The sequence below is a fragment of the Pseudomonas sp. FW305-E2 genome (assembly GCF_058782925.1).
In genome coordinates, this window is the sequence record NZ_JBYSYE010000041.1 from 1 (window position 1) to 53,447 (window position 53,447).

Annotated in this window: 48 protein-coding genes; 26 read left to right on the forward strand and 22 right to left on the reverse strand. The window is 63.0% G+C overall.

Features of this window, described 5'->3' with window-relative positions; all coding sequences use genetic code 11:
* Positions 1–135: 135 nt before the first annotated feature.
* From AC3WLP_RS22745 to AC3WLP_RS22755, 3 genes are all read left to right on the forward strand, one after another.
* Positions 136–498, forward strand: a complete 363-nt coding sequence (locus tag AC3WLP_RS22745) for a hypothetical protein (protein ID WP_004577131.1) — start codon at positions 136–138, stop codon at positions 496–498.
* 171 nt (positions 499–669) lie between these two features.
* The gene (locus AC3WLP_RS22750) at positions 670–2,247 is read left to right on the forward strand and encodes an ATP-binding cassette domain-containing protein (RefSeq protein WP_088512698.1); all 1,578 of its coding nucleotides are present in this window, start codon (positions 670–672) and stop codon (positions 2,245–2,247) included.
* Positions 2,248–2,383: 136 nt separating this feature from the next.
* Positions 2,384–3,403 carry a branched-chain amino acid aminotransferase gene (locus tag AC3WLP_RS22755; protein WP_003247906.1) on the forward strand — a complete coding sequence of 340 codons (1,020 nt, stop codon included), beginning with the start codon at positions 2,384–2,386 and terminating at the stop codon, positions 3,401–3,403.
* 328 nt (positions 3,404–3,731) lie between these two features.
* On the opposite strand, the gene AC3WLP_RS22760 is transcribed toward AC3WLP_RS22755, so the two are convergent.
* Positions 3,732–4,160: a multidrug/biocide efflux PACE transporter gene (locus tag AC3WLP_RS22760; protein ID WP_003247903.1), complete on the reverse strand. Its 429-nt coding sequence runs from the start codon at positions 4,158–4,160 to the stop codon at positions 3,732–3,734.
* Between the two features lie 92 nt (positions 4,161–4,252).
* Between AC3WLP_RS22760 and AC3WLP_RS22765 the strand changes: the two genes are divergently transcribed.
* The 4 genes from AC3WLP_RS22765 to AC3WLP_RS22780 all read left to right on the forward strand — a co-directional run bounded on the left by AC3WLP_RS22765 (position 4,253) and on the right by AC3WLP_RS22780 (position 10,210).
* A complete protein-coding gene (locus tag AC3WLP_RS22765; RefSeq protein ID WP_004577018.1) occupies positions 4,253–5,107 on the forward strand; it encodes a LysR family transcriptional regulator in 855 nt (284 codons plus the stop codon).
* Between the two features lie 154 nt (positions 5,108–5,261).
* Positions 5,262–7,007 (forward strand): caprolactamase subunit beta, encoded by a 1,746-nt coding sequence (gene capB / locus AC3WLP_RS22770; RefSeq protein ID WP_012052132.1) that lies wholly within the window; start codon positions 5,262–5,264, stop codon positions 7,005–7,007.
* Between the two features lie 13 nt (positions 7,008–7,020).
* Positions 7,021–9,105, forward strand: a complete 2,085-nt coding sequence (gene capA / locus AC3WLP_RS22775) for a caprolactamase subunit alpha (RefSeq protein WP_012052131.1) — start codon at positions 7,021–7,023, stop codon at positions 9,103–9,105.
* Between the two features lie 148 nt (positions 9,106–9,253).
* Complete coding sequence (locus tag AC3WLP_RS22780; RefSeq protein WP_012052130.1) at positions 9,254–10,210, forward strand: AraC-like ligand-binding domain-containing protein; 957 nt, start codon at positions 9,254–9,256, stop codon at positions 10,208–10,210.
* 59 nt (positions 10,211–10,269) lie between these two features.
* Here the strand turns inward: AC3WLP_RS22780 and AC3WLP_RS22785 are convergent, their stop codons facing one another.
* Together AC3WLP_RS22785 and AC3WLP_RS22790 are read right to left on the reverse strand one after the other, a co-directional pair.
* Positions 10,270–11,163: a DUF2950 domain-containing protein gene (locus AC3WLP_RS22785; protein ID WP_088512699.1), complete on the reverse strand. Its 894-nt coding sequence runs from the start codon at positions 11,161–11,163 to the stop codon at positions 10,270–10,272.
* Positions 11,160–12,626, reverse strand: a complete 1,467-nt coding sequence (locus AC3WLP_RS22790; RefSeq protein WP_088512700.1) for a DUF3300 domain-containing protein — start codon at positions 12,624–12,626, stop codon at positions 11,160–11,162. Before AC3WLP_RS22790 ends, AC3WLP_RS22785 begins: the two co-directional genes overlap by 4 nt.
* Positions 12,627–12,871: 245 nt before the next feature.
* On the opposite strand from AC3WLP_RS22790, the gene AC3WLP_RS22795 reads away from it, so the two are divergent.
* Both AC3WLP_RS22795 and AC3WLP_RS22800 read left to right on the forward strand, forming a co-directional pair.
* Positions 12,872–13,123: a hypothetical protein gene (locus AC3WLP_RS22795; RefSeq protein WP_014753375.1), complete on the forward strand. Its 252-nt coding sequence runs from the start codon at positions 12,872–12,874 to the stop codon at positions 13,121–13,123.
* A gap of 81 nt (positions 13,124–13,204) precedes the next feature.
* A complete protein-coding gene (locus AC3WLP_RS22800; RefSeq protein ID WP_003247889.1) occupies positions 13,205–13,924 on the forward strand; it encodes a TorF family putative porin in 720 nt (239 codons plus the stop codon).
* On the opposite strand, the gene AC3WLP_RS22805 is transcribed toward AC3WLP_RS22800, so the two are convergent.
* Together AC3WLP_RS22805 and AC3WLP_RS22810 are read right to left on the reverse strand one after the other, a co-directional pair.
* On the reverse strand, positions 13,921–14,793 hold the full coding sequence (locus AC3WLP_RS22805; RefSeq protein ID WP_088512701.1) for a DMT family transporter: 873 nt from the start codon (positions 14,791–14,793) through the stop codon (positions 13,921–13,923). The genes AC3WLP_RS22800 and AC3WLP_RS22805 overlap by 4 nt on opposite strands.
* A gap of 151 nt (positions 14,794–14,944) precedes the next feature.
* Positions 14,945–15,367: a RidA family protein gene (locus AC3WLP_RS22810; RefSeq protein WP_088512702.1), complete on the reverse strand. Its 423-nt coding sequence runs from the start codon at positions 15,365–15,367 to the stop codon at positions 14,945–14,947.
* Between the two features lie 188 nt (positions 15,368–15,555).
* Here AC3WLP_RS22810 and AC3WLP_RS22815 point away from each other — a divergent pair, with 188 nt between their 5' ends.
* Complete coding sequence (locus AC3WLP_RS22815; RefSeq protein WP_017148298.1) at positions 15,556–15,882, forward strand: hypothetical protein; 327 nt, start codon at positions 15,556–15,558, stop codon at positions 15,880–15,882.
* Positions 15,883–15,926: 44 nt separating this feature from the next.
* Here AC3WLP_RS22815 and AC3WLP_RS22820 read toward each other — a convergent pair whose 3' ends face one another.
* Both AC3WLP_RS22820 and AC3WLP_RS22825 read right to left on the reverse strand, forming a co-directional pair.
* The gene (locus AC3WLP_RS22820; RefSeq protein WP_003247877.1) at positions 15,927–16,139 is read right to left on the reverse strand and encodes a PLDc N-terminal domain-containing protein; all 213 of its coding nucleotides are present in this window, start codon (positions 16,137–16,139) and stop codon (positions 15,927–15,929) included.
* Between the two features lie 104 nt (positions 16,140–16,243).
* Positions 16,244–16,714, reverse strand: a complete 471-nt coding sequence (locus tag AC3WLP_RS22825; RefSeq protein WP_017148297.1) for a hypothetical protein — start codon at positions 16,712–16,714, stop codon at positions 16,244–16,246.
* A 161-nt stretch (positions 16,715–16,875) separates the two neighbouring features.
* On the opposite strand from AC3WLP_RS22825, the gene AC3WLP_RS22830 reads away from it, so the two are divergent.
* Complete coding sequence (locus AC3WLP_RS22830) at positions 16,876–17,883, forward strand: GlxA family transcriptional regulator (protein ID WP_010954384.1); 1,008 nt, start codon at positions 16,876–16,878, stop codon at positions 17,881–17,883.
* Between the two features lie 38 nt (positions 17,884–17,921).
* On the opposite strand, the gene AC3WLP_RS22835 is transcribed toward AC3WLP_RS22830, so the two are convergent.
* On the reverse strand, positions 17,922–18,605 hold the full coding sequence (locus AC3WLP_RS22835) for a TetR/AcrR family transcriptional regulator (RefSeq protein ID WP_004577026.1): 684 nt from the start codon (positions 18,603–18,605) through the stop codon (positions 17,922–17,924).
* A 148-nt stretch (positions 18,606–18,753) separates the two neighbouring features.
* Entirely contained in the window at positions 18,754–19,638 is an 885-nt protein-coding gene (locus AC3WLP_RS22840; protein ID WP_088512703.1) for an NHL repeat-containing protein, read from the reverse strand.
* A 259-nt stretch (positions 19,639–19,897) separates the two neighbouring features.
* Between AC3WLP_RS22840 and AC3WLP_RS22845 the strand changes: the two genes are divergently transcribed.
* The 4 genes from AC3WLP_RS22845 to AC3WLP_RS22860 all read left to right on the forward strand — a co-directional run bounded on the left by AC3WLP_RS22845 (position 19,898) and on the right by AC3WLP_RS22860 (position 23,918).
* Positions 19,898–20,878: an aliphatic sulfonate ABC transporter substrate-binding protein gene (locus tag AC3WLP_RS22845; RefSeq protein ID WP_004577028.1), complete on the forward strand. Its 981-nt coding sequence runs from the start codon at positions 19,898–19,900 to the stop codon at positions 20,876–20,878.
* A gap of 16 nt (positions 20,879–20,894) precedes the next feature.
* Positions 20,895–22,259, forward strand: a complete 1,365-nt coding sequence (locus AC3WLP_RS22850) for an LLM class flavin-dependent oxidoreductase (RefSeq protein WP_017148295.1) — start codon at positions 20,895–20,897, stop codon at positions 22,257–22,259.
* 133 nt (positions 22,260–22,392) lie between these two features.
* Positions 22,393–23,229: a bifunctional allantoicase/(S)-ureidoglycine aminohydrolase gene (locus AC3WLP_RS22855; protein ID WP_003247865.1), complete on the forward strand. Its 837-nt coding sequence runs from the start codon at positions 22,393–22,395 to the stop codon at positions 23,227–23,229.
* A gap of 89 nt (positions 23,230–23,318) precedes the next feature.
* Positions 23,319–23,918 (forward strand): START domain-containing protein, encoded by a 600-nt coding sequence (locus tag AC3WLP_RS22860; protein WP_088512704.1) that lies wholly within the window; start codon positions 23,319–23,321, stop codon positions 23,916–23,918.
* A gap of 74 nt (positions 23,919–23,992) precedes the next feature.
* Here AC3WLP_RS22860 and AC3WLP_RS22865 read toward each other — a convergent pair whose 3' ends face one another.
* The gene (locus AC3WLP_RS22865) at positions 23,993–24,415 is read right to left on the reverse strand and encodes an Lrp/AsnC family transcriptional regulator (protein WP_003247861.1); all 423 of its coding nucleotides are present in this window, start codon (positions 24,413–24,415) and stop codon (positions 23,993–23,995) included.
* Positions 24,416–24,602: 187 nt separating this feature from the next.
* Between AC3WLP_RS22865 and ocd the strand changes: the two genes are divergently transcribed.
* Positions 24,603–25,655 carry an ornithine cyclodeaminase gene (gene ocd, locus AC3WLP_RS22870; RefSeq protein ID WP_014753387.1) on the forward strand — a complete coding sequence of 351 codons (1,053 nt, stop codon included), beginning with the start codon at positions 24,603–24,605 and terminating at the stop codon, positions 25,653–25,655.
* A gap of 733 nt (positions 25,656–26,388) precedes the next feature.
* On the opposite strand, the gene AC3WLP_RS22875 is transcribed toward ocd, so the two are convergent.
* The 3 genes from AC3WLP_RS22875 to pobA form a co-directional block, all read right to left on the reverse strand.
* On the reverse strand, positions 26,389–27,270 hold the full coding sequence (locus tag AC3WLP_RS22875; RefSeq protein ID WP_088512705.1) for a LysR substrate-binding domain-containing protein: 882 nt from the start codon (positions 27,268–27,270) through the stop codon (positions 26,389–26,391).
* 44 nt (positions 27,271–27,314) lie between these two features.
* Positions 27,315–29,105: a gamma-glutamyltransferase gene (ggt, locus tag AC3WLP_RS22880; RefSeq protein WP_088512706.1), complete on the reverse strand. Its 1,791-nt coding sequence runs from the start codon at positions 29,103–29,105 to the stop codon at positions 27,315–27,317.
* Between the two features lie 150 nt (positions 29,106–29,255).
* Positions 29,256–30,443, reverse strand: a complete 1,188-nt coding sequence (pobA, locus tag AC3WLP_RS22885) for a 4-hydroxybenzoate 3-monooxygenase (protein WP_014753390.1) — start codon at positions 30,441–30,443, stop codon at positions 29,256–29,258.
* A 172-nt stretch (positions 30,444–30,615) separates the two neighbouring features.
* On the opposite strand from pobA, the gene AC3WLP_RS22890 reads away from it, so the two are divergent.
* The 3 genes from AC3WLP_RS22890 to AC3WLP_RS22900 all read left to right on the forward strand — a co-directional run bounded on the left by AC3WLP_RS22890 (position 30,616) and on the right by AC3WLP_RS22900 (position 32,887).
* Positions 30,616–31,494 (forward strand): helix-turn-helix domain-containing protein, encoded by an 879-nt coding sequence (locus AC3WLP_RS22890; protein ID WP_003247849.1) that lies wholly within the window; start codon positions 30,616–30,618, stop codon positions 31,492–31,494.
* A 75-nt stretch (positions 31,495–31,569) separates the two neighbouring features.
* Positions 31,570–31,968: a MerR family transcriptional regulator gene (locus AC3WLP_RS22895; RefSeq protein WP_003247847.1), complete on the forward strand. Its 399-nt coding sequence runs from the start codon at positions 31,570–31,572 to the stop codon at positions 31,966–31,968.
* A 19-nt stretch (positions 31,969–31,987) separates the two neighbouring features.
* Entirely contained in the window at positions 31,988–32,887 is a 900-nt protein-coding gene (locus AC3WLP_RS22900) for a hydroxymethylglutaryl-CoA lyase (protein ID WP_014859028.1), read from the forward strand.
* Positions 32,888–33,419: 532 nt separating this feature from the next.
* Here AC3WLP_RS22900 and AC3WLP_RS22905 read toward each other — a convergent pair.
* Positions 33,420–33,938 (reverse strand): MgtC/SapB family protein, encoded by a 519-nt coding sequence (locus AC3WLP_RS22905; RefSeq protein WP_012052114.1) that lies wholly within the window; start codon positions 33,936–33,938, stop codon positions 33,420–33,422.
* A 169-nt stretch (positions 33,939–34,107) separates the two neighbouring features.
* On the opposite strand from AC3WLP_RS22905, the gene AC3WLP_RS22910 reads away from it, so the two are divergent.
* The 5 genes from AC3WLP_RS22910 (at position 34,108) to AC3WLP_RS22930 (ending at position 41,180) form a co-directional block, all read left to right on the forward strand.
* A complete protein-coding gene (locus AC3WLP_RS22910) occupies positions 34,108–34,347 on the forward strand; it encodes a DUF3203 family protein (RefSeq protein ID WP_014753396.1) in 240 nt (79 codons plus the stop codon).
* 121 nt (positions 34,348–34,468) lie between these two features.
* Positions 34,469–35,872, forward strand: coding sequence for a cytochrome c oxidase accessory protein CcoG (ccoG, locus tag AC3WLP_RS22915; protein WP_088512707.1), 1,404 nt, complete (start codon positions 34,469–34,471; stop codon positions 35,870–35,872).
* A gap of 50 nt (positions 35,873–35,922) precedes the next feature.
* The gene (mapR, locus tag AC3WLP_RS22920) at positions 35,923–37,332 is read left to right on the forward strand and encodes a GntR family transcriptional regulator MpaR (RefSeq protein ID WP_003247831.1); all 1,410 of its coding nucleotides are present in this window, start codon (positions 35,923–35,925) and stop codon (positions 37,330–37,332) included.
* A gap of 57 nt (positions 37,333–37,389) precedes the next feature.
* Positions 37,390–39,051 (forward strand): PAS domain-containing sensor histidine kinase, encoded by a 1,662-nt coding sequence (locus AC3WLP_RS22925; protein ID WP_088512708.1) that lies wholly within the window; start codon positions 37,390–37,392, stop codon positions 39,049–39,051.
* A gap of 62 nt (positions 39,052–39,113) precedes the next feature.
* Positions 39,114–41,180, forward strand: coding sequence for a PAS domain-containing protein (locus AC3WLP_RS22930; RefSeq protein ID WP_088512709.1), 2,067 nt, complete (start codon positions 39,114–39,116; stop codon positions 41,178–41,180).
* Positions 41,181–41,189: 9 nt separating this feature from the next.
* Here the strand turns inward: AC3WLP_RS22930 and AC3WLP_RS22935 are convergent, their stop codons facing one another.
* From AC3WLP_RS22935 to leuC, 6 genes are all read right to left on the reverse strand, one after another.
* Positions 41,190–41,936, reverse strand: a complete 747-nt coding sequence (locus AC3WLP_RS22935) for an SDR family oxidoreductase (RefSeq protein ID WP_088512710.1) — start codon at positions 41,934–41,936, stop codon at positions 41,190–41,192.
* A gap of 1,033 nt (positions 41,937–42,969) precedes the next feature.
* Entirely contained in the window at positions 42,970–44,082 is a 1,113-nt protein-coding gene (gene asd, locus AC3WLP_RS22940) for an aspartate-semialdehyde dehydrogenase (protein WP_003247195.1), read from the reverse strand.
* Positions 44,083–44,145: 63 nt separating this feature from the next.
* Positions 44,146–45,228: a 3-isopropylmalate dehydrogenase gene (leuB, locus tag AC3WLP_RS22945; protein ID WP_003247194.1), complete on the reverse strand. Its 1,083-nt coding sequence runs from the start codon at positions 45,226–45,228 to the stop codon at positions 44,146–44,148.
* Between the two features lie 54 nt (positions 45,229–45,282).
* Positions 45,283–46,047: a class I SAM-dependent methyltransferase gene (locus tag AC3WLP_RS22950; protein WP_088513105.1), complete on the reverse strand. Its 765-nt coding sequence runs from the start codon at positions 46,045–46,047 to the stop codon at positions 45,283–45,285.
* Between the two features lie 116 nt (positions 46,048–46,163).
* On the reverse strand, positions 46,164–46,808 hold the full coding sequence (gene leuD / locus AC3WLP_RS22955) for a 3-isopropylmalate dehydratase small subunit (RefSeq protein ID WP_004576935.1): 645 nt from the start codon (positions 46,806–46,808) through the stop codon (positions 46,164–46,166).
* Positions 46,805–48,238 carry a 3-isopropylmalate dehydratase large subunit gene (leuC, locus tag AC3WLP_RS22960; protein WP_088513104.1) on the reverse strand — a complete coding sequence of 478 codons (1,434 nt, stop codon included), beginning with the start codon at positions 48,236–48,238 and terminating at the stop codon, positions 46,805–46,807. Before leuC ends, leuD begins: the two co-directional genes overlap by 4 nt.
* A gap of 131 nt (positions 48,239–48,369) precedes the next feature.
* Here leuC and AC3WLP_RS22965 point away from each other — a divergent pair, with 131 nt between their 5' ends.
* Both AC3WLP_RS22965 and AC3WLP_RS22970 read left to right on the forward strand, forming a co-directional pair.
* Positions 48,370–49,248, forward strand: coding sequence for a LysR family transcriptional regulator (locus AC3WLP_RS22965; RefSeq protein ID WP_012053276.1), 879 nt, complete (start codon positions 48,370–48,372; stop codon positions 49,246–49,248).
* A 61-nt stretch (positions 49,249–49,309) separates the two neighbouring features.
* Positions 49,310–52,606, forward strand: coding sequence for a bifunctional diguanylate cyclase/phosphodiesterase (locus tag AC3WLP_RS22970; RefSeq protein WP_004576934.1), 3,297 nt, complete (start codon positions 49,310–49,312; stop codon positions 52,604–52,606).
* An 89-nt stretch (positions 52,607–52,695) separates the two neighbouring features.
* On the opposite strand, the gene AC3WLP_RS22975 is transcribed toward AC3WLP_RS22970, so the two are convergent.
* Both AC3WLP_RS22975 and AC3WLP_RS22980 read right to left on the reverse strand, forming a co-directional pair.
* The gene (locus AC3WLP_RS22975) at positions 52,696–53,139 is read right to left on the reverse strand and encodes an Hsp20 family protein (protein ID WP_003247188.1); all 444 of its coding nucleotides are present in this window, start codon (positions 53,137–53,139) and stop codon (positions 52,696–52,698) included.
* 2 nt (positions 53,140–53,141) lie between these two features.
* The coding region (locus tag AC3WLP_RS22980; RefSeq protein ID WP_492576293.1) for a hypothetical protein at positions 53,142–53,447 on the reverse strand (306 nt) is incomplete at its 5' end.

Below are 53,447 nucleotides of genomic sequence, written 5' to 3' on the forward strand. Positions count from 1 at the left end.
CGCCCTACCGGTACTGCGCATGTTCTCGGCCGACAAGGCCAAGGCTTTCTACCTGGATTGTCTGCAGGTGCAGGGGCAGGCCCCGTTAGACAACCACCTGCGCTTTTGCCAGCAGATCGATGACGAGGCCAACCCATGAAGGCACTGGGCAAACGCGAAATAGGCCGCCTGGAGCGGGAGTTGGTGGCATGCCTGACCGATGCCTGCGAAACCGCCAAGGCGGAGATTGTCGGCTTCTGTTGGCTAACCCATCGCCTCAACCCGGAGGACTTTCCGAGCAGCCTGCGTATTACCTGGGTATTCGAGCAAGAGGCCGACAAGGCAGCGGCCGTGGTCGGTGATGCGAAGGCGCGCATGCTGGCACTTACCGCTCTGGCGCTGGAGCAAGCCGGCATTGAGCTGGACCATCCGGCCTGGCATGTACGATTCGACAGTGAAGAAGCCTGCGCGCACGGCCACGGCGGAGACTGGGCCAAGCGCTTGCAGACGCAGCGCTGAGCCCCAACCGGCAGCCGGTGCTTTACCCAGCCCCAGACGGTCCGTTAGGCTACGCATTCTCTAAATGACGAGGTGTTCGTCCAATGCGCCATTGATGCCGCCGTCCGTTCGACGGCCAGTCTTCAGCCTCCGGTTCGTTCCGGAGATGTCGCGGCATTTGTGGAGTTGTGCATGACGAACACGTCGATTCTGACGCTGGACAGCGTCTCCTTGGCCTTGCCTGATGGCAGGCCGCTGTTTAGCAACCTCAACGAAACCTTCGACCAACGCCGCACCGGCCTGGTCGGGCGCAATGGCGTGGGCAAAAGCCTGCTAGGGCAGATTCTTGCCGGCCGGCGTGAACCGAGCAGCGGCCATTGTCGGCGCCTCGGGCCTGTCCATTTGCTGGACCAGCAAGTCATCGCGCGCAGCGCCACGCTGGCCGACCTGGCCCAAGTGGGGCCGGTGATTGCGGCGCTGGAGCGCATCGAGCAAGGCAGCATCAAGCCCCAGGATTTCGACACCGTTGGCGAGCGCTGGGATATCCGCGAGCAATTGCAGCTGCAGCTTGAGGGCCACGGGCTGGGTCAACTCGACTGGCGCCAGCCCGCACGGACCCTGAGCGGTGGCCAAGCCATGCGCGTGGCACTGATTGGCGCGTGGCTCAGCGATGCCGATTACCTGATCCTCGATGAGCCAAGCAATCACCTGGACAGCAACGCCCGTGCCCAGCTGCTGAGCATGATCGAAGCCTGGGACCGTGGCTTGCTGGTGATTAGCCACGACCGCAGCCTGCTGGCGCACATGGCACGCATTGTCGAATTATCCAGCCTGGGCTTGCAGGCCTACGGTGGCAACTACAGCCTCTATAGTGCGCAAAAAGCCAACCAGACGGCGCAAGCGCAGCAGCAACTTGCCCGGCTGAAGCAGGAGCAGCAACGCCAGGCCCGTGAACTGCAGCGCCAACGCGAAGACCTGGAGCGCCATCAAGCCCGGGCCGGGCGCCAAGCCAAGCACGCCAACCAGGCAAAAATCCTGGTCGACCGCAAGCAGGAGCGCAGCCAGGCCACTGCTGGCAAGCAGCGCCGCGACCATCGCGATGCTCGGCAAACGCTACTGGGCAAAGTGCGTGACGCCGCCCGCGAGGTGGAGCAAGACAGCGCTATTACCTTGCACGCGCCCACTCCTCAGCGTCATCCGGGCCGAGAGGTCTTGGCCTTGCAGGCACTTTGCTTGCCCCATGGCACCCGCAAAGCGCTTGACCTGCGCTTGTGCCTGGGCCAGCGCGTAGGGCTGATCGGCGCCAATGGCAGTGGCAAGTCCACCCTGCTCAGGCTGCTGAATGGGGAATTGCCAGCATCGCCCGACAATGTGCGCCTCAGTGGCGAGACCGCCCTACTCGACCAGCACTGCAGCACACTGGCAGGCAACCGCAGCGTGCTCGAACACCTGCACCAAGCCAACCCGACGCTGGACCAGGGAAAATTGCGCAGCCGCCTGGCGCAACTGGGCCTGGATGCAGCCCGTATCGAACTGCCCAGTAGCCTGCTGAGCGGCGGCGAGCGTATGAAGGCGGCGCTGGCCGCCGTGCTGTACCGCGAACGGCCGCTCGATCTGTTGCTGCTGGACGAACCCGGCAACCACCTGGACCTGCCATCGCTGACAGCCCTGGAACGCATGCTTGGGCAGTTTCGCGGGGCGCTGATAGTGGCGTCCCATGATGCGGTATTGCTGGAAAACCTGGCCCTGGATGAGTACTTGCTGCTGTAGACACCGAAAAAAAAGCATCGCAGCCTATCAATTCGTGACTGGCCGTTCCCGATCCGCCAAGGATGGTTTAAGGTGGCATGGTGCGCATATAACAGCAGCCCGAGCGATCGGGCACTTGCAAGACAATGAGGGTGTCATGAGCAACGAAAGCATTAATTGGGACAAGCTGGGTTTCGACTACATCAAGACCGACAAACGCTACCTGTCCGTATGGCGCAATGGCGAGTGGGACAAGGGCACCCTGACCGAAGACAACGTATTGCACATCAGTGAAGGCTCCACGGCCCTGCACTACGGCCAGCAGTGCTTCGAAGGCCTGAAGGCCTACCGTTGCAAGGACGGCTCGATCAACCTGTTCCGCCCGGACCAGAACGCGGCCCGCATGCAGCGCAGCTGCGCACGCCTGCTGATGCCGCACGTGCCGACCGATGTGTTCATCGAAGCGTGCAAGCAAGTGGTCAAGGCGAATGAAAAGTTCGTGCCACCGCACGGCAAAGGCGCCCTGTACCTGCGCCCGTTCGTGATCGGCACCGGCGACAACATTGGCGTGCGCACCGCCCCCGAGTTCATCTTCTCGGTGTTCGCCATCCCGGTTGGTTCGTACTTCAAGGGCGGCATGAAGCCGCACAACTTCCAGATTTCCAGCTTCGACCGTGCTGCCCCACAGGGCACCGGCGCGGCCAAGGTCGGTGGCAACTACGCTGCCAGCCTGCAGCCGGGCGCTGAAGCGAAGAAGGCCAACTTCGCCGACGCCATCTACCTCGACCCGCTGACCCACACCAAGATCGAGGAAGTCGGTTCGGCCAACTTCTTCGGCATCACCGCCAACAACGAGTTCGTCACCCCGAAATCGGCCTCGGTACTGCCAGGCATCACCCGCCTCTCGCTGATGGAACTGGCGCAATCGCGTCTGGGCCTGACCGTGATCGAAGGCGATGTCGAGATCAGCAAGCTGGACCGTTTCGTGGAAGCCGGTGCCTGCGGTACCGCAGCCGTGATCACCCCGATCGGCGGCATCGAGTACAACGGCAAGCTGCACGTGTTCCACGACCTGGAAAAGGTCGGCCCGGTTACCCAGAAGCTCTACAACGAGCTGACCGGTATCCAGAGCGGCGATGTAGAGGCACCGGCAGGCTGGATCGTCAAGGTCGCCTGAGGCGCATCAGCTGTATGAAAACGGGGCATGCCAGCGATGGCATGCCCCGTTTTTCATGGGTTTATACGGTCACCTTGGGCGGTTGTACCCGCAAAGCAGGCGACGCGGGGCATGGCACCGGCTGCGCCCAACCACCCCCATGTGTCCACCACCGTGGTAGGAGCGGGTTTACCCGCGAATACGGTAGCACCGGCAACGGTGAACGGCGGGTGGAGATTGGCCAGCAGGCCCGGCCCTTTCGCGGGTAAACCCGCTCCTACACGGCGGCCTGCGCCCAACCACCGACCTGTGTCCACCTCCGATCAGTGAACCGCGCCAGGTGGCAGAATCATGCCAGGCGCCGCTGCACCAGCAGGTGCCGGGCTTTGTCGAACGCCCAGTTGTAGACCACGGTGTAGGGCAGGATGATCACGAAGAAGCCCAGCTCCACCATGAACGCCTGCAGCAGCGAAATCTCCAGCATCCAAGCCGCCACCGGCAGGCACCACACCACCAGGCCGGCTTCGAAGCCAAGACCGTGCACGAAACGCGTACTGGCCTTCCAGTTGATGCGTTCGGTTTGCACCCAGCGATCAACCAGTGCGTTGTAGACCATGTTCCACAGCATGGCGATCACCGACAGGGTCACCGCCAGCGCGCCCGCCGTTGCCAACGACTTGCCCATGATCCAGGACAGCAGCGGCGCACACAGCAGTACCGCAAAAACTTCATAGCCAACAGCGTGGACCAGGCGTTCGGTGAAAGACACGTTTTTCATTGCACATTCCATCCATTGCGGGAGTCGTGCTTCCTATTTTCTTTGATAGAACTGATACTCGCGACATAGCTACCATCGGTTTTATCAATACCATGCGTTACTCTCCCGAAGCTCTGGTCGCCTTTACCGAAGCCGCCTCACTCGGTTCGTTTTCTGCGGCGGCGCGCAAGCTGCGTAAAAGCCAGTCCACTGTCAGCATCGCCATCGCCAATTTCGAGGCCGATATCGGCTGCCCGCTGTTTGACCGCAATGGCCGCCACCCCACGCTCAATGAGGCGGGCAGGCAGGTGCTGAGCCATGTCGAAGCAATTCTCGATGCCAGCGCCCAGCTCGATGCGCTGGCAGTGCGACTGGCGCAAAATGTCGAGGCGCTGGTATCTGTGGTGATGTCGGACAGCTACAGCGTAACGTTCCAGGGGGCGGTGATGACTCGTTTCGCCCAGCACTACCCCCATACCGAGCTACGCTGCGGCCCGGCGGAGGACGCTGATGTGATCGAGATGATCCAGCAGGGCCTGGCCCATGTCGGCATCCTTGCCACCCAGCCCGGCTACCCCGCCGACGTGGCCGTGGCGCGCTTGCCGGAGCAGGCAGAGTTCGGCGTGTATGTCGCCAGCGAGCATCCGCTGGCAAGCCTGGCGCAGGTTCAGGCGCAGCATCTGGAGAACGCACGACAGCTGTATATCAAGACCTATGCCCCCAGCCTGCACCATGGCCGTGGCCAAGCGTGGTCGGCACCGGATTACCTTACCCTGCTGGAGTTCGCCGTGCGCGGGTTTGGCTGGGCCGAGCTGCCCAGGGCGCTGGTTAAACGGTTTGGCAACGAGCTGGTGGAGTTGCAGATAGCGGGTTACCCCCGGCGGGTGGATATGGATGTGGCCTGGTCGAGCCGGCGTGCCTTGGGGCCGGCCGGGCAATGGCTGGTGCGACAGATGTTGGGGCAATAGTTGTGTCGCCTGCCCGAACTTGAAGTGCGCCCAGACACAACAACCGGTACACCCAGCGACAAGCCTTCCCCCCACCCTGCCCCTTAGCCTGTCACCACGCGCCGCCCCGCTGCGGCACGCACCCAAAAAGCACAAGAACAAACGTTGGTGACCTATGCAGACAGTAGATCCGATCACCCTTGCGGTTGTCCGGGGTGCGCTGGAGACAGCGCAACGCGAAATGACCCTGACCCTGGAAAAGACCGGGCGCTCCAGTGTGTTCAACCTGGCACACGACTATTCCAACTCGCTGTTCGACCACTTGCCGGAAATGATCCTGCAGGGCCAGGACATTCCCATCCACCTGGGCTCGCTGATACCAGCCATGAAATGCGTGGCCGAGTTCTTCGGCGACGACATCGCCGAAGGCGACGTGATCTACCACAACGACCCCGCCTACAAGGGCAGCCATATTCTCGACTGCTGCATGTACAAACCGGTGTATTACCAGGGCGAGCTTGTGTTCTGGACCGTTTGCAAGGGCCACCTGACCGACATCGGCGGCCCGGTGCCGGCGGGCTACAACCCCGATGCCAAGGAGATCTATGCCGAGGGCCTGCGCATTCCACCGGTCAAGCTGTGGGAAAAGGGCAAGCGTCGTGAGGACGTGATCAACTTCATGCTCACCAACATGCGCGCCCGCCCCTATCAGGAAGGCGACCTCAATGCCCAGTATGGCGCCTGCAAAGTCGGCGAGCGGCACTTGCTAGAGCTGCTGGACAAGTACGGCGTGGCACAGGTGCGTGCCTGCATCGCCGAACTGAAGAACATGGCCGACCGACACATGCGGGCGCTGTTGCGCGATGTGCCGGATGGTGACTACAGCGGCACCGCCGTGCTCGAAGATGCCGGCCACGGCCTGGGTGAACTGGCCATCACCGCCCATGTGCAGATCCGTGGCGACCAGGCCCATGTGCGCATCGAAAGCCCGCCGCAGGTGCCGTACTTCATCAATTCCTATGAGGGCAACTCGGTATCCGGGGTTTACCTGGGGCTGATGATGTTCGCCCAGGTGGCGCCGCCTTACAACGAAGGCCTGTATCGCTGCGTAACGGTCGATGTCGGCCCCAGGGGTACGCTGTGCAATGCCGAGGAACCCGCGCCTCACGTCAATTGCACCACCACGCCGATGGAAACCCTCGCCGATGCCGTGCGCACGGCACTGGAACAGGCCTCGCCACAGCGGGTAACGGCCTCCTGGGGGCATACCAGCGGCATCAACATTGCCGGCCGCGACCCGCGCAACGGCAATAGCGAGTACGTGACGATGGTGCTGGCCTCGATCATTTCCGGTGCCGGTGCCAACAAGGTGATGGATGGCTGGCACGCCTGCGGCCCGCTGTGCTGCTTCGGGGCGCTGATGAGCGGTGACATCGAGCTGCTCGAACACGCTTATCCGGTGCTGATCCACCGCTACAGCCTGATGGCCGACAGTGGTGGCGCCGGTGAGTTGCGCGGTGGTTCGGGCACCCGCCTGGAGATCGAACCGCTGGACCACGCCATGACCGTGGTCGGCTTCGGCGAGGGCCGCCAGTTGCCCACCGCTGGTGCCGCCGGGGCTCGCAATGCCCTGCTCGAGCCCAAACTGGGCCGGCTGATCCATCGCCATGCCGATGGCCGCGAAGACCACTACACGCAGAACCCCATGCTCACCCTGCAGCCCGGCGAACGCATCATCAACATCAACCCAGGGGGTGGTGGCTACGGCGACCCACTGCGCCGTCGGGTCGCAGCAGTACTGGAGGACGTGCGCAACGGCCTGGTCTCGCCACAAGGCGCAGCCCTGGAATATGGCGTGGTCCTCGATGCCGATGGCCAACTGGACGAAACAGCCACCCGCCTTGCCCGCGCCCCGCGCTAACCGGAGAACACGCATGCGTAACCAATATCGCCTGGGCGTAGACGCCGGCGGCACTTTCACCGATTTCATCCTGGCCGATCGCGACGGCGGCGTGCAGCTGTTCAAGGCCCCCTCCACGCCGCAGGACGGCACCTTGGCCATTCGCGCTGGCCTGGCACAGATTGCTGACGCCACCGGGCGTAGCCCGGCCGAACTGATCGCCAACTGTGACCTGTGCATCAACGGCACCACCGTGGCCCTCAACGCGCTCATCGAGCGCACCGGGGTCAAGGTGGGCCTGCTGTGCACCGAGGGACACGAGGACAGCCTGGAAATCCGCCTGGGCCACAAGGAAGAGGGCCACCGCTACGACGCCCACTACCCGCCGGCACACATGCTTGCCCCACGCCACCTGCGCCGGCCGATCGGTGGCCGAATCCTTGGCGATGGCCGTGAGCACAGCCCGCTGGACGAAGCCGCCATCCATGCCGCCATCGACTACTTCCGTGCAGAAGGCGTGCAGGCCGTGGCCATTTCCTTCCTATGGTCGGTGCGCAACCCCAGCCACGAACAACGGGCCGCCGAACTGGTACGGGCTGCCCTGCCCGAGGTGTTCGTCTGCACCGGCTGCGAGGTGTTCCCGCAGATTCGCGAATACACCCGCACCTCCACCACCGTGGTCAATGCCTACCTCAGCCCGGTAATGGCACGTTACGTGGCGCGCATCGACAGCCTGTTCCAGGCACTTGGCGCACAGCAGCCGGTACGCTACTTCCAGTCCAACGGCGGGTTGGCGCCCGGGCACCTGATGCGTGAGCGCGCCGTCAACGCGATCAACTCTGGTCCGGCCTCAGCGCCACAAGCCGGGCTGGCAGTAGCCAAGCCGTTCGGTATCGACAACGTCATTACCGTGGACATGGGCGGCACCTCGTTCGACATCACCCTGACCAATGGCGGACGCACCAACTTCAGCAAGGACGTGGACTTCCTGCGCCAGCGCATCGGCGTGCCGATGATCCAGGTGGAGACCCTGGGTGCCGGCGGTGGCTCCATCGCCCACCTGGACGAGTTTGGCATGCTCCAGGTCGGACCGCGCAGCGCCGGCGCCATGCCTGGGCCGGTGTGCTACGGCAAGGGTGGCCGCGAACCCACGGTCACCGACGCCAACCTGGCACTTGGCTACCTGCCCGACGGCGCACTGCTGGGCGGCAGTATCCGCCTGAACCGCCAGGCCGCGCTGGACGCCATCCGGAGCACGATCGCCGAACCGTTGGGCATCAGTGTGGAACGCGCGGCATTCGGCATCACCACCCTGGTCAACCTGAACATGGTCAACGGCATCCGCCGCGTATCGATCGAGCGCGGTCACGACCCGCGTGACTTCGCCCTGATCGGCGCAGGCGGTGCGGCGGGCATGCACGTGGTGCGCCTGGCCGAAGAAATCGGCATGCACACCGTGCTGATCCCCAAAGTGGCCTCGGGCTTGTGTGCGTTCGGCCAGATCCTGTCCGACGTGCGCTACGACCAGCTCACCAGCCTGTCGATGCGCCTGGACGCCGGGCACGTCGACCTGGCGCAACTCAACCAGACCCTCACCGAACTGCGTGAGCAAGGCCTGGCCAACCTGCGCGAAGACGGTTTTGGCGACCAGGCCAGCAGCTGTCACTACACCCTGGAGATGCGCTACCTGGGGCAAATTCATGAGTGCAGTGTGGACCTGCAGCAGCACAGCCTGGACGAGGCAGGGCTGGCCGCGCTGGTCAGCCGCTTCCACAGCCGCCACCAGACCCTGTACTCGTACAGCGAACCCGACAGCCCGGTGGAGCTGGTGAACCTGGAGTGCTCGGTGATCGGCCACCTGCCACGCCCGCCGCAACCCGAGCTGCAGGGACCGGCCGAGCCCCCCGCCCCCACCGCGCAATCCGTCCGCCCGATGCTGTTCAGTGCCGACGGTGAATGGCAGCCCACACCGGTGTTCAACGGTAACCACCTGTTGCCAGGGCAGACCGTGCATGGCCCCTGTGTGATCGAGGAAGACACCACCAACATTGTCCTGCCACCCGGCTGGCAGGCTCGCCTGGAGCCTTCGGCCACCTACCGAGTGACACGCGGGGGTTGATCTTGCGGTCGGCGCGCGCCGATCATGGGCCTGACAACCGCCCGGCAGTTTTGCGCTGCCGGGCGGTTTTTACAATAACAAGAGCTGCTTGAGTAGCTTGCCTGCAGTTCCTTTTTTCAATGCTGCCCTCTTTGAAAAAGGACCCACCATGCCCACAGAACTCTCGACCCACGGCTGGCCACAGCCTGAACGCCAGGCACGCTGGGCCGAAGCCATCAGTGACACCTATTTCCCATTGAGCCTTGAATTTGCTGCCGGACAGCCATTCGATGGCCACCTGCAGCGCTGGAGTACGCCGAGCACGCCGCTCAGCCTGTCGCGCCTGCGGTCCAGCCAGCTGGGTTACTCGCGCAGCAACGCGCATATCGGCCAGGACCATGAAGCGTTCTACCTGGTGACCGTGCCGCATGGCAGCGAGGTGCACTTCGAACAGGACGGCCACCCGATCAGTTGCAGCCCGGGCGGTTTCATCGTCGAGCGCGGCGATGCACCCTACCGCTTCCACTACGGCACGCAGAACGACTTGTGGGTGCTCAAGCTGCCCGAGCGTGCGCTCAAAGCCAACCTGCTGGGGCACAAGCGCTATACCCGGCATTGCTTCGACGCCCGTCAGGGCCTGGGGCGCATCTTCGTCGAGCAACTCGACCTGTGTGCCCGCCATTTCGACACCAGCCCCCCGGCAGCCCGGCATCTACTGCTGGAACAGGCCTCCGCCACCCTGCTGCTGGCCTTGCAACAGGATGAGCGCGTGCTGGGCAGCGAAGGCAGCAACCTCAGCACCCTGCACCTGACGCGGGTCGAGCAGTACGTGCAGCAAAACCTGGGTGACCCCGAGCTGTCGCCACAAACCATCGCCAACGCCTGCGGGCTGTCGCTGCGTTATCTGCACAAGTTGTTCGCGATCACGCCCTACACCCTTGGCGAGTGGGTACGCCGTCAACGCCTGGAGGCCGTGCACCGGCAACTGCTTGACCCGCATTGCCACCTGGCGATCGGCGAACTGGCATTTCGCTGGGGCTTTGCCGATCAGGCGCAGTTCACCCGGGCGTTCCGCCAGCAGTATGGGTGCACGGCGAGCGAGGTGCGGGCTACGCGTGCGCACTGATCACAACAACGGAAAATGGCCCGCTTCCACAGGGGCACGGTCGCGTTGGCTTGGCGGGCTCAATCCCCCTCCACCACATCCACCACTTTCCAGCTGTCGTCCGGGTCGAAGCGTTTCATCTCCTTCGCCAGCCTGTCGCCATGCGGCCCGAGGTCTTTCTCGAACACTTGGCCGTCATGGCTGATCATGAAGCTCATCACCCCGGTGTCGTCGTACTTGGCCGGCCAGGCGACCATGGCGAAGCCACGGCTCATCTGGTTGCCGATCAGGTAGCTGTAGGCACCGCCCGGGGCGGATGGGCCCTGTGCGTCCAGGATGCGGAAGTGGTAGCCATACCAGGCGTCACCGACCACATCCTGGCCGAACAGCGGGCCCAACGGGCTGACGTCACCGTCGCCATCGTCATCCCAATACAACCCGTCATGCTTGCCCGGCTCGCTGAAAATCTTCTGTGCGTACTCCAGCGCACCATCTCCGTTGTGGTCCTGGGTGGCGTAGTCCATTTGCGCATCGTGATAGGCCAACAGCGACTGCAGAACACCCAGCTCGTTGCGCCCGATGCGACGGGCGCGAATTTCGGCACTGCCCGCCTTGAGGTCGAAACGCCAGCCCTGGCGGGTTCTGGTCAGCGGTATGGGCAAGGTCCAATGACCGGTGCCCACCGCCAGGATGGCCTTGCCCTCGCCTGACATGTCGATGCTGTGCTGTGCGCGATACTGCTCGAGAAAGGTATCCACATCGCTGCGTTGCACACCACCGCGCGGTATATAGGTGCGCCAGTCATCGCCCAGCAACTGGGCCAGGCGGGCTTCATCAGGTTTTTCCTGGCCCAGCGCCGCGACAAAGGCTTCCACGGCCTTCTCCGGCGTTGGGAAGGCTTGCTGGGCGGCGGCCATGAACGACCAGGCCAAACCTGCCGTCAGCAGCAATGCAGCCAGTGTTGGGCGCTTCATCGACGGCCTCCTGCGCCGCGACGCGCGGGCGCACTGGGCCGGGAGATCGGGTGCCCGGCGGCACGAGACGCACCGGGCCGCTGAGCGAACGACTGGCTGGTACGGCCGCGGTTGGCCTGCACGCTGGTGCGCGACGGCGAGCGCACACCGTCGAAGGCATTGTTGCGGGCACGGCCTGCCGTATTGGCAGGACGGCTCTGCGCCGGCTGCCGCACCTGGCCGTCGCCCTGCCGGCGTTGATTGGCCAGGTTGCCGTTCTGCTGGCGGCCTTGATCAGTGCGGGTTTCCTGCCGACGGTCAGTCGCCCGCGCGCCATCATCACGGGACGGCATGCGGTTGCCGTCAGGATTGCCTGCCTTGGCCTCGCGCATTTGCTCGCGGGCCTGACGGTTACTGGTAGCCGGCCGTTCGATACCTGCGCGGTCCATCGATGCCCTGGCTTTGTCTCGGGCCTGGGCCCGTTGGGCGTCGTCGCCGCGGAACGCGGTGCGCTGAGTGGCACCGTCCAGCTGGCGGCCGTACTGCTGACGGCTGCGAGAATCGCGGTATGGCACCCCGTCGCGGTTGGCGGCATTGTGCTGCCATTTGTTCTGGTTGTTGGTGATGCGGTTGTTGACGTTGAGGTTGTTGTAGCGGTTGACGTCAATGTCGATGTCATTGTTGTCCCAGTCGCAATCGCCCCACAACGAGGCGACGATCGCCACGCCGGTACCGAAGGCCAGGCCGGCCACCAGCGCGGAACCGGGGTAGTACATGGGCGGCGGCGGGTAATACACCGGCGGCGAGGCCGGGTAGGCCCACGTACCATAGGTGGTGGTCGGGTTATAGCTGGGCACATACACCACTTGCGGGTCGGCCGGCGCGATGACGATGGTGGTGGGCGGGCTGCTGGCCGCTGCCCCTTGGGTGCTACTGCCGCTTGCGGCTGGCGCCGGTGCAGGTGCGGTCTGCACGGTGACGTGCTGGTACTGGCTGCTCTGCAGATTGCCGGCGGCCTGCGCCTGGTGGCGCAAACGCTGCACGCTGCCCATGACATCATCGGGCTGGGCGAGAAAAGCATCGCCCAGGCGCTGCACCCACACCGGGTCCTGGCCAAGCGTTGCCAGCACCTGCGGGAAGGCCACCAGTGCCTGTACGCTAGGGTCCCAGGGCTGCTTGGCCACTTGTCTGACTGCATCGTCACCGGTGGCCTTGGGGTTGGCCTTGGACCAGGTCACGGCTTCATTGACCTGCCCCGGGTAGGTTGACGCCATCAGCACCTGAGCCAGCAACTGATCAGGGTACAAGGCAATGGGGGCCAGCATCTGGTCCAGTTGTTCCTGGGAGAACACCGGGTCCTTGGCTACGGGCGTGGCAGCGGAAGGCGCCGGATCCGGCGCGGGCACGTCTGCGGCCAGCACCAGGCCCGGGGCAGCGCTCAGGCAAAGCAGTGCCGACAGGACAGCAAACAATGGCATGCGCATCGCTTATCCCCATGAGGTCAGACCGCGTGGGTTAAGGGTAGCAATGGCAGTGCTTTTGACCAGACGAGGGGGCGCAAACTTTTCGCGCTCCAAAGGCGGGATGGTTGATGCGTTTGAGTCTATAGGTGCGCTGCGCCGGAATCGTCGATAGTCACTATCGAGCAGGGCAATTTCTACCGAAAGCTGTGGCCGCATAACCTAGCGCCATCCCCACGCTGCCGCCTAGACTGCCCTGGAGCTAACCGATGAATACCTTGGCCCGCCAGCTGTCCGCCACCCTTGCCGTTTTTGCCATCGCCGTGATCAGCGGCTGTGCCAGCCACCCTGAACTGCGCCCGTACACCGCCGAGGAAACCCGCCAGTTGCAACTGGAAGCCTTACAGCGCCGCGGCCTGTCACTGGACAATTACGAGCAGCAACGGCGGGTGATCCTGCGTGCCGGTAACCTGCCTGTCGTGACCGAGGCCGCCGACGCTGAACGTTCTACCAAAGGCTGAACGGGCTAACCGGCGGTTCCCTCCCTCCACTTGCGCAGGTATCCTCTACCGCTCAACCGCAAGCCTTCCAGGACGGAGACCATGATCAGGCCCCTTCTGTTGCTGAGTGCTGCGCTGCTTTTAAGCCCCGCGTCGCAAGCCCAGCAGATGAAACGCCAACTGGGCGATTTCGACTTCACACTCGGCACCACCCCCTCACGCAGCATGGCGCAAGGGCTTATCTCACCCAGCGCCGTTGGCGCATTCCATGGCGGGCTCGACCTCAGCCACCCCAATGGCTGGTACCTGGGCCAGTACGCCCCAAGCATGGGCGTCACCCCTGACTCGACCCTGCGCCTGGACAGCTACCTGGGCTACAAGCACCATTTCGACAGCAGCCTGGGCTACGAGGTAGGGCTGATCCATTACAGTCAGCCCAATATCGCAGGCCCCGACAGCTACGCCCTGTATGGGGGGATTTCGGTGCTGGGCAGCCGCTTCGGCGGGGCGCTGCGCGACAACCCCGACAACCGCACGGGCACGCTGTTCGCCGACTTCGGCCATCTGCCGATGTTCGACGTTGACTTCACCGTCAAGCTCGCCCACCACCGCCTGGGCACGCCGTTCACCATTGGCGATGGCAGCCAGGTGAATACCTTTTCCGATTGGTCGCTGGAGCTGTCGCGGCCCTGGCTGGGCATCGACCTGAACCTGATCTACAGCAACTCCAGCCTGAGTGGCGCGAGCTGCGATGCCTATTCGGGCATCAATACCTATTGCGACAGCGTGGTCACGCTCAAGGCCCAGCGCAGCTTTTTTTAACGGCGCGGCGCCAGCGCCAGGGCAATACCGCCCAACACCACCACACAGGCGATCAACAAACGCAACGACACCGACTCGCCGATCAGGGCAACCCCGCCCAGTGCGGCAATCACCGGCACGCTGAGCTGCAGGGTCGCCGCCTGTTGCGCACTGATCTGCCTGACCACGCCATACCAAACGGCATAGCCTGCGCCAGAAGCCAGCACACCGGAACCCAAGGCATACAACAAGCCAAGTGGCGTGAGGTGCGGGCCGGCACCCAGCAACAGCATCGGTAGCAGCAGCACCAGGCACGGCAAGCTGCGGGCAAAATTGCCGGCAGTGTCGGCCAGCGGCCTGGGCGAGCCTTTGCCCAGTAGCGTATATACCCCCCAGGCCACACCGGACAGGGCCATCAGCAAGGCACTGGCCAACGGCGGCGCCGAGACGCCAGGCAACAGCAGCACCAGCAGGCCGGCAAAGGCGATCAGCATGCCCAGCAGCATGCGTACCGTGATGTGTTCGCCCCTGTACCACGCGAAGCCGAACATAGTGATCTGCACGGCACCGAACAGCAACAACGCCCCCACCCCTGCCCCCAGTTGCAGGTACGCCGCAGAAAACAGGAACGCGTACAGGAACAGGGCCAAGCCGCCCCACCAACTGCCGCCCATGGTGTGCACCGGGCTGCGCAGGCGAATCAGCAACAGCAGAAACAGCGCGCCACTGGCCAGGCGGACCATGGTGAAGGACACCGGGTCGATCGCCCCGTCCTTCAGCGCCAGCCGGCAGAACACCGAGTTGGCGGCAAACGCCACCAGACTGAAAAGGGCAGGCCAAAGCCAGGCGCTGGGCTTGCGGTCGGTAAGCGTGGTCGTGCCTGAACTCATGGTGTGGCCACCTCTGAGTGGGATTGTTGTTATAGCGGCATTTAGTCAGGACCGGCACCGATATACAAGGAAGAATCCACCGTGGAGGATGGCACCGGCTACGCCGGTGTTCGCGGGTAAACCCGCGCCTACGGGCGACCGCGCCGGCTTTTCAGGATTTGAGCAAGACGGCGGCTACTGCTTCGATCTCCACCAGCATGCCGTCCAGCGCCAGCCGGGGCACCGGTATCAGCGTGCAGGTCGGTTTCATGTGCGCCCCCCAGGCCCTGTCGGCCTCTGTCACCCATTGGTGCAGGCGCGCTTCGGAGTGCTCGACAATCAGCAGGGTCAGCTTGAACACCTGGCCCAGGCTGGCACCTTTCGACGCCAGGGCCCGTTCCAGGTTGGCCAGCGCCTGCCGGGCCTGTTCGGCGAACACGGGTGACAACTGGCCCTGGCTATCCTGCCCACCCTGACCGGCGATGAACAGCAGACGGCTGTCAGCGCGCACTTCGGCGACATGGGAGTAGGCGTTGCCACTGGGGTCGTAGAGGCCTTCGGGGTTGCTTAGCTGGAATGCGTTTGATGGGGTCACGACAAGCCCTCGCTCGGTTGGAAGAGCGTCGGAATATCGGACCTTAAGTTAACTCGAGGTCAAGCCTGAAGTAGGACATTTCGTACAAGGCATCGTCATGTTGGAACCAAGCGTGTGTTTGCGCAGCGGCTGTCAGGCCTTAGATTGCAAAGCCCGGCATGGAGGCCTTTAACCAAGAAGGAAAACCAATGAGCAAATTTGATTTTCAGCTGGCCTATACCATCAAACCGCACAACCCTGCGTACGATGAAACCGATGCGGCACAGGCACGTCTGTACCTGCGGGAAAAGCTCGGCCTGGACACCGTCGAGCACATTGAAACCACGCTGCTTGGCATGATCACGCTCAATGGCACCACCCTCGCGGAGCGCAAGCGGGAAGCTGAAAAGCTGGTCCGTGATTACATCCATGACGCGCTCAAGGAACTGCGCGTACTGTCTACCGTGAAGTTCTACGGCTGCCTGATGGTGGACGGGCTGGGTCCTGCCATGCGTTTCGACATCCTGCCCAAATGACCCTCGACGGCCTCAGGCGCCCCCGCGCCCGAGGCCGCAAACCGTCACTTTTCCTGCAACACCGCCCTGCCCTTCACCGCCCGCGGCCCGCGCCAGGCCCAGAACAGCAAACCGGGGAAGGGTGCGTAGACCACGAAAACGATCCACAGCATCTTGCGCTCGGCGCGCCGTTCACTGCCGATGATGTGCCAGATGGCCCAGATCTCCAGCAGGATGACCAAGGCTGCGATGATGATCCAGATCGTACCGATTTCCATGAGCGCTCTCCCAATGGCATGTATTGGGTTGGGTTGCTGCAAACGCTGAGGGTTCAGATTGATTTGACTCACCGCGCCCTCTTTGCAGGCGCGGCGATAGGGCCTCATTGCCGTGGTGCATTCTCCAGTGCAGCCTTCAACGCCGCTGCATCGGTGAACGCCCGCTGGCTGACCAGCACGCCCTGCTGCAGTTGCAACCACTGCACCTGGCCCTCCTGCCCGGGGTAACGGCTGGCCACTCGCCCATCACGGTCGAGCAGCACCCGGTAGCTGTAATCGCGCATGGCCGGGACAGCGAACAGTTTGCTGATCAGCGCAGGCATGCGCTGAATGTCGGCCACGAATACAGCGGCGCGTGCTTCCAGGTAGCCCTTGGGCTGCTCGGCCAGCGCCGCCTTGACCAGCTTGGCACCGTCCATATCGCGCGCCACCAGCAAAATCTGCGTGTCGGTACCAAGGCTGTAGGCCTGGTCGTACTGGTCGAGCAGTGTGAACGGGGCAAGCTTGTCGCCCTGCTCCAGGGCGTTGGCCAGCAACGGCAACAGGCTGAGCAACACTACAACGGCATATCTCATCAGGGGCATCCTCAATGGCGGAACGTCAGCATAGCGGGAAAGCACCAGGACAGGCTGGTTTGCCTGAACACGACCTGTAATACGACACAGCCACCGGGGAGATTGTCTTTCCTCCGGGCACCGTCCACACTCTGCGGGCCAGCCAGGAAGCGGAGTTCAGAGTGCCCACGCCACGCCAGTTCAGCCAAAAGACCAGCACCAGCAACATGCTACGGCTCAAAACAAGCGGCGCCAATGCCCAGGCGCCCTATCGGGTCGATTTCATCCTGCTCGAACACTTCTCAATGGCCAGTTTCACGGTGGCCATGGACGTACTGGTCACGGCCAACCTGCTACGTGCCGACAGCTTCCAGTTCACCCCGCTGTCGCTGGACGGCGACCGGGTGCTCAGCGACCTGGGACTGGAACTGGTAGCCACCGAGCTGTCCGCTGCGGCGCTGAAGGAGCTGGACCTGTTGGTGGTCTGCGGCGGCTTGCGCACACCACTCAAGTACCCGGAACTCGATCGCCTGCTGAACGATTGCGCTGCCCACGGCATGGCCTTGGGCGGCTTGTGGAACGGCGCCTGGTTCCTTGGCCGTGCCGGGGTGCTGGACGACTACGGTTGCAGCATCCACCCCGAGCAACGTGCCAGCCTGTCGGAGCGCAGCCCGCAAACCCGCATCACCCCGGCCAGCTTTACCCTCGACCGTGACCGCCTCAGCGCCGCCAGCCCCAATGGCGCCATGGAGCTGATGCTGGGCCTGGTACGCCGGCTGTATGGTGATGGCCTGGCCGAAGGCGTCGAGGAAATCCTGTCATTCTCCGGTGCGCGCTACCGCCAGGTGGGTCCTGGGGCGAAGAAGTCCATGAGCCTGCACCTGCGCACCATTGTCGAGCTGATGGAGAACAACCTCGAGGAAACCCTCAGCCTCGACCAGCTGGCCGCCTACAGCGGGCGCTCGCGGCGGCAGATCGACCGCCTGTTCCAGGCCCAGCTGGGCACGTCGCCCCGGCGCTATTACATGGAGCTGCGCATCACCAAGAGCCGCCGGCTGCTGCAGTATTCCGACCTGTCGGTAATGGAAGTGGCAGTGGCCTGCGGGTTTGTCTCGGTGTCGCACTTCAGCAAGTGCTATGCGGCGTATTTCGGCTACCCGCCGTCGCGCGAGCAACGGCTGGGCGAGTGACCGAGGCCCTTTGAGCCAGCCCAGGCGCTCGAGCAATCTCAGGTACGAGGCTCGAGCTGGATATACCGCAACACCGCATCACAGATCATGGCTTTGTGGCGCAGCTTTATTTGCTCATCAGACAGGTCGATCTGGAAGATCTCGCCAAAGGTATGGCGGTTCGACACCCGGTAGAAGCAGAACGAGCTCATCAGCATGTGCAGGTCGATGACCTCGATGCCGGCGCGGAACACGCCTTCCTGAACGCCACGGCGCAGGGTGTTGCCCAGGGCCTCCAGCACCAGGCTGCTCATTTCGCGAATGGCCGGCGACTGCTTGACGTACTCGCCATAGTGGATGTTTTCGGTGCAGATGATGCGCACGAAATCGACGTTGCGGTCATGGTGATCGAAGGTGAACTCCACCAGCCGGCGGATCGCCTGCTCAGCCGGTAACGACTCCAGGTCCAGGCTCTGTTCGGTCTTGCGGATATCCCCGTACAACTTCACCAGGCACTCGCAATACAGCTGCTCCTTGCTGCCGAAGTAGTAGTAGATCATGCGCTTGGAAGTGGCGGTGCGTTCGGCGATGGCGTCGACGCGGGCGCCGGCCAGCCCTTGCTGAACGAACTCGTTGATGGCGGCCTGGAGGATGTCCTCGCGTGTTTTCTCAGGGTTGTTCTTGCGCGTTTTGCGCACCCCTTCGGTTTCAGGCTGGCCGAGGCCGACTACGGAATCACTCATACCCACTCACAGGCTGTTTATTGGAATGCCGGGATTATCCGTTAGCGCGGCCATGCAGGGAAGCACGCTGTTGGTCGGGTAGCCATGATGCCTTGGGCTCAAGCAGCGCGGTCAGCCTGCGGGCACTGATCATCAGCCAGGCGCACAGTCAGTTACGCTGGGCAGTCGCGGGCGCCGGCGCGGGAGTCAGGCGCAGCACGCGGTTACGCCCACCTTCAGCGAGCAGATAACCCCCGATACCATCGGCGATGATCGCCTGCGGAGCCTTGAGGAAAGTCAGCACCGTTTGCTGGCTGCCATCGGCATCGATGCGCAGCAGGCGCGCACGGTGTGTGTTGTCCTCGCTGATCCATAGGCCACGTTGATCACAATACAAGAATGTAGGGTTACGCAGACCATCGACCACCACCGGGTCGCTGCCATCGTCGGACAGGGAGCGGACCCTGCCATTGGCCTTTTCGGTGTACAGCAAGCGGCCATCGCTGCAGCGGGTCAGGCCTTCGGTTTCGGTCAGGCCGGACCGGAGTACCTCCAGCTGCCCGCTGCTCCAGTCATAGCGCATCAGGCGACCATTGCCCTTGCGGTCTTCGATGGCATAAAGATAGTTGCCTTCGTTCCAGAGGCCTTGCACGCTCTCGCCGTCGAACAGCCGGGTGACCTGGCCATCGCGGGACAGGCTGACAGGTGCCAGGCCACCTTCCTGGCTGAACACCCAGCCGCCCTGCGCCGCGACCATACCGTCGGGCTTGGACAGGTTATCGACCAGCACGACGCGCTCGCCGGTAGCCGTGATCTTGAGGATGCTGCCCCGCCCGTCATCCAGTTCACGGCTGACCAGCAGGCTGCCATCCGTTTGCGGTAACAGCGAGGCGGCTTTGGTTACGTCGCGATGCAACACCTCAATATCCCAGCCGGTAGCGGCCTGGACCGGGTAGAAACTCTGCCACGCGAAGAAGCCCAAGGTGGCCGCGAGCAGCCCGGAGGTGGCAGTCAAGGCGATGCGGGCGCTGCGCTTGCGCAGGATGTGCGGCATGAAGGGGCTCCTCGGAATCGTTGCGGATCCTAGCAAGCGAATGTGAAAAAAATGTCGAAAGCTGCACAAACGGGTGCTGCAGGACCCGCCGATCTCAGCCCATGGCGCCTCCAACAACGATAGGCACCCCGCTACTAAAAACAAAAGGATATAAAAATAACTAAACAATCTAACAAACTGGAATATATAAATTGAAAGCCAAACGCCACCTCCTTAGTCTGGGCAGATCGCCTCTCACCCGATTCAAGGAGCAATGCCCATGCCCAAACATGCCTTCTCCCCACTACGCCGTCTGCTGATCGGCGGTTTACTGGCCAGCGTCGCCAGCGCCCTGCTGCCCTGGTCCGAAGCCATTGCCGACGACGCCAGGACACTGCGCATCGGCTACCAGAAATTCAACAGCATCAACATCCTCAAAGGCAGCGGCGCCCTGGAGAAGGCCCTGGCACCGCAAGGTGTGAAGGTCAGCTGGCATGAGTTCGCCGCAGGCCCCCAGCTACTGGAGGCACTGAGCACCGGCGCTATCGACCTCGGCCACGCAGCCGATGCCCCCTCGGTGTTCGCCCAGGCCGCAGGCAAGCCTGTGGTCTACCTGGCCGCCGAACAACCCTACCCACGCGGCATTGGCCTGGTCGTGCGCGAGCAGGACCACCTGGCCAGTGTGCAGGACCTGAAAGGCAAGCGTGTGGCCACCGGCCGCGGCTGGAATGCCCAATACCTGCTGGCCGTAGCCCTGCAGCAGGCTGGCCTCAGTTACAAGGACATTACCCCCGCTTACGTCAACAATGCCGCCGATGCCGTGGCCGCCCTGCAATCGGGCAGTGTGCAGGCCGTGACCCTGTGGGACCCGTTCCTCGCCGCCGCAGAAAGCCAGCCAGGGTTGAAAAACCTACGCGACGGCAGCGGCCTGTCCAACAACCGCACCTTCTACCTGTCCACAGCCCGCTATGCCGACGAGCACCGTGCACTGCTGAAAACCTTCTTTGCCGAGCTGGGCAAGGTCAGCCAGTGGGCCAACGCCAAGCCTGCCGAAGTTGCCGCGCTGCTGGCACCGCAGCTGGGGATCAGCACCCAGGTGCTGGAAGTGGCCAGCGAACGGCGCAACTACAACGCCGTCGCTATCACCCCGCAGATCGTTGCCGAACAACAGAAGCTGGCGGACACCTTCCAGGGCCTGGGCCTGATTCCACGCAAGCTACAGGTGGCCGAAGCGGTCTACCCGGCTTCCGTGTTGCCTTGAACGGAGCGCGCTGACCATGCCTCGCCCGATCCGCTTCAACGCCTTCAGCATGAACGCTGCCAGCCACCAGTCCCCTGGGCTGTGGCGCCATCCGCGCAACACCAGTGTGGCGTTCAACCGCCTGAGTTACTGGACCGACCTGGCCCGCCTGCTCGAGCGCGGCCTGTTCGACGCCCTGTTCATCGCCGATGTGCTGGGTATCTACGACGTCTATCAAGGCAGCCCGCAAGCCGCCCTGCGCGGTGGCGTGCAGGTGCCGGTCAATGATCCGCTGCTGCTGGTGCCGGCGATGGCCGGGGTGACCGAGCACTTGGGTTTTGGTGTCACCTTTTCGCTGACCTACGAACACCCCTACCCCTTCGCCCGGCGCATGTCCACGCTCGACCACCTGAGCAATGGCCGGGTCGGCTGGAACATCGTCACCGGGTATCTGGACAGCGCTGCGCGCAACCTCGGCCTGGCGCGTCAACTGGGCCACGACCAACGCTACGACCTGGCCGAGGAATACCTGCAGGTGCTGTACAAGCTGTGGGAGAAAAGCTGGGACGACGACGCTGTGCTGCTGGAGCGTGAAAGCGGGCGCTATATCGAACCCTCGCGGGTACACCCGATCAACCATGTGGGCGAGCACTTCCAGGTGCCCGGCATGCACCTGTGCCAGCCGTCGCCGCAACGCACCCCGGTGTTGTTCCAGGCCGGTGCGTCGGCACGCGGCCAGCAGTTTGCCGCACGGCATGCCGAATGCGTGTTTATCAGCGGGCCGACGCCGACGGTGCTGCGCCGCTACGCCGACGGCATCCGCCAGGCCTGCGAAGCGGCCGGGCGTGGCCGTGACGAAGTGCTGATCTACGCCCAGGCGCTGTTGATTGTCGCCCCCACGCGGGAAGAAGCCGAGGCCCGCTTTAACGACTATCGCCGTTATGTCGACCTGGACGCTGCCCTGGCACTGCTGTCAGGCTGGACCGGTATCGACTTCGCCGGCCTCGACCCCGATGCACCGATCGAGTACGTCGAGAACGATGCTGGCCGTGCTGCCCTGGCAGCCTTTACCGCCGCCGACCCCACTCGCCGCTGGACCGTACGCGAAGCCGCCGAGTTCGTTGGCCTGGGCGGTCGCGGCCCCGTGCTGATCGGCGCTGCCAGCGAGGTGGCCGACCAGCTGGAAACCTGGCTGGACCATACCGGCATCGACGGTTTCAACCTGACCTACGCCGTGCAACCGGACGACCTGGCCAATGTGGTCGACCTGCTGGTGCCCGAGCTGCAACGGCGCGACCGCTACCCGCTGAGCTACACCGAGGGCCCCCTGCGCCACAAGCTGTTCGGCCGCGGCGGCCAGCTGCCCGAACGGCACGTTGGGCGTCAGGTCAGCATTCAGTGATCAAATACCGGGTATTCCAACATTTAATTTGTGGATGGCACGCACTCGACCCTATTCTGTGGCCACATCCCCTGCGCCGCACCGGCCGGTGCGGTTCAAGGCATGGGGAGAGAACAACAAGTCGAGATCGTCCATGTCGAACCATTCGTACTTCGCCCCCCACGGTGGGCACCCGGCTCAAACCGAGCTGCTGACTGACCGTGCCATGTTCACCGAAGCCTATGCCGTCATCCCTAAAGGCGTGATGCGTGACATCGTCACCAGCCACCTGCCCTTTTGGGACAAGATGCGCATGTGGGTCATCGCCCGCCCGCTGACCGGTTTTGCCGAAACGTTCTCCCAGTACATCGTCGAACTGGCCCCGGAAGGCGGCAGCGAGCGCCCTGAGCTGGACGCCGATGCGGAAGCCGTGGTGTTCATTGTCGAAGGCGAACTGGACATCACCGTCGAAGGCAAACACCACACCCTGGTACCTGGCGGCTACGCCTTCCTGGCCCCGGGCGCCGAGTGGAGCCTGCGTAACAACAGCAAGTCCAACGTCACCTTCCACTGGCTGCGCAAGCACTACCAGAAGGTTGAAGGCCTGGACGTGCCGGAATCCTTCGTCACCCACCGCGACAACGCCACCGTCATCGAGATGCCGGGCACCGAAGGCCGCTGGAAAACCACCCGCTTTGTCGACATGGCCGACATGCGCCACGACATGCACGTGAACATCGTCACCTTCCAGCCGGGCGGTGTGATTCCGTTCGCAGAAACCCACGTGATGGAACACGGCCTGTACGTGCTGGAAGGCAAGGCAGTGTACCGTCTGAACCAGGACTGGGTCGAAGTGGAAGCCGGCGACTTCATGTGGCTGCGCGCCTTCTGCCCGCAAGCCTGCTACGCCGGCGGCCCAGGCAACTTCAGCTACCTGCTGTACAAGGACGTGAACCGTCACGTACACCTGACGCTGAACCCTAAGCGCTAAGCCCAGGCTGATGCCCGCAAGCCCGCCAACCTGGCGGGCTTTCTGTTTGCCGCGCATACTGAAATACCCACCCCTGCAGGGTACCGGCCATGAACCGCTGCCTGCTGCTCGCGGCCTTGCTGCTGTGCGCCTCTGCCCTGGCCGCCGATGACTGGCACCTGGCCTACGACCGCGAAGGCATTCGCGTGTACCTGAAAGATGCAGGCAACTCCCCCTACCAGCAGTTTCGTGGTGTCAGCACCATGAAAGCCAGCCTGCGCACGCTCACTGACCTGCAGGATAACCTGCGGGTGGCTTGCAAGTGGCTGTACGCCTGTGACCAGATGCGGCTGCTGGATGTGGAGGGTGACAACACCTGGGTGTACCTGACCACTCAGCTGCCTTGGCCGGCGAGGCCACGGGACATTGTGCTGAAAGTGACCAGCGAACGCCTGGTCGACGGTACCCTGGTGCGCCACCTGAGCGCCGATCCCGACAGGATCCCCAGGGTTGACGGCCTGATCCGGGTAGAGCACCTGAGTGGCGTGTGGCAGATGAGACCGCTGGGTGACCGGGTGACCGAGGTGACCTACCAGTTGCAGGCCGCCCCTGCCGGGGATGTGCCGGGGTGGCTGGCCAACCGGTTTGTGGTGGATACACCGGTGGTGACGTTGCGTACGTTGCGAGCGGTGGCTGAGCGCCAACCTTGAAGTGCCGCCAGGCCGCAGACCGACTGCAGCAGGGCCAGCAGCTTTTTATGCAATACCCCTCTCTGGCTCAGCGGTCACATCTTGTAGGTCGACAGCAGGATGCTGGTCTCGGTGTTCTCGATATGCGGGATCGAGCGGATGGTGTTCAGCGCCCGGTCGAACGCTTCGAGGGTGTCGGCGCGCAGCTCTGCCATCAGGTCCCAGCGGCCATTGGTGGTGTGGATGGCCACAACATTGGGATGCCCGCGCAGCGCGTGCTTGACCTCTGCGGCATGGTGGCCACTGATGCCGATGCTGGTGATTGCCCGCACCCCCTGGTCCAGCGCATCGGAGCGCAAACGTACCGTGTAACCGATGATCACACCCTGCTCTTCAAGCCGGGTAATGCGGTTATGCACCGTTGCCCTGGCCACCTTCAGCTTTTTTGCCAGGGTCAGCACAGGGGTACGTGCATTGTCCCGCAACAGTGCAATCAGTTCCCGATCGATCGTGTCCATAAGCCTGCCAAATAATCAGATTGCTACATTGGGTTAGCAGATTGTCCATAAGCCTGACAAAACTGACAACCTGTATGCTTCTGATTGGCGCAACCTGTCATCACAATGTTCATGCGGCTTCACTTCGATAATCTCAAGCGCTTAACCCGCACTGCTGGGCAAGCGCACAATAACAAGGTGCAAGAGCATGACGTATTTCATTGATGTTCCAACCATGTCGGACCTGGTGCATGACATTGGCGTAGCGCCGTTTATTGGCGAGCTTGCCGCTGCCCTGCGGGACGATTTCAAACGCTGGCAGGCGTTTGACAAGTCCGCGCGCGTTGCCAGCCACTCGGAAGTGGGCGTGATCGAACTGATGCCGGTCGCCGACAAAAGCCGCTATGCCTTCAAATACGTCAACGGCCACCCGGCCAATACTGCACGCAACCTGCATACGGTGATGGCCTTCGGTGTACTGGCCGATGTCGACTCCGGTTACCCGGTGCTGCTGTCCGAACTGACCATCGCCACCGCCCTGCGCACCGCAGCGACTTCGCTGATGGCAGCCCAGGCACTGGCCCGCCCGAACGCGCGCAAGATGGCGCTGATCGGCAACGGCGCGCAAAGCGAATTCCAGGCCTTGGCCTTCCACAAGCACCTGGGCATCGAAGAAGTCGTCGCCTACGACACCGACCCGCTGGCCACCGCCAAGCTTATCGCCAACCTCAAGGAGTACAGCGGCTTGACCATCTGCCGGGCCAGCTCGGTAGCCGAGGCGGTGAAAGGCGTGGACATCATCACCACGGTGACGGCCGACAAGGCCTACGCCACCATCATTACCCCCGACATGCTGGAGCCCGGTATGCACCTGAACGCCGTGGGCGGTGACTGCCCAGGCAAAACCGAGCTGCACGCCGATGTGCTGCGCAACGCACGGGTGTTCGTCGAGTACGAACCACAAACCCGTATCGAAGGTGAGATCCAGCAGCTGCCGGCGGACTTTCCGGTGGTCGACCTGTGGCGCGTGCTGCGCGGTGAAACCGAGGGCCGCCAAAGCGACAGCCAGGTCACTGTGTTCGATTCGGTGGGCTTCGCCCTCGAAGACTACACCGTACTACGGTACGTACTACAGCAAGCCGAAAAGCGCGGGATGGGTGCCAAGATCGACCTGGTGCCGTGGGTTGAGGACGACCCGAAAGACCTGTTCAGCCACACCCGAGGCCGCGCTGGCAAAAGGCGCATCCGACGGGTTGCCTGACATTGAATCGGTTTAGTCGAACGTGTGGGAGCAACTGTCTTGCTCAATTTCTAAAAGCTGGCGATCCCACAGGGGGGGGCTCAGGCCTAGTGGCAAACGTGGCTGTCGACCAAGGTGTAACGCACCGTGGCCGATGAATGGTTGGGGCAAGCTCAAGGTTGCAGGCGGTCAATGTGGGCGCGGGCATGCCCACATTGACCGGCAAGGCCGGTGCCCTGCAACGCGGTGGCTGCTTCGCGGGCTCGCCCGCTCCCACAGACCGCGCAAGTACCGAGCGTTGAGCAACTGCGCCACCACCGCCCGCCGCTGCCGTTCGCCAAGCGCAATCTGGACCAGGACGCGACCTTTGGGAGCAACTGTCTTGCTCAATTTCTAAAAGGTGGCGCGATCCCCGTGGGAGCGGCCTTGCGTCGCGAAAGGGCCGCGCAGCGGCCCCAGGATCTCGGCATCATGCATAGATTGCTGGGGCCGCTTTGCGGCCCTATCGCGACACAAGGCCGCTCCCACAGGGGGGCTCAGGCCTAGTGGCAAACGTGGCTGTCGACCAAGGTATAACGCACCGTGGCCGATGAAGGGTTGGGGCAGGCTCAAGGTTGCAGGCGGTCAATGTGGCAGGCATGCCCGCTAAGCAGGCTGCACGGTGCATGGCACGGGCTTAGCCCGTGCTCGCCGGAAAAGCCCACAGTGATCGCGCTGGCGTTGGGTCATGTGCAAGCGCATTTCCCTCTGACCGTCAGATCCCACCGCCCGCCAGCAACTGCGTCATCACCTCAGCCAACGCCTTGACCATCACATCCGCCGTCGGCCGGTGCACGATGACGATCTCATAGCTGTCGACCTCCGGCAGCCCTTGCCCGGCCCCCAGCACCCTGTGCTCGCCGGTGGCCGCCCTGGGTGGCAGCAGGCTGATACCCATGCCATCGGCGACCGCAGCCTGGATGCCACTGAGGCTGGAACTGGTAAAGCTGATGCGCCAGCGCCGACCCATGCTTTCAATGGCGTTGATCATGTCCTCGCGGTACAGGCCGCGTGGCGGAAAGGTGACCAACGGGATCGGGTCCAGCTCGAAGGCAGGCGAGTGTGCGCTGTCGATCCACTGCAGACGCTCTGGCCAGCAGGCCACGCCCTCACGGCTGTTGCGCCGCTGCTTGAGCAGCACCAGGTCAAGTTCGCCATTGTCGTAGGCCTGGCTCAGGTCACGGCACAAGCCGCTGGTCACTTCGAGCTTCACCTGTGGGTGCAGCCGGCTGAATGCCGACAGCGCATTGGTGGTACGCCCGCCCACGAAGTCCTCGGGCACACCAAGCCGTACCGTGGTGCCCACCATCGCCCCGGCCAGGGCTTCAAGCATCTGATCGTTCAGGGCCAGCATGTGCCGGGCATAGCCGAGCAAGGTCTGCCCGGCGTCGGTCGGCAGCACATCACGGTTGCCCCGCACCAGCAGGCGGTGGCCGACCATGTCTTCCAGGCGGCGCACTTTCTGGCTGATCGTCGACTGGGTCGAATGCAGCCGCGCGGCAGCGGTGGTGAAGCTGCCGCAGTCGGCCACCACGACAATGGCACGCAGCAGGTCGAGGTCGAACAGAGCTCTATTCGATTTCACGCTGATAGACATCTAGATATTCAACGACTGAATGGCAAGTCTGCGTTCTATCACGGCTAGTCACCGAGGGCCACTCCTTCCCGCCGAGGATCGGCACCGCCTGACCAACCCTCGCCGCTGCGCTGGATGATCTGCATGCCGCTGGTCATGGTCATCGGTGTCACCTCATGGCCCCAGGCTGCCAACTGGCGGATCAGCGCCGGGCTGCTCAGCCCTGCTTCCACTTCGGTGCCGGCATTGCGGCTGCCGAAGTTGGGCAGGCCCGCGGCCTGCTGCGGGTCGAGCTGCCAATCCAGCAGGCCGACCAGTGCCTTGTTCACGTAACCGATGATCTGCGAACCACCCGGCGAACCGAGGCTCGCGACAAATTCGCCCGTGGCACGCGAGAACACCAATGTCGGCGCCATGGCCGACAGCGGCCGTTTGCCCGGCTGCACCCGATTGGCCACAGGCTTGCCGTGCTCGTGGGGGATGAACGAGAAGTCGGTCAGCTGATTGTTGAGCAGGAAGCCCTTGACCATCAGGTGCGAGCCAAATGCGGCCTCCACCGAGGTGGTCATGGCCAGGGCCTGGCCGCTGTCATCCACCGCACTGAGGTGAGAGGTGGAGATGCGCAGTGGCGAGCGGTCGGGCGCAAGTGCCAGGTCCGCTCCTTGCGGCTGGCCCGGGCGGGCGCGCTTCATGCTGTGCTCGCCGATCAGCGCCGCGCGGCTGGCCAGATAAGCAGAATCGGTCAGGGCCTTGACCGGGACGGGCACGTAGTCGTTGTCGGCCAGGTACTGAGCGCGGTCGGCGTAGGCCAGGCGCTCGGCCTCGGCGATCAGGTGCACGGCCAAGGGCGGGGCTTCCAGGCGGGCCGGGGACGAGGTGGCCAGCGGTCGCAGCGCTGCCAGGTCGCGTTGCGGCGCGGTGCGCTGCACGGCTTCGAGCAGGCCCAAGGTCTGCAGCACGGTCACCCCACCCGAGGAGGGTGGCGGCATGCCGCATATTTGCCAGGCCTTGTAGGGACCGCACAACGGCTCGCGCTCCTTGGCCTGGTACTGCTGCAAATCCTGCAGCGACAGATACCCGGCATTGGCATGGCCACGCACCGTGGCGACGATGGCTTCGGCAATTTCACCGCTGTAGAACACCTCGGGCCCCTGTGCGGCGATCTGCTCCAAGGTATGGGCCAACTCAGGGTTGCGCAGGATTGTACCCACGGCCAGCGGCCTGCCCTGTTCATCCAGGAAGTAACGGGCCATTGCGGGTGAGCGGGCAATGTAGGGGTCCCCGGCCAGTAGCGTGTGCAGGCGCTCGGAAACCGCGAAGCCGTTGCGTGCCAAGGCGATGGCCGGGGCGAACAGGGCGTGCCAGGGCAACTTGCCGTGCTGCTCGTGGGCCTGTTTCAGGGCACGCAGCACCCCGGGCACGCCCACCGAACGCCCACCGATCTGCGCCACCCGGAACGGCATGGGTGTGCCATCGGCTTGCAGGAACAGTTTTTCCGTCACCGCCGCAGGTGCTGCCTCACGCCCGTCGAATGCCTGCACGCGCTTGCCATCCCAGTACAGGATGAACGCTCCGCCACCGATCCCACTGGACTGCGGCTCGACCAGTGTCAGCACCATTTGCATGGCGATGGCGGCGTCAATCGCACTGCCGCCGGCACGCAACATCGCCCGCCCCGCTTCACTGGCCAGCGGGTTGGCTGCGGCAACCATGTGCCGGCTGGCGTGCACCGGCTGCAAACCGCTGCGGTAGCCGGAGGCCAGTTCCGGTGGCGTGGGCAATACCTGGTCGGCGCCGGCCCAGTTACTGGTAACCAGCAGGCACAGAGCGCCGATCAGCGGGGTGGGATATTTCATCGTCATGCATCCTGCCATCACCTATTCAGCGAAGCACTGTCGGTCATACGCAGTCTCGACTTCAAGCCTTGGTGTAATTACCGGCAAGCCATTCGCTGACCAATGCAGCCCTTGCTCCCTGCATGAGTGCCAGGTTTGCGCAATGACGGATCAGGTCACTTCTTCGAACGGCAGCCCCACATAGTTCTCGGCAATGTTCACCAGCCCCGCCGGCGAGGTCAGGAAGTACTCGCGGTCAGCTTCCTGCATCTTCTGGTCCCAGGCGTCCTTGTGGCTACCGAAGTCATGCAGCAGTTGGGTCATGAACCAGCTGAAGCGCTCGCCCTTCCACACGCGGCGCAGTGCCAGCGGCGAGTATTGCGCAAGCAGGTCGACGCGCCCTTCGTGGTACACCTTGACCAGAATGCGGTACAGGTAGTTGACGTCCGAGGCCGCCAGGTTAAGGCCTTTGGCACCCGTAGGGGGGACGATGTGCGCCGCGTCACCCACCAGGAACAGGTGACCATACTGCATGGGTTCGACCACCAGGCTACGCAGTGGCGCAATGCTTTTTTCCAACGCGGGGCCTGTGACCAGGTCCGCCGCCACCTCGGCGGGCAAACGGGCTTTCAGTTCGTCCCAGAAACGCTCGTCAGACCACTCCTCGACCCGATCCTGCAAAGGTACCTGCAGGTAGTAGCGGCTGCGTGTTTGCGAGCGTTGGCTACACAACGCGAAACCGCGCGCATGGTGGGCGTAGATCAGCTCGTGATTGACCGGCGGAGTGTCCGACAGCAGGCCCAGCCAGCCAAACGGGTAAACCCGTTCATACTGCTTCAGCACGCCCTCCGGGATGCTCTGCCGCGAGATGCCGTGGAAGCCGTCGCAGCCGGCGATATAGTCGCAGTCAACCCGCTGCACCCGGCCATCCTTTTCGAACGTCAGGTAGGGCTTCTCGCCTTTCAATTCATGCGGCTGAACGTTGGCGGCTGAATAGATGATCGGCGCACCACTGGCTTCACGGGCCTGCATCAGGTCACGGGTGACCTCGGTCTGGCCGTAGACCATCACCGTCTTGCCACCGGTCAGCGCCTTGAGGTCCAGACGTTGACGGCGCCCACCAACCAGCAGCTCGACCCCCTCGTGCACCAGGCCTTCACGGTCCATGCGCTCGGCCACGCCGGCCTCGCGCAGCAGGTCGACCGTGCCTTGCTCCAGCACCCCGGCGCGGATGCGGCCTAGTACGTACTCGGCGGTCTGGCGTTCGACGATGATGTTATCGATACCGGCCTTGTGCAGCAGCTGGCCCAGCAGCAGGCCAGACGGACCTGCACCAATAATTGCAACCTGAGTTTTCATTGTTGTTGTCTCTGTTCGGACGATACCGGCCTGGGACTGGCAGCGGGGCGGCATCTGCTGTTAGGGTTTGCCATTGCATTTTTACTGGCAGAAAACGCCGTTTAAGTGTGCTATTCCATAAAAAACCTGCACTTTTACGAAAAGCGTTCGATTAACGGACAGGCCAACCCAGATGAAATCCACCCTCCCCGGCGTCCCGTTGTTCAAGCTGTATGGCGAAAATCAGGCCTGGCCCGGCACCGACCTGCTGCACTGCGAGTCGATCCCGGCACGCAGCCGCCTGCATCACTGGGAGATCAAGCCGCACCAGCATGCCGAGCTGTTCCAGCTGCTGTATGTACAGCGTGGCCAGGCCCAGGTGGAGATCGAGGGCGTGCGCAGTGCCATCGGCGAAGCGGCGATCCAGGTCGTGCCACCGATGACCGTGCATGGCTTTCGCTTCAGCGCCGATATCCAGGGCTATGTCCTGACCTTTGGTACTGCCCTTGTAGCGAACCTGGAACAGCGCCTGGGCGCGCCACTGACGGTGCTGGCACAGCCTGCGTGTTATCCGTTGGGCCATGACCGCGTGCACCTGCGCAGCCTGGTCGACACCTTGCAGCGGGAGTACCAAGGCAATGCCCCGGCACGCGCCGCGATGCTGGAAGCGTTGGTGACCGCGCTGATGGTGTGGATCAGCCGCCGTCAGCAGCAAGGGCAGGCACCGCGTAACCGTGATGAACGTGACCGCCTGTTGCTGGGGCAATACTTGCGCTTGGTCGAAGCGCATTACCGCGAGCATCTGTCGGTTGAAGACTTTGCCGCGCGGCTGAATATTCCGAGTTTGCAACTGAACCAGCTGTGCCGGGCACTGAGCGGTCAGACTGCATTGCAGGTGGTGCACCAGCGGTTGTTGCTGGAGGCGCGACGCAACCTTATTTACACGCGGATGAGCATCGGGCAGTTGTCGGATAGCCTGGGGTTTACCGACCCGACCTACTTCGCCCGGTGGTTCAAGCGCTTGAGTGGGCAAACGCCCAATGCGTATCGCAGATCAGGGTTGTCGGAATAATCCTTGGCGGCCTCTTCTTGACGTATACGTCAACCTGCCCTCAGGATATCCGCATACCCCACGCCGAGCCCGAGCATGAGCACTCAGACCTACAGCATCTCCGACCTGTCCCGCGAACTGGACATCACCACCCGCGCTATCCGCTTCTACGAAGAACAGGGCCTGCTCAGCCCTGAGCGTCGTGGCCTGGAACGTATCTACTCACCGCGCGACAAGGTCAGCCTGAAGCTCATCCTGCGCGGCAAGCGCATTGGCTTTTCCCTGGCCGAGTGCCGCGAGTTGATCGAACTGTATGACCCCACCAGCGGCAACCTCAAACAGCTCAACAGCATGCTGGCGAAGATTGCCGAGCGCCGCGCCCAGCTGGAGCAGCAGATGCTGGACATCCACCAGATGCAACTGGAACTGGACACCGCCCAGGAGCGCTGCGAACAAGCCCTGGCCGCCACCCTGAACAACAAAGACAACCGCTGAACGCCACAGGAAACCCGCCATGTCCTTGCCCAAACACGTCCGCCTGGTCGAAGTCGGCCCCCGCGACGGCCTGCAGAACGAAGCCCAGCCCATCAGCGTCGCCGACAAGGTACGCCTGGTCAACGACCTCACCGAAGCGGGCCTGGCCTATATAGAAGTGGGCAGTTTCGTGTCACCCAAGTGGGTGCCACAGATGGCCGGCTCTGCCGAGGTATTCGCCGGCATCCAGCAGCGCCCCGGTGTGACGTATGCCGCACTGGCGCCGAACCTGCGCGGTTTCGAGGACGCCCTGGCTGCCGGGGTCAAGGAAGTAGCGGTGTTCGCTGCCGCCTCCGAAGCGTTCTCGCAACGCAACATCAATTGCTCGATCAGCGAAAGCCTCAAGCGCTTCGAACCCATCATGGACGCTGCGCGCAGCCACGGCGTGCGCGTGCGCGGGTATGTGTCATGTGTGCTTGGCTGCCCTTACGAGGGCAAGGTCAGCGCCGAGCAGGTGGCCCCGGTGGCTCGCGCCCTGCACGACATGGGCTGCTACGAGGTCTCGCTGGGTGACACCATTGGCACCGGCACCGCAGGCGACACCCGACGCCTGTTCGAGGTGGTGTCGGCCCTGGTACCGCGCGAGCAGTTGGCCGGACACTTCCATGACACTTACGGCCAGGCCTTGGCCAACGTCTATGCCAGCCTGCTCGAGGGCATCAGCGTATTCGACAGCTCGGTAGCCGGGCTGGGCGGCTGCCCTTACGCCAAGGGTGCTACCGGCAATATCGCCAGTGAAGACGTTGTGTACCTGCTGCAGGGGCTTGGCATTGAAACCGGCATCGACCTGGGCCGGCTGATAGCCGCCGGCCAGCGCATCAGCGGCGTGCTGGGCCGCGACAACGGGTCGCGGGTAGCACGGGCGTGCAGCGCACAATAGGTCACACCGGTGTCACATTGGTGTGGGTGAAGTGTTACCTCCCGCACATTTCACAGCAAAAAATCGGGTAACAGGGAAACAAATCGGCAGAATTTCAGGCTAAGCGATGTCGACAAAAATTCTTAAGTCATTGATTTTAAAGGGTTTTTAAAAGTTGGCACGCACCCTGCTATATCTCTGGTACAAGAACAAAAAAAACGCGATACCCAATAAAAACAACAGGTAACGGCTCTGACATAACAAGAACAACACGGCAGAGGCGTAGCAAGCAGATTTTTTTGGAGTCGACACGCTTTTCAGGGGTTCGCCCCGCGGTCTGGCACAGAACAATAAAACTACCTCAAGGTAGCGGCAGCCAGGTTCGGATCAGCAATGATGAAAGCAGGTCAGCGCTCAAAAAAATACGTTTGCTCTTGACCCCGCATGGGGGTCGCCCGCAACACCAGGACAAGCCGACAAAAACAACAAAAGGCCGGTCCCAATAATAAAAAAAGAGCAGGCAACAACGCTTTGAGGGGAGCTTCGGCTCCCCTCAGTGCTTCCTGCCCTCTTCCTCCTTCTGCTTCTCCTCATTCTGTCCTTCGACCTTCTCCACCAGCAACGGCATCGTGCCCAGTACCAGCAGGGCCAGTACCGTGCTGATCAGCGCCGTGGCTTCGCGCCCCATGCCAGCCGCCGTGCCAATGGCAGCCGTCATCCATAGCCCGGCAGCGGTCGTCAGGCCCTTCACATGGCTGGTGTCCTGGCCGTTACCCTTCAGAATGGTACCCGCACCGAGAAAACCGATACCGGCAACGATGCCCTGGATAACCCGACTGAGTGCCTGTTCATCGGCCCCCGCCATACTGGGCGCCAGCACGAACAGGGCGGCCCCCAGCGACACCAGCATGTGGGTACGCACCCCGGCAGACTTGCCCTTGTGTTCGCGCTCGAAGCCCAGTACTGCGCCGAGCACAGCAGCCATCAGCAAGCGCACAAGGATTTGCGTGACCTCGCGCTCATCGGTGACATCGGCGAATTCCGCCTGGATTGCTTGCCAGATGACGTCCATCGCAGTTGTGTCCCCTGCTTGAGCTTCATGAATCCGCCCGCCACGTCAGCAGGCCTGCCCTCTGCATGGTTGACCGTCACACGTACTGCAAAGTGCCGCTCAGCTTGCTGATGCAGCAACTGGCCCCTGACCGCGGTCCACCCTGTAATCACCCCGGGAGGACCCCACCATGCCCATTGAAATCGACGAAACCACCCGCCGCTGCACGCTGATCGGCGAAGACCTGCGCATCGAGGGCGAAGGCCCGGATATCGAGATCATCACCGACGAACAGTTGCGTATGTCGGTGGCAGTACTGGCCGGCCAACGCGTGCCCATTACCGAAACCGAGGCCGATGCACTGACCGTGGCGGGTGCGGTGGATAGCCGCAGGCATCTGAAGGCCAGCGCGCCAGGCTCGGTGATATGAGGCTTGGCGGGGCCATGCGGCAAATCTGATATGGTTTTTATCGTAAAATCTGAACCTGTGCTGATAACAGCTTCAGCGCCATAGTGCTCATGCCTGATCGAGGCCTGATGAGCACCGAACCATGAACGATAGAATCCCTTTTACAGAGATCGCCACCGCCCCAGCCAGCATCCAAGCACGACGCACCGACAGCGGCATCCAGACCCGCAGCTTTACCGGGTTTTACCGTAACCTGCGCATCGGCTTTGCCGGCGCCCTGTTCGTGCTGTTCTTCGGCACGGCCTGGCTTAACTGGAACGGCCGCCAGGCCGTGCTGTGGGACCTGGGAAACAGCAAGTTCCACATCTTCGGCGCCACCTTCTGGCCACAGGACTTCATCCTGCTGTCGGCGTTGCTGATCATCTGTGCCTTTGGCCTGTTCGCCATCACCGTCTACGCCGGGCGCGTCTGGTGCGGTTACAGTTGCCCACAAAGCACCTGGACCTGGCTATTCATGTGGTGCGAAAAGGTTACCGAGGGGGACCGCAACCAGCGCATCAAGCTGGCCGCGGCGCCCTGGAGCCTGAACAAACTGGCCCGTCGCACGCTCAAACACAGCCTGTGGTTGGCCATTGGCGTGCTCACGGGGCTGACCTTCGTCGGCTACTTCACCCCGATCCGCCCACTGGCCGCAGAATTGCTCACCTTGCAACTGGGCGGTGTGGCACTGTTCTGGGTGCTGTTCTTCACGGCCGCTACCTACATCAATGCCGGCCTGCTGCGTGAAGCGGTGTGCCTGCACATGTGCCCGTATGCGCGCTTCCAGAGCGTGATGTTCGACAAGGACACCCTGGCGGTCGCTTACGACCCGCGTCGTGGCGAAGCCCGTGGTCCGCGCAAAAAAGGCAGTGATGTCGGTGCCCAGGGACTGGGTGACTGCATCGATTGCACCCTGTGCGTGCAGGTGTGCCCCACCGGCATCGACATCCGTGATGGCTTGCAGATGGCTTGCATCGGCTGTGCCGCGTGCATCGACGCCTGTGACGGGGTAATGGACAAGATGGGTTACGCCCGCGGCCTGATTGGCTACAAGTCCGAGCACAGCCTGCAAGGCGGTACCACCCACTGGCTGCGCCCGCGCCTGTTGGGCTACGCTGCCGCACTGCTGGTCATGATCGGGGCACTGGTGGTGGCCCTGCAGATGCGCCCGATGGTATCGCTGGATGTGATCAAGGACCGCGGCCTGTTCCGTGAAAACGCCCAAGGCCAGATCGAGAACATTTACCTGCTCAAGGTCATCAACAAGACCGAACGTACCCAGCACTATCAATTGCGCCTGCTGGACGCTGACGGTTTCACCCTGCAGGGCAGTAGCGCACTGGTCATCCCAGCTGGCGAAATGAGCGAACTGCCGGTGTCGGTGGCAATGCTCGCCGAGCGCCCGACCAGCAGCTCGCAGACGCTGAGCTTTGAAATCAGCGAGCGTGACGACCCCGCTATCCGCAGCGTGGCGCACAGTCGCTTTGTCGCCCCCATGAACCGCTGATCCCTTACACTCAAGCCACCTTGCCTGCCAGGCTTGGACAGAAGGCCAGAATGAAACGCTACGAACGCTTCGCCGATGACATTGCCGAACTGATCCGCTCCGGGGTGCTGGGCCCCGGCCAGCGCGTGCCGTCCGTACGCTACGCCAGCCAGACCCACGGGGTCAGCCCGTCTACCGTGTTCCAGGCCTATTACCTGCTGGAACGCCGCGGGCTGATCCGCGCCCGGCCGCGCTCCGGGTATTTCGTCAACGCCCACGTGCCGCGTCAGTTCAGCGAGCCGCAGGCGCTGCAGCCGGTGAGCGAGTCTACCGATGTCGACGTCAGCGCCTTGGTATTTTCGATCCTCGACTCGATCAAGGACCCCAACACCATTGCCTTCGGCTCAGCCTTTCCCAGCCCTGAGCTGTTCCCGCTGCAACGCCTGTCGCGCTCACTGGCCAGTGCCAGCCGCAGCATGGACCCGCGCATGGTGGTGACCGATCTGTCCCCCGGCAACCCGCAGCTGCGCCGGCAGATCGCCCTGCGCTACATGGTCGGTGGGCTGATGCTGCCGATGGAAGAGCTGCTGATCACCAACGGCGCACTGGAGGCCCTGAACCTGTGCCTGCAGGCCGTGACCCAGCCGGGCGACCTGGTCGCCATCGAGGCCCCGGCCTTCTATGCCTGCCTGCAGGTGCTGGAGCGGCTCAAGCTCAAGGCCGTGGAAATCCCCGTGCACCCGCGCGAGGGCATGGACCTGGGGGTGCTGGCGCAGACCCTGGAAAAGCACCCGGTAAAGGCCGTGTGGTGCATGACCAATTTCCAGAACCCGGTGGGTGCAAGCATGCCGGAGGCCAAGAAACAGGCCCTGGTGGAGTTGCTGGCGCGCCATCAGGTGCCGTTGATCGAAGACGATGTATACGCCGAGCTGTACTACTCGCAACAGGCGCCCAAACCCGCCAAGGCCTTCGACACTCAGGGCCTGGTCATGCACTGCGGCTCGTTCGCCAAAAGCCTGGCACCGGGCTATCGCATTGGCTGGGTGGCCGCCGGGCGCTTTGCGCAGAAGATCGAGCGGTTGAAACTGATGACCTCCCTGTGTGCCTCCATGCCGGCCCAGGCGGCCATCGCCGACTACCTGCAACACGGCGGCTACGACCGCCACCTGCGCAAGCTGCGCTACGCGCTGGAGGGCCAGCAGGCCAACATGCTGGCAGCCATCGCCCGCCACTTCCCGGCGCAGACACGGGTCAGCCAGCCCTCCGGCGGCTACTTCCTGTGGCTGGAACTGCCCGAGCAGATGGACGCCCTCAAGCTGTTCCACATGGCCCTGGCCCAAGGCATCAGCATCGCCCCTGGGCCGATCTTTTCGCCCACCCGACGCTTTGGCAATTGCATCCGCCTGAACTACGGCAGCCCCTGGCATGACGGCGCCGAACAGGCCATGGAAACCCTTGGGCGGATCATTCGCTCGTTCTGATAGCGAGGGGCCCGAGGGGCGACTATAGTTGCTCGATCCGATCATCAGGCCTTTGTCATGCAGCCAGATACGCTTGCGTCCTTTGCCCAGTTGCAGGCGCGTGTCGCAGAACTGGAAGCACGCCTGGCAGAGCGCGAGGACAGCGTCCAGGCGCATGACAGGCTGCTTGGAGAACTGCTCGACAACAGCGTGGCCAACGTGTTTGCTGCCGACCGCAGCATGCGCCTGTTGGCCATCAACCGCACGGCGCGCGAAACCTTCGAGCGTTACCGAGGCTTCGTGCCGCAGGTTGGCGACTACGTACCCCAGTTCCTGACCGATCAACCCGACATCATGGGCCGCCTGGCCCCGATATGGCCGCGCATACTGGCAGGGGAAGCGTTCATCGACACCGTCACCTTCGGGCTGGACGACGCACCACGCCACTACGAAATTCGCTACCACCCGTGGCTCGATGCTCAGCAGCGAATTCAGGGCGGCTACCTGTTCGCCTATGACATCACGCAGCGCGTGACCGAACAGGAACGCCTGCAGCAGGCCGAAGAAGCACTGCGCCAGGCGCAGAAGATGGAGGCGGTCGGCCAGTTGACCGGCGGGATTGCCCATGATTTCAACAACCTGCTGGCCAGCATCCTTGGCGCCCTGGAACTGGCCGGGCAACGTCTGGTGCAGCAACGCCTGGCGGACACTGCGCAGCTGCTTGAACTCAGCCGGCACAACGCCCAACGCGCCGCAGCCTTGGTGCAGCGCTTGCTGGCATTCTCACGGCAGCAGACGCTGGTCCCGCAACGGGTCGATGTGCAGCAACTGGTGGCCGGTATGCACGACCTGATCAGCAGCTCCACCGGCCCCTATATCGACTACCACGACCAGACACATGCCGGACTCTGGCCTATCCGAATAGACGCCCAGCAACTGGAAAACGCGCTGCTCAACCTGTGCATCAACGCCCGTGACGCCATGCCGCTTGGCGGCACCTTGAGCATCGGTTGCGCCAATGTCGAAGTGCAAGGCGCCGAAGCCAGACAGCGGGGCCTGGCCGCTGGCCAGTTTCTGCGTATCCGCGTTGAAGACACCGGCATGGGCATGTCCAAGGAAGTGATGCTGCGCGCCCTTGAGCCCTTCTTCACCACCAAGCCGCTCGGCCAGGGTACTGGCCTTGGGCTGTCCATGGTCTACGGCTTTGTGCGGCAATCCGGTGGCCAGGTGGTCATCGATAGCACGCCTGGCCAGGGTACGGCCATCAGCCTGTATCTCCCCTGCGATGAAAGCATCGCCGCCGCTTCATCCAGCCCCCACGTCGAAGGGCCTGCCCCTGCGGCCTCACATCAGCGGCGCGTGTGCAAGGTGATGCTGGTGGAAGACGAGCCGGCCCTGCGCCTGGTCATACTGGAGGTATTGCTGGACCAGGGCCATGAAGTTCAGGCATTCGAAGATGGCCGCCAGGCCTACAAGGCCTTGCAGGAAGCCCCTGCGCCGGACTTGCTGATCACCGATGTCGGCCTGCCAGGGGGTATCGATGGCTACCAACTCGCGGACGCCTGCCGAGCTAGTGCACCCCATGCCGCGGTGCTGCTGATCACAGGCTATGACCTTGCACACAGTACGGCAAATGCGCGGCCCAACCGGCGTACCGAACTGCTGGCCAAGCCATTCGATCTTCAAGCACTTGCCCAGGCGCTTGAACGGCTGCTGGGGAGCACCGCCCAGTCGCACTGAGCAGCTATTCGCCTACAGGTGAACACGTTAAAGTCAGGACTTTTCATTGGCCGGACGCAGGCATGCCTTCTCGTGATCTGAACTCACTGCGCCAACAAGTCGAAGACCTCCAGCGACAGAACACACTGCTGGAGCAACGGCTTGCAAGCCACCAGGCGCACGACCAGGACTTCTATCGCTCACTGTTCGACACCATGGACGAAGGCTTCTGCATCATCGAGTTCTTCGATGGCCCCCATGGCCCCCTGAGTGACTACGTGCATGTGCTGGCCAACGCAGCCTATGCCAAACACGCCGGCATCCCCAACGTGGTCGGGCAAAAACTGCGCGAGATGGTGCCCGATGAGGCGGATGACTGGGTGGCCCGCTATGGCGCGGTGCTTCGCACCGGCGAACCGCTGCACTTCGAGCAGGAATTGATTGCCACGGGCCACGTGCTGTCGGTGACCACTTTTCGCATAGAACCTGCCGAGAAACGCCAGGTAGCGGTATTGTTCAAGGATGTCACCGAACGCCGGCGTGCAGAGCAGGCTCTGCAGCGCCTGAACGAAGAGCTCGAACTACGGGTGAATGCCGCACTGGCGGAGCGACGCTTGTTTGCCGAGCTGGTCGATCACAGTGTGGTCAACGTGCATGTGATCGACAAGGACCTGCGCTGGCTGGCTGTCAATCGCCAGGCCAGGCATGACTTCCACCTGCTGTACGGGAGGACACCCGAAATCGGCGACTACCTGCCCGGGTTGTTCGAGGATGGCGCCGCCGGCCAGACGCCTGTTCTGCCGATGTGGCAGCGCGCCCTGGCAGGCGAGCAGTTCATCGAGATCGGCACCTTCGGCAAGCCCCCCGCGCTGCGCCATTATGAGTTGCGCTTCAACGCCTTGCGCGACCCCAAAGGCGTGGTACAGGGCGCGTTTCTGTTCGCCTATGACATCAGTGAGCGAGTACAGGAGCAGGAACGCTTGGCCAAGGCCGAAGCGGCGCTGCGCCAGGCACAGAAGATGGAAGCCGTAGGCCAGCTCAGTGGCGGCATAGCCCACGACTTCAACAACTTGCTGGGCGGCATCCTGGGCGCCCAGGAGTTGATGCGGCAACGCCTGGAGCAGTCACGCTTCGACGCCCTGGCGCCCTTGCTGGAGCTGTCCAGCAGCGCGGCGCAGCGGGCCTCTTCGCTGGTGCACCGGCTGCTGGCCTTCTCCCGCCAGCAGACCCTGCAACCCTGCTCCACGCAAGTGGCCACCTTGGTGGCCGGCATGGAAGACCTGCTGCGCCGCACCATCGGCCCGGCGATTACCCTGAGCAGCCGCTTTGCCAGCCAGCTGTGGCCGACCTTCATCGACCCTCCCCAACTGGAAAGCGCCTTGCTCAACTTATGCATCAACGCGCGCGATGCCATGCCTGCCGGGGGTGTGATCGAGATCATTGGCGACAACCTGCAGCTTGACGACGAGCAGGCCGGGGCACTGGAACTGCCGGCCAGCGAGTTCGTGCGGCTGAGCATCGTCGACAACGGTAGCGGCATGTCGGCTGAAGTTGTCGAGCGCGCAGTCGAGCCGTTCTTCACCACCAAGCCGATGGGCCAGGGCACCGGCCTGGGTCTGTCCATGACCTATGGCTTCGTGCGCCAGTCGGGTGGGCAATTACGGGTGCTGTCGGTGCCTGGCGAGGGTACCCGCATCGAGCTGCTGTTACCCCGCCACCACGAGCAAGCCCAGGCGCCAATCAGCAAACCTCCGCGCGCGCTCTTGCAAAGAAGCAGCGAGACTGCAAAACGCATTCTGTTGGTTGAAGATCAGACGGCCTTGCGCCTGGTGATTGGCGAAGTGTTGGAAGAGCTGGGTTATCGGGTGGACGCCTTCGAGAACGGTCCGTCTGCCCTCACCCACCTGCAAAGCGGCGAACGGCCAGACTTGCTGCTGAGCGATGTCGGCCTGCCTGGCGGCCTGAATGGCCGCCAGGTAGCCGAACGCTGCCGTGAGCGCTACCCGGACCTCAAGGTGCTGTTGATCACCGGTTACGATGAGAGCGCGGCGCTCAGCGACGGCCAACCGCTGCAAGGTACGTTGGTGTTGACCAAGCCGTTCGAACTGGAAGCACTGGCAGAGCGGGTTCGCGAGCTGCTGGAGCCTTGACGGGCGCGCTCAGCGCCCGCCGCCCAGGTCGATGAAACTGCCGGTGGCATAGGAGGCTTTGTCCGAAAGCAACCAGAGGATGGCCTCGGCCACTTCCTCGGGATGCCCTCCTCGGCCCATGGGCAAGCCAGGTTCAAGCTTGCTGACGCGATCCGGGTCACCCGAAAGCGCATGGAAACCGGTATGGATATAGCCTGGTCGTACGCCATTGACGCGTACGCCCTCGCCTGCCACTTCTTTGGCCAGGCCGATGGTGAAGGTGTCGAGCGCGCCCTTGGAGGCGGCATAGTCGACATACTCGTTGGGCGAACCCAGGCGTGCGGCGACCGATGATACGTTGACGATGGCCCCGCCTTGCCCGCCATGCCGGCGCGCCATGCGCAGCAGGGCGTGCTTGGCGCAGAGCATGGGGCCGACGACGTTGGTCTTCATGACGTTCAGCAGACGGAACTCGGACATGTCCTCGACCCTGCTTTGCTGGCCGATGGTGCCGGCGTTGTTGACCAGTGCTGTGACGGGGCCGAGCTCATCGTCGACGCGCAGGAACAGCTGGATGATTTCATCTTCGACGCTGACGTCGGCGCGCACCGCGATGGCCTCGGCGCCCAGGGCGCGGACCTGGCTGAGGATGGCTTCGGCGGCTTGGTCATCGGCGTGATAGTTGATGCAGATGCGGTAGCCCTGGCGGGCGGCCAACAGCGCAGTGGCGGCGCCGATGCCGCGGCTGCCGCCGGTGATGACAATGACGTTCTCCATGGGTTTGCCAATGGTTTGGGGAAGGGAGCATCGACAATAGGCGAAATGGCGCTGCGTTGGAATGACGAAGATCAGCACAGCCAACCCTCTGCTGTTGATGTGGCTGTTGATCTGGCTGTTGATCTGGCTGTTGATCTGGCTTTTGATCTGGCTTTTGATCTTGATCTTGATCTTGATCTTGATCTTGATCTTGATCTTGATCTTGATCTTCGCGACTTCAGGAGGCCGAACGCAGGCCTTGCGGAGGCAGGTGACGGGCATGGATGCCCGTCAAGCGCTGAGGCCCCAGGATGGGGCCTTCGGCGCGGTCCTGCCGGGAGCAAGGCCGGAGTGAGGGGACCCCGGAGCGCAGCGCAGGGGCCGGATGATGGGAGCGCAGCGTTTTTTGGTTACTTTTTGTCGCGCTTGACAAAAAGTGACTCGCCGTAAGGGCGAAAAGGTGAGTATGTGTCGCCATCGTGAATGGACTGTTCGCTGAGTCAAAACAGACGAATTTGCTTCTTGCTTCTTGCTTCTTGCTTCTTGGATGTGGGCATTCACACCGAGTAGGTATTCATTCACGCAGGTGGCGCATAGTCACCTTTCCGCCCTTACGGCGGGTCCCTTTTTGTCGTGGCAAAAAGGAACCAAAAACCGTCGGCTCCCATCATCCGGCCCCTGCGCTACGCTCCGGGGTCCCCTCGCTCCGGGCTTGCTCCCGGGAGGACCGCGCTGCAGGCCCCATCCTGGGGCCCAGCGCTTGACGGGCATCCATGCCCGTCACCTCCCTCCGCAAGCCCTGCGCTCGGCCTCCTGAAGTCGCAATCTGCGTCGCCTGAACTACCGCGCACTTAGAAGCAACGGCAACGGCAACGGCAACGGCAAGAGCAAGGGCAAGGGCAAGGGCAAGGGCACTGTCAGAGCAGACATTTCGCCATTAAACAGCGGCATGACTTATCCGGCGATTAGGCCCGCGACTCAAATGCAAACCTTCAGGCATAAAAAAATACCGCACTGTTACCAGTGCGGTATTTTTCAGGTAAAGCCTGAACGATCAACGCTCCAGCAGAATCCGCAACATGCGGCGCAGCGGTTCGGCGGCGCCCCACAGCAGCTGGTCACCTACAGTGAACGCGCCCAGGTACTGCGAACCCATGTTCAGCTTGCGCAGGCGACCAACCGGGATGTTCAGGGTGCCGGTGACCTTGGTCGGGGTCAGCTCCTGCATGCTGATTTCACGCTGGTTCGGCACCAGCTTCACCCAAGGGTTGTGCTGGCTGATCATGCCTTCGATGTCGGCGATCGGCACGTCCTTGTTCAGCTTGATGGTCAGCGCCTGGCTGTGGCAGCGCATGGCGCCAATGCGCACGCAGATGCCGTCGACCGGGATCGGGCTCTTGAAGCGACCGAGGATCTTGTTGGTTTCGGCCTGGGCCTTCCACTCTTCACGGCTCTGACCGTTCGGCAGTTCCTTGTCGATCCACGGGATCAGGCTGCCCGCCAGCGGCACGCCGAAGTTCTCGGTCGGGAACGCTTCGCTGCGCATGGTCTCGGCAACCTTGCGGTCGATATCGAGAATGGCGCTGGCCGGGTTGGCCAGGTCATCGGCCACTGCCGCGTGGGTAGCACCCATCTGCTTGATCAGCTCGCGCATGTTCTGCGCGCCGGCACCCGAAGCCGCCTGGTAGGTCATGGCGCTCATCCACTCGACCAGACCGGCCTCGAACAGGCCACCCAAGCCCATCAGCATCAGGCTGACAGTGCAGTTGCCACCGATGTAGTTCTTGGTACCGGCGTCCAACTGCTGGTCGATGACCTTGCGGTTGACCGGGTCAAGGATGATCACCGCGTCATCCTGCATGCGCAGGGACGAAGCGGCGTCGATCCAGTAACCCTGCCAGCCGGCTTCACGCAGCTTGGGGAAGACCTCGTTGGTGTAGTCGCCGCCCTGGCAGGTCAGGATCACGTCGAGGGTCTTGAGTTCTTCAATCGAATAAGCGTCCTTGAGGGGCGCTGTATCCTTGCCCACGTTCGGACCCTGGCCACCAACATTGGAGGTAGTGAAGAACACCGGCTCGATAAGGTCGAAATCCTGCTCCTCCAGCATCCGCTGCATGAGCACGGAACCGACCATACCGCGCCAACCGATCAGACCTACACGTTTCATCGCAACTACACCTTTGCTAAAAGTGGGCCGCCACCGGGAATTTTGGGGGGCGGGCCAGAGAGATTACAGATTCCGCAGCGCTGCGACTACTGCGTCGCCCATTTCCTGCGTACCAACTTTGCGGCAGCCTTCCGAGAAGATGTCGCCGGTACGCAGCCCCTGGTCCAGAACCAGGCTCACGGCCTTCTCGATCGCCTCGGCGGCAGCCGACTGATTGAAGCTGTAACGCAACATCATCGACACCGACAGAATGGTCGCCAGTGGGTTGGCGATACCAAGGCCCGCGATGTCCGGTGCCGAGCCGTGGCAAGGCTCGTACATGCCTTTGTTGTCGGCATCCAGAGACGCCGAAGGCAGCATGCCGATGGAACCGGTCAACATGGAAGCTTCATCCGACAGAATGTCACCGAACATGTTGTCGGTCACCATCACGTCGAACTGTTTGGGGGCACGCACCAGCTGCATGGCAGCGTTGTCGACGTACATGTGGCTCAGTTCCACGTCCGGGTAGTCCTTGGCCACGTCTTCGACCACTTCACGCCACAGCTGGCTGGAGGCCAGAACGTTGGCCTTGTCCACCGAGCACAGCTTCTTGCCGCGCACGCGGGCCATGTCGAAGCCGACACGGGCAATGCGGCGCACTTCGCTTTCGCTGTACGGCAGGGTGTCGTAGGCCTGGCGTTCGCCACCTTCCAGCTCGCGCTGGCCACGCGGGGCACCGAAGTAGATGCCGCCGGTCAGCTCACGGACAATGAGGATGTCCAGGCCCGACACGATTTCCGGCTTCAGCGACGAGGCATCGGCCAGTTGCGGGTAAAGGATGGCTGGACGCAGGTTGGCGAACAGGCCCAGTTGCGAACGGATCTTCAGCAGGCCGCGCTCCGGGCGAATGTCTCGCTCGATCTTGTCCCACTTCGGCCCGCCAACAGCCCCCAGCAGCACCGCATCGGCCTTGCGCGCACGCTCCAGGGTTTCGTCGGCCAGCGGCACACCGTGCTTGTCGATGGCGGCGCCGCCGATCACGTCGTGCGCAAGGCTGAAGCCGAGCTGGAACTTGTCGTTGGCCAGCTCCAGTACCTTGACCGCTTCGGCCATGATTTCCGGGCCGATACCGTCACCTGGGAGAATCAGAATCTGCTTGCTCATGCTTTCCTCTATCCATTCACGCGGTGCGGCCAAGCGGGCCCCACCGAAAAGTGCTTAACGCTCGGCCCACAACACCAGCACATCCGTGCTGAATGAGCCGTCGGCCTCGATCTGGTAATACTGCCGTACTTCTTCGCCCATGGCTTGCTGCAACTGGCGGATGGCCACGCGCATCGGCTCGGGGGTGCGCATGCGCTCAACCCAGGTGCTCCACTCCAGGCGCAACGGTTGGCGGGTGTGGCTGCGCACGTGCAGGCCGGCTTCGCTGACCTGGCGTTGCCACTCGGCGGCGGAGTAGTCGCGCACGTGGCTGGTGTCGCGCAACACTTCGACCGTTTGCAGGTAAGTGTCGAGCAGCGGGCTGCCCGGCGACATCACATCGATGAACGCCGCCACACCACCGGGCTTGAGCACCCGGCGCACCTCGCGCATGGCCAGGCCCAGGTCGCTCCAGTGGTGGGCCGAATAACGGCTGAAGACAAAGTCGAACGACGCATCGGCGAACGGCACGCGTTCGGCAGCGCCGCGTTCGGTCGTGATATTGGCCAGGCCACGCTCGGCGGCGGCGCTGGCGACCACGTCGAGCATGGACTGCGAGAGGTCGTAGGCGACCACTTCGGCAACCAGCGGGGCGACGTGGAAGCTGACATGACCGGCACCGCAGCCCAGGTCCAGCACGCGGGCATGGGCCTGCTCTGCCAGCTCAGCCTGCAGCAGGGCGAATTCACTGCCTTGGGCGTGCACGGCGCTGCTGAGGTAGGCGCTGGCCTGCTCGCCGAACTGGCGTTGGACCACATCGATGTGCTGGGTGCTGGTCATGTCTCGTTCCTTTAGATTTTTGTTGCCTGTGCCGGCCTCTTCGCGGGTAAACCCGCGCCTACAACGACCGCGTAACCCTCTGCCCGCGAAGAGGCCCGCACTGTCACCTACGAACTTCAGGCATCACGGAACAGCCAAGGCTGGCTGGCGCGGTGCTTGCTTTCGAAGGCCTTGATCGCGTCGCTGTCCTGCAGGGTCAGGCCGATATCGTCCAGACCGTTGAGCAGGCAGTGCTTGCGGAATGCATCGATTTCGAAGTGCAGCACCTTGCCATCTGGGCGGGTCACCGCCTGCGCCTGCAGGTCGATGGTCAGCTGGTAGCCCGGGTTGGCTTCGACCTGTTTGAACAGCTCGTCGACTTCCTCATCGCTCAGAATGATCGGCAGCAAGCCGTTCTTGAAGCTGTTGTTGAAGAAAATGTCGGCAAAGCTTGGCGCAATGATGCTGCGGAAGCCGTACTCGTCCAGCGCCCAAGGGGCATGTTCACGGCTGGAGCCGCAACCAAAGTTCTCCCGCGCCAGCAACACGCTGGCGCCCTGGTAGCGCGCGTGGTTGAGCACGAACTCCTCGTTGACCGGGCGCTTGCTATTGTCCTGGTAGGGCTGACCCACGTCCAGGTAACGCCACTCGTCGAACAGGTTCGGGCCAAAGCCGGTGCGCTTGATCGATTTCAAGAACTGCTTTGGGATGATCTGGTCGGTGTCGACATTGGCACGGTCCAACGGTGCGACGAGGCCAGTGTGCTGGGTAAAGGCTTTCATGCTGCGCTCCCTTGGATCAACTCGCGGACATCGATGAAGTGGCCGGCTACCGCGGCAGCGGCGGCCATGGCCGGACTGACCAGGTGGGTACGGCCACCGGCGCCCTGACGGCCTTCGAAGTTGCGGTTGGAGGTGGACGCGCAATGCTCGCCGCTTTCCAGGCGGTCCGGGTTCATCGCCAGGCACATCGAGCAGCCTGGTTCACGCCATTCGAAACCGGCTTCGAGGAAGATCTTGTCCAGGCCTTCACGCTCGGCCTGGGCCTTGACCAGGCCCGAACCTGGCACGACGATGGCTTGCTTGACGCTGGCGGCCACCTTGCGACCCTTGGCGATTTCCGCCGCAGCGCGCAGGTCCTCGATTCGCGAGTTGGTGCACGAGCCGATGAACACACGGTCCAACTTGATGTCGGTGATCGCCTGGTTGGCGGTCAGCCCCATGTACTTCAAGGCACGCTCGATCGAACCACGCTTGACCAGGTCGGCTTCGGCCGCCGGATCCGGTACGCGCTGGTCGACGGCCAGAACCATCTCGGGCGAAGTGCCCCAGCTGACCTGTGGCTTGATCTGGCTGGCATCCAGCTCGACCACGGTGTCGAATACGGCATCGTCATCCGACACCAGGTTTTTCCACGATTCAACCGCTTGCTTCCACTGCTCGCCCTTCGGCGCGTACGGGCGCCCTTCGACGTAGGCAACGGTAGTGGCATCGGTCGCCACCAAGCCAACGCGGGCACCGGCTTCGATGGACATGTTGCAGATGGTCATGCGGCCTTCCATCGACAATTCGCGAATGGCACTGCCAGCGAACTCCATGGCGTGACCGTTGCCACCGGCAGTGCCGATCTTGCCGATCACGGCCAGGACAATATCCTTGGCGGTGACGCCGGCCGGCAATTGGCCTTCCACGCGCACCAGCATGTTCTTCATCTTCTTGGCGACCAGGCACTGGGTGGCGAGCACGTGCTCGACCTCGGAGGTGCCGATGCCGTGGGCCAGGGCACCGAAAGCGCCGTGGGTGGAGGTGTGCGAGTCACCACAGACCACGGTCATGCCCGGCAAGGTGGCGCCCTGCTCCGGGCTGATGACGTGGACGATGCCCTGGCGCTCGTCATTCATCTTGAATTCGACGATGCCGTATTCGTCACAGTTCTCGTCGAGGGTCTGCACCTGCAGGCGCGAAACCTGGTCGACGATCGCCTCGATACCGCCCTTGCGCTCTGGCGTGGTCGGCACGTTGTGGTCCGGCGTGGCGATGTTGGCGTCGATACGCCACGGTTTGCGATTGGCCAGGCGCAGGCCTTCGAAGGCCTGGGGCGACGTCACTTCGTGGATGATGTGGCGGTCGATGTAGATCAAGGACGAGCCGTCATCACGGCGCTTGACCTCATGGGCTTCCCAGAGTTTGTCGTAGAGCGTTTTGCCAGCCATCAGACTGTTCCTCATCAGCGTCTTTCTATGCCAAAGACCCCTTGGCTTGTACGGACGATGCTAGGGGGTTAGATTGAATAACTCAAATTCATAATTTTTATGCTTTGGATAACCCAAAGGAATACGACACCATGGACCTGGCCAACCTCAGCGCCTTCATCGCCATTGCCGAAACCGGTAGCTTTTCGGGCGCAGCCGAACGCCTGTTCCTGACCCAGCCGGCCATCAGCAAACGCATCGCCGGCCTGGAGCAGCAACTGGACGTGCGCCTGTTCGACCGCCTGGGCCGCGAGGTAACCCTGACTGAAGCCGGGCGCGCACTGCTGCCGCGGGCCTACCAGATCCTCAACGTCCTGGATGATACCCGACGGGCGCTGACCAATCTGACCGGGGCCGTGAGCGGTCGCCTGACCCTGGCCACCAGCCACCACATCGGCCTGCACCGCCTGCCCCCGTTGTTACGGACTTTCACCCGCCAGTACCCCGCAGTGGCACTGGATATTCAGTTCATGGATTCGGAACAGGCCTACGACGAGATTCTGCATGGCCGCGCCGAAATCGCCGTGATCACCCTGGCGCCCGAGCCACACCACTTGGTCAAGGCCGTGCCGGTGTGGGATGACGCCCTGGACTTTGTCGCCGCCCCCGAGCACCCGTTGGCCAACAACCAGGCGGTCAGCCTGGCTGACGTCGCCCGCCACCCGGCGGTATTTCCCGGCGGCAATACCTTTACCCACCATATTGTCCAGCGCCTGTTCGAAAGCCAGGGCCTGACGCCGAACATCGCCATGAGCACCAACTACCTGGAAACCATCAAGATGATGGTATCGATCGGCCTGGCCTGGAGCGTGCTGCCACGCACCATGCTCGACGAACAGGTTTCACCCATCGCTTTGCCCGGCATACAGCTGTCGCGCCAGCTAGGCTACATTCTGCACACGGAGCGTACGCTATCGAATGCGGCCAGGGCATTCATGGCCCTGCTCGACAGCCACTCAGGGCCCACCTGACTGGCTGTCAGCCAGCTATTCCGATTCCAAGGACACGTCATACGCCAAAGGTCTGGTACCGATGCCCAAATCAGCAAACCGCTTTTTGCGCCTGCCGCGAATACCTGCCGCTGATCCCCAGGAGTCCGAGCAGGCCTGGCAGAACGCCCCGCAACTGCTGGCAGCGCTCAACGGTGCGCGCCTGGGTGCCTGGCTATGGGATATCGAAAGCGGCAGGGTCAGTTGGTCGCGGGGCACCCAGGCCCTGTTCGGTTTCGATCCACAACGGCCACTGCCCGCCGATATCGATTACCTCGACCTGCTGCCCGAGGAGGACCGCGCCCGCACGCGTCAGGTGTTCCAGGCGGTGGTCAATGGCGAGCCGGTGGAGCAAGCCATGCGCCACCGTATCCGCTGGCCGGACGGCAGCCTGCACTGGCTGGAGATCAACGGCAGCCTGACCCACGACCCGCACGGCCGACCGCAGATGATCGGCGTGATCCGCGAGATCACCCGCCAGCGCGAACGGGAAACAGCACTGATCAATTCGGAAAAGCGCTTCGCCACGCTGTTCCACCTGAGCCCCAACGCCATTTTGCTGACCCGTCGCCACGATGGCATGATCTTCGAGGTCAACCAGCACTTCGAAAACATGTTCGGCTGGCCCGGCAGCCAGGTGATCGGCAAGACCAGCCTGGAACTGGGCCTGTGGGTCAACCCCGAACAGCGCCACCAGATCATGGAGTCGACCCGCGCCAACGGCGGCCCGTTGATCATGGAGGTGCAATTTCGCGCGACCAGCGGCAAGGTGCATGACGGCATCCTGTGCACCCAGGGCATCGAGCTGGAAGGCGTGACCTTCCTGATCAGTACATTCGTCGACACCACCGAACGCAAGCGTGCCGAGCAGGCCCTGAAGGACAGCCAGGAGCGGCTGGACCTGGCCCTGGACTCGGCGCAACTGGGCACATGGGACTGGCACATCCCAAGCGGCATGCTCTACGGCTCAGCCCGCGCGGCGCAGCTGCATGGCTTGCCGCCCATCCCTTTTCATGAATCGTTCGATGCGTTCTTCGAAGGTGTGCCGGAGCAAGAGCGCAACTCGATGCGACAGGCCTACCGCAGCCTGCGCGAAGGGCCTGCCGGCAACTATCAGATCACCTACCGGGTGCAGTTGGAAAACGGCACTTCACGCTACATCGAAAGCCGCGCGCGGCTGTACCGCGACGACCAGGGCATCCCCCTGCGCATGGCGGGCACCTTGCTCGACATCACCGATCAGGTGGAGCGCGAACAGCGCCTGAGCGCCTCGGAAGAGAAGTTTGCCAGCCTGTTCCAGGTCAGCCCCGACCCGATCTGCGTCACCCGCCAGGACACTGGCCAGTTCATCGAGATCAATCCGGCGTTCACCCAGACCTTCGGCTGGAGCAGCGAGCAGGTGCTTGGGCGTACCGCAGAGGAGATCGGCCTGTGGGCCGAGTCCGTCGAGCGCGCCAAACGTATCGAGCAGGTGATCCGCGAACAGGCCTTGAGCAACGTCGCCGTGGTACTCAACCACCGCAATGGCGCCCCGATGACCTGTGTGATTTCCAGCCGCCTGATCACCGTCGACGACCAGCCCTGCAGCGTGACCACCCTGCGCGACATCACCCAGCAACAACGCGCCGAAGCCGCGCTGAAGTCCAGCGAGGAGAAGTTCGCCAAGGCCTTCCACTCCAGCCCCGATGCCATCACCATCACCGAACGCCACAGCGGCCGCTACCTGGAGATCAACGACGGCTTCTGCCGCCTGACCGGCTACAGCACTGCCGACGTGATCGGCCACACGGTGTATGAGATCGGCATCTGGGCCGACGACAAGCAGCGCAGCGCGCTGCTGGCCGAATTGCACGAGCGCGGCCGGGTACACCACCGCGAGATGCTCGGGCGCAACAAGCGTGGCGATATCCTCACGGTCGAGGTTTCGGTGGAACCGATCACCCTCAACGAAGTGGATTGCCTGCTGCTGACCGCCCGCGACGTCAGCCAGCTGAAGAACGCCCAGGCGCAGATACGCCACCTGGCCTATCACGACCCGCTGACCAACCTGCCCAACCGCGCCTTGCTGATGGACCGCCTGAGCCAGCAGATCGCCCTGCTCAAGCGTCATAACCTGCGTGGCGCCCTGCTGTTCCTCGACCTCGACCACTTCAAGCACATCAACGATTCGCTGGGCCACCCGGTGGGCGACACTGTGCTGAAGATCATCACCGCCCGCCTTGAGGCCAGCGTGCGCCTGGAGGACACCGTGGCGCGTCTGGGGGGCGACGAATTCGTGGTGCTGCTCAGCGGCCTGGAAGGGAGTCGCGAACACGTGGAGGAGAAAGTGCGCGAGCTGGCCGACACCCTGCGCGAACTGCTGGCCGAGCCAATGTCACTGGATGGCCAGCGCCTGCAGGTAACGCCCAGCATCGGCGTGGCGCTGATCCCCGACCACGGCACCACACCGGCCGACCTGCTTAAACGTGCCGATATCGCCCTGTACCGGGCCAAGGACTCCGGTCGCAACACCACACAGCTGTTCCACACCACCATGCAGAAGGCCGCCAGCGAGCGCCTGCGCATGGAAAACGACCTGCGCCTGGCCCTGGCCCGTGGCGAACTGGCGCTGCACTTCCAGCCGCAGGTGGATGCCCGCGACAACCGCATCGTCGGTGCTGAAGTATTGCTGCGCTGGCACCACCCGCTACTGGGCCAGCAACCGCCCTCGCAGTTCATTCAGGTACTGGAAGAAAGCGGCCTGATCCTGGAAGTTGGCAGCTGGATTCTCGACGAAGCCTGCGACGCCTGCGCCCGTATGCTCACCGACGGGTTGATCGACGCTGATGATTTCAGCCTGTGCGTGAACATAAGCCCGCGACAGTTCCGCCAGAACGACTTTGTCGGGCGGGTGCTGCGCAGCCTGGACGATTACCGCCTGCCGCGGCAGATGCTGACGCTGGAAATCACGGAAGGCATCGTCATCCAGAACCTGGAAGACACCATCAGCAAGATGCGCGAGCTGAAGCGCTACGGGGTGAGTTTTGCCATGGATGACTTCGGCACCGGCTATTCCTCGCTGACTTACCTGAAGCGCCTGCCGGTCGATGCGCTGAAGATCGACCAGAGCTTCGTGCGCGATGCACCGGTCGACCCCAACGACGCAGAAATTGTCCGCGCCATTGTCGCCATGGCGCGCAGTCTGGACCTGGCGGTGATTGCCGAAGGGGTAGAGCTGACCGAACAGCTGGCGTTTCTCGAGCGGCTGGGGTGCCATCTGTACCAGGGTTATCTGCACAGCCGGCCATTGCCGTTGCTGGAATTTCGGCAGATGTTGCTGGAGGCGCCGGCAGATTACTGATCGCATGACGGCCGCGCACCTACCTGGGACCGCGTGAGAAGCACGAAAAAGGGCACCTCTGGAGGTGCCCTTTTTTCAGTGCCGCGCGGTCAGTTCAGCGCTGGTTTTTCGCTATTGATCGGAATGCGCTTGGCCTTGGCTTCTTCAGGCACGATGCGCAGCAGGTCGATGCTGAGCAGGCCATTGGCCAGGCCGGCAGCCTTCACTTCGATGTGATCTGCCAGGCGGAACGACAGCTTGAAGGCGCGTTGTGCGATACCCTGGTGCAGGTAGGTCACTTCAGCGGCGCTATTGTCGCGCTTGCCACCGGTCACGGTCAGGACACCTTTTTCGACCTGCAGGTCGAGGTCCTCTTCCTGGAAACCAGCTGCAGCAACCACGATGCGGTAGTGGTCATCGCCATGCTTTTCCACGTTATAGGGCGGGTAGCTGCTACCGGCCTCGTTACGTGCCGCGGATTCGAACAGGTCGTTGAAACGGTCGAAACCAACGGAATGACGGAACAGTGGAGCAAGAGAGAAAGCAGTAGTCATGGTCATAAACTCCTGAGATTCAGCAAGTAAGTCATTACGCGACCCGGCTTCGGCATCGCGTACTCAAAAGATATGGCCGAGGGAAACGCTTTCAAGGGGCAAACAGAAAAAATTTGATTTTTTTGCACGGGGCCTGATGGCCTATTTGCCGGTAAACCCGCCCCTACGACGACCTGTGCCGAACCACCGATGCGCGTGTGTGTAGGAGCGGGTTTACCCGCGAATACGGTGGCGGCGGCAACGGTGAACGGCCGGTGGAAATTGGCCAGCAGGCCCGGCCCTTTCGCGGGTGAACCCGCTCCTACGAC

What these genes read in the sequence shown, in the direction of transcription:
- AC3WLP_RS22745 (WP_004577131.1), top strand. Translation starts at nt 136, where the DNA reads ATGAAGGCACTGGGCAAACGCGAAATAGGCCGCCTGGAGCGGGAGTTG.
- AC3WLP_RS22750 (WP_088512698.1), top strand. Translation starts at nt 670, where the DNA reads ATGACGAACACGTCGATTCTGACGCTGGACAGCGTCTCCTTGGCCTTG.
- AC3WLP_RS22755 (WP_003247906.1), top strand. Translation starts at nt 2,384, where the DNA reads ATGAGCAACGAAAGCATTAATTGGGACAAGCTGGGTTTCGACTACATC.
- AC3WLP_RS22760 (WP_003247903.1), bottom strand. Translation starts at nt 4,160, where the DNA reads ATGAAAAACGTGTCTTTCACCGAACGCCTGGTCCACGCTGTTGGCTAT.
- AC3WLP_RS22765 (WP_004577018.1), top strand. Translation starts at nt 4,253, where the DNA reads ATGCGTTACTCTCCCGAAGCTCTGGTCGCCTTTACCGAAGCCGCCTCA.
- capB (WP_012052132.1), top strand. Translation starts at nt 5,262, where the DNA reads ATGCAGACAGTAGATCCGATCACCCTTGCGGTTGTCCGGGGTGCGCTG.
- capA (WP_012052131.1), top strand. Translation starts at nt 7,021, where the DNA reads ATGCGTAACCAATATCGCCTGGGCGTAGACGCCGGCGGCACTTTCACC.
- AC3WLP_RS22780 (WP_012052130.1), top strand. Translation starts at nt 9,254, where the DNA reads ATGCCCACAGAACTCTCGACCCACGGCTGGCCACAGCCTGAACGCCAG.
- AC3WLP_RS22785 (WP_088512699.1), bottom strand. Translation starts at nt 11,163, where the DNA reads ATGAAGCGCCCAACACTGGCTGCATTGCTGCTGACGGCAGGTTTGGCC.
- AC3WLP_RS22790 (WP_088512700.1), bottom strand. Translation starts at nt 12,626, where the DNA reads ATGCGCATGCCATTGTTTGCTGTCCTGTCGGCACTGCTTTGCCTGAGC.
- AC3WLP_RS22795 (WP_014753375.1), top strand. Translation starts at nt 12,872, where the DNA reads ATGAATACCTTGGCCCGCCAGCTGTCCGCCACCCTTGCCGTTTTTGCC.
- AC3WLP_RS22800 (WP_003247889.1), top strand. Translation starts at nt 13,205, where the DNA reads ATGATCAGGCCCCTTCTGTTGCTGAGTGCTGCGCTGCTTTTAAGCCCC.
- AC3WLP_RS22805 (WP_088512701.1), bottom strand. Translation starts at nt 14,793, where the DNA reads ATGAGTTCAGGCACGACCACGCTTACCGACCGCAAGCCCAGCGCCTGG.
- AC3WLP_RS22815 (WP_017148298.1), top strand. Translation starts at nt 15,556, where the DNA reads ATGAGCAAATTTGATTTTCAGCTGGCCTATACCATCAAACCGCACAAC.
- AC3WLP_RS22820 (WP_003247877.1), bottom strand. Translation starts at nt 16,139, where the DNA reads ATGGAAATCGGTACGATCTGGATCATCATCGCAGCCTTGGTCATCCTG.
- AC3WLP_RS22825 (WP_017148297.1), bottom strand. Translation starts at nt 16,714, where the DNA reads ATGAGATATGCCGTTGTAGTGTTGCTCAGCCTGTTGCCGTTGCTGGCC.
- AC3WLP_RS22835 (WP_004577026.1), bottom strand. Translation starts at nt 18,605, where the DNA reads ATGAGTGATTCCGTAGTCGGCCTCGGCCAGCCTGAAACCGAAGGGGTG.
- AC3WLP_RS22840 (WP_088512703.1), bottom strand. Translation starts at nt 19,638, where the DNA reads ATGCCGCACATCCTGCGCAAGCGCAGCGCCCGCATCGCCTTGACTGCC.
- AC3WLP_RS22845 (WP_004577028.1), top strand. Translation starts at nt 19,898, where the DNA reads ATGCCCAAACATGCCTTCTCCCCACTACGCCGTCTGCTGATCGGCGGT.
- AC3WLP_RS22850 (WP_017148295.1), top strand. Translation starts at nt 20,895, where the DNA reads ATGCCTCGCCCGATCCGCTTCAACGCCTTCAGCATGAACGCTGCCAGC.
- AC3WLP_RS22855 (WP_003247865.1), top strand. Translation starts at nt 22,393, where the DNA reads ATGTCGAACCATTCGTACTTCGCCCCCCACGGTGGGCACCCGGCTCAA.
- AC3WLP_RS22860 (WP_088512704.1), top strand. Translation starts at nt 23,319, where the DNA reads ATGAACCGCTGCCTGCTGCTCGCGGCCTTGCTGCTGTGCGCCTCTGCC.
- AC3WLP_RS22865 (WP_003247861.1), bottom strand. Translation starts at nt 24,415, where the DNA reads ATGGACACGATCGATCGGGAACTGATTGCACTGTTGCGGGACAATGCA.
- ocd (WP_014753387.1), top strand. Translation starts at nt 24,603, where the DNA reads ATGACGTATTTCATTGATGTTCCAACCATGTCGGACCTGGTGCATGAC.
- AC3WLP_RS22875 (WP_088512705.1), bottom strand. Translation starts at nt 27,270, where the DNA reads ATGTCTATCAGCGTGAAATCGAATAGAGCTCTGTTCGACCTCGACCTG.
- ggt (WP_088512706.1), bottom strand. Translation starts at nt 29,105, where the DNA reads ATGAAATATCCCACCCCGCTGATCGGCGCTCTGTGCCTGCTGGTTACC.
- pobA (WP_014753390.1), bottom strand. Translation starts at nt 30,443, where the DNA reads ATGAAAACTCAGGTTGCAATTATTGGTGCAGGTCCGTCTGGCCTGCTG.
- AC3WLP_RS22890 (WP_003247849.1), top strand. Translation starts at nt 30,616, where the DNA reads ATGAAATCCACCCTCCCCGGCGTCCCGTTGTTCAAGCTGTATGGCGAA.
- AC3WLP_RS22895 (WP_003247847.1), top strand. Translation starts at nt 31,570, where the DNA reads ATGAGCACTCAGACCTACAGCATCTCCGACCTGTCCCGCGAACTGGAC.
- AC3WLP_RS22900 (WP_014859028.1), top strand. Translation starts at nt 31,988, where the DNA reads ATGTCCTTGCCCAAACACGTCCGCCTGGTCGAAGTCGGCCCCCGCGAC.
- AC3WLP_RS22905 (WP_012052114.1), bottom strand. Translation starts at nt 33,938, where the DNA reads ATGGACGTCATCTGGCAAGCAATCCAGGCGGAATTCGCCGATGTCACC.
- AC3WLP_RS22910 (WP_014753396.1), top strand. Translation starts at nt 34,108, where the DNA reads ATGCCCATTGAAATCGACGAAACCACCCGCCGCTGCACGCTGATCGGC.
- ccoG (WP_088512707.1), top strand. Translation starts at nt 34,469, where the DNA reads ATGAACGATAGAATCCCTTTTACAGAGATCGCCACCGCCCCAGCCAGC.
- mapR (WP_003247831.1), top strand. Translation starts at nt 35,923, where the DNA reads ATGAAACGCTACGAACGCTTCGCCGATGACATTGCCGAACTGATCCGC.
- AC3WLP_RS22925 (WP_088512708.1), top strand. Translation starts at nt 37,390, where the DNA reads ATGCAGCCAGATACGCTTGCGTCCTTTGCCCAGTTGCAGGCGCGTGTC.
- AC3WLP_RS22930 (WP_088512709.1), top strand. Translation starts at nt 39,114, where the DNA reads ATGCCTTCTCGTGATCTGAACTCACTGCGCCAACAAGTCGAAGACCTC.
- AC3WLP_RS22935 (WP_088512710.1), bottom strand. Translation starts at nt 41,936, where the DNA reads ATGGAGAACGTCATTGTCATCACCGGCGGCAGCCGCGGCATCGGCGCC.
- asd (WP_003247195.1), bottom strand. Translation starts at nt 44,082, where the DNA reads ATGAAACGTGTAGGTCTGATCGGTTGGCGCGGTATGGTCGGTTCCGTG.
- leuB (WP_003247194.1), bottom strand. Translation starts at nt 45,228, where the DNA reads ATGAGCAAGCAGATTCTGATTCTCCCAGGTGACGGTATCGGCCCGGAA.
- AC3WLP_RS22950 (WP_088513105.1), bottom strand. Translation starts at nt 46,047, where the DNA reads ATGACCAGCACCCAGCACATCGATGTGGTCCAACGCCAGTTCGGCGAG.
- leuD (WP_004576935.1), bottom strand. Translation starts at nt 46,808, where the DNA reads ATGAAAGCCTTTACCCAGCACACTGGCCTCGTCGCACCGTTGGACCGT.
- leuC (WP_088513104.1), bottom strand. Translation starts at nt 48,238, where the DNA reads ATGGCTGGCAAAACGCTCTACGACAAACTCTGGGAAGCCCATGAGGTC.
- AC3WLP_RS22965 (WP_012053276.1), top strand. Translation starts at nt 48,370, where the DNA reads ATGGACCTGGCCAACCTCAGCGCCTTCATCGCCATTGCCGAAACCGGT.
- AC3WLP_RS22970 (WP_004576934.1), top strand. Translation starts at nt 49,310, where the DNA reads ATGCCCAAATCAGCAAACCGCTTTTTGCGCCTGCCGCGAATACCTGCC.
- AC3WLP_RS22975 (WP_003247188.1), bottom strand. Translation starts at nt 53,139, where the DNA reads ATGACTACTGCTTTCTCTCTTGCTCCACTGTTCCGTCATTCCGTTGGT.